Below are 55,795 nucleotides of genomic sequence, written 5' to 3'. Positions count from 1 at the left end.
CCGCGAGCGATACCGGCGCGCCGTCGCCGACCACGAAGTGGTCCAGCAGGCGCACGTCCACCAGCGCCAGAGACTGCTTAAGCTGCGCGGTCACCGCGCGGTCGGCGGCGCTGGGCTCCGGATTGCCGCTGGGATGGTTGTGTCCGACGATCACCGCCGCCGCGTTGTGCGCCAGCGCGCGGCGCACGACTTCGCGCGGATGCACCTCGGCGCCGTCGATGGTGCCGCGGAACAGTTCCTCGAACGCCAGCGCGCGGTGGCGCGTGTCCATGAACAGGGCCGCGAACACCTCGATCGCCTGCCCGCGCAGGCGCTGGGCGAAATAGCGGCCGGCCGAGGCCGGATCGGTCAGGGCCTCGCCGCGCTCGAGCCCCGCCGCCAGCCAGCGGTTGCACAGCTCCAGCGCCGCCGACAGCTTGCACGCGCGCGCCGGCCCGAGCCCCGGCAGGCGCGCCAGCCCGGCCGGGTCGAGTTCCAGCAGCCGGCGCAGCGGCCCGTGCCGGTCCAGCAGCTGTCGCGCGGTGGCCACCGCGTCCTGCCCGCGCAGCCCCGAGCCGAGGAAGATCGCCAGCAGTTCGGCATCCGACAGCGCGGCCGCGCCCCGGGCCAGCAGTTTCTCGCGGGGACGTTCGTGGCTGGGCCAGTCGCGGATGTGCATGGCGGGGGCGGGAGGCGGACGGGAAAGGCGCTGGCGACCGGCGGGACGTCCCGGCGGAACAGGGGAATTCCCATCGGGGCGTGCCTGTCCCGGCCGCCAGCGTGAAATGGATTGCAGCGCATCGCCGCAGCCGCGGCAGCCGGGCGATCCCCCGCCATCGGGTAAGCTGTCGCCCGGATCCGGGGTAGGAATTTCCTGACGATGGCAGCCGGTCTCGGCCTGCGGGGACAGCGCGTGCTGCTGTGCGTGTGCGGCGGCATCGCCGCGTACAAGGCGGCCGAGCTCGTGCGTCGCCTGGGCGATGCCGGGGCGCAGGTGCAGGTGGCGATGACCGACAACGCCCAACGCTTCGTCGGCGCGCAGACCTTCCAGGCGCTGTCCGGCCGGCCGGTGCGCACCTCGCTCTGGGACGCCGCGGCCGAGGCCGCGATGGGCCACCTCGAACTCGCGCGCTGGGCCGGCCGGGTGGTCATCGCGCCGGCCTCGGCCAACACCATCGCCCGGCTGGCGCACGGGTTCGCCGACGACCTGGTGAGCACCCTGTGCCTGGCCACCACCGCGCCGATCACCCTGTGCCCGGCGATGAACCACCGGATGTGGCTGCACCCGGCCACGCAGGCCAACATCGCCGTGCTGCGCGATCGCGGCGTGGCGGTGGTGGGGCCGGAGGATGGGCCGCTGGCCGAGGGAGAATCCGGCCCCGGGCGGCTGACCGAACCGGCGACGATCGTCGCTGCGCTGGAGGCCGCGTGAGCCACGTGCCCACCGCGGGGCCGTTGGCCGGGAAGCGGGTGCTGGTCAGCGCCGGCCCGACCTACGAAGACATCGACCCGGTGCGCTTCGTCGGCAACCGCAGCAGCGGCAAGATGGGCTTCGCCGTGGCCGCGGCCGCACGCGACGCCGGCGCCGAAGTGGTGCTCGTCGCCGGCCCGGTGCACATGGACACCCCTGCAGGCGTGTCGCGCATCGACGTGCGATCGGCCGCGCAGATGCACGCCGCCGTGCTGGGCGCGCTGCCGGCCGACGTCTACGTCGGCGCGGCGGCGGTGGCCGACTTCACCCCGCGCCGCGTGTCCGAACACAAGATCAAGAAGACCGCCGGCACCGACACCCTGGTGCTGGAGCTGGTGCGGACCCCCGACATCCTCGCCGATGTGTCCGCGCATCCGCAGCGGCCGGCGCTGGTGGTCGGGTTCGCGGCCGAGACCCACGATGTGGCGCGCTATGCGCGCGGCAAGCTCGTAGCCAAGCGCCTGGACCTGATCGCGGCCAACCTGGTCGGCGGCGCCGAGGGTGGCTTCGAGCGCGACGACAACGCCCTGGCCGTGTACTGGGACGGCGGCGAACGACCACTGGGCCCGGCGTCCAAGCACGAGGTCGCCGCGCAGCTGGTGGACCTGATCGCCGGGAGGTTGCCGGCATGATCGCCGCGACCGCCGCGCACGACCTGCAGGTGAAGCTGCTCGACCCGCGGCTGGGGACGCTGTGGCCGCTGCCTGCACATGCCACCGACGGCAGCGCCGGACTGGACCTGCGCGCCGCGCTCGACGGGGCGCTTGCGCTCGCGCCCGGCGATGCCGCACTGGTGCCCTCGGGGATGGCGATCCACATCGCCGATCCCGGGCTGTGCGCGGTGATCCTGCCGCGCTCGGGCCTCGGGCACCGCCACGGCATCGTGCTCGGCAACGGCACCGGCCTGATCGATGCCGACTACCAGGGACCGCTGCTGATCAGCGTCTGGAACCGCGGCCGCGAGACCTACACGATCGAACCCGGCGACCGCATCGCGCAGCTGGTCCTGCTGCCGGTGGTGCGCGCGCAGCTGCAGGTCGTGGATACTTTCACCGACAGTGCGCGCGGCACGGGTGGCTTCGGCCACACCGGCGTGCGCTGACAGGGACGAACCGGAACGAGCATGACGACCAAGACCGAACCCACCAAGGCGCGCGTGTTCGCGCAGCTGCGACCCTGGCTGCCGTGGCTGGCGGCCGCACTTGCCCTGCTGGCCGTGTGGCTGGCCTGGAGCGGCTGGCGCGCGCTGCAGGAGGAGTCGCGCCGCACCGGCGTCACGCTGGCGCGCGACAACGTCGCCGGGATGGTCGCCGGCACGCTGCGCGGGGACGTGAAGCGGCTGCAGGACCTGCTCGCGGGCGCCGAGGTCCAGTCCGCACTGGCGGCCGACGACGCCGCGGCCGCGGCGCGCGCCGTGGCCGCCGGGTGGCCCGAGGCGGAGCAGGTCGAGATCCATGCGGCCGACCTGGACGGGATGTACGCGGCCCTGCCGGGCGGCGGCTTCGGTCCGGTCTCGGTGATGGAGGCCGCGCTGGTGCGCGGCGAGCCCGTGGTCTCGCTGATCCGGGTGGACGACACGCCGCGTCTGGCCATCGCCGCGCCGGTGCAGGCCGACGGGGCGGCCGCGGGGGTGGCGTTCGTCCGTCTGCCCGCCTCGCGCGCGACCGCGGCACTGGAAGGCGTGGACGTGGATCCCGCGACCTACGTCGCGCTGCGCCAGGGCGGATTCACGCTGCTGGAGAAAGGCGACGTGGCGCAGGCCGAAGCCGCCGAGCGCATGGCCGTGCCGGTGTCCGGCACCGACCTGCGGGTCGCGGCGTCGATGCCGCGCACCGGCCGCCCTCCGTTCGGATTGGAAGGCATCCCGCTGTTCGTCGCCGTGATCGTCCTGCTGCTGCTGGCCTATCTGCTGTGGCGGGTGCCGGCGCGGGTGCGCCAGGCGCTGTCGAGCGGCACCGGGACCGACGACGACGCGCCGGAACGGACCCTGGTCGAGGCACTGGCCGAGCCGCCGAACGACGACGCGGAGTCCGCGGCGCCGGTGCCCGCCGTGGTCGCGCGCGAAGCGCCGCGACCGCCGCCGGTCGACATCGACCGCAGCATCTTCCGCGCCTACGACATTCGCGGCATCGTCGGCCAGACGCTCGACGCCGGCGTGGCCGAGCTGATCGGCCAGTCGGTGGGCTCGCTGATGCAGGAGCAGGACCTGCCCGACATCGTGATCGGCCGCGACGGCCGCCTGTCCGGCCCCGATCTCGTCGCCGGGCTGGTCAAGGGCCTGCGCCGCGCCGGGCGCAACGTGATCGACATCGGCCTGGCGCCGACGCCGGTGACCTATTTCGGCGCCTACCACCTGCGCACCGGCTGCTGCATCTCGGTCACCGGCAGCCACAACCCGCCCGACTACAACGGCTTCAAGATCGTGGTCGGCGGCGGCACGCTCTCGGGCGATGCGATCACCGACCTGTACGCGCGCATCGCCGACGGCCGCCTGCACGACGCCCCGGCGCCGGGCGAGGCCAGCGAGCGCGACATTGGCGACGCCTACGTCGAGCGCATCGCCGGCGACATCCAGCTCGCGCGCCCGCTCAAGGTCGTGGTCGACGCCGGCAACGGCGTGGCCGGCGAGATCGGCCCGCGCGTGCTCGAGGCGATCGGCGCCGAGGTGATCCCGCTGTTCTGCGAGATCGACGGCACCTTCCCCAACCACCACCCGGATCCGAGCGAGCCGCACAACCTGGTCGACCTGATCGGTACGGTGAAGCGCTTCGACGCCGACCTGGGCATCGCCTTCGACGGCGACGGCGACCGCCTGGGCGTGGTGACGAAGGACGGCGAGAACATCTATCCCGACCGCCTGCTGATGCTGTTCGCGGCCGACGTGCTCGATCGCAACCCGGGCGCGGTGATCGTGTACGACGTCAAGTGCACCGGGCGCCTGCCCGGGCACATCCTGCGCCATGGCGGCAGCCCGCTGATGTGGAAGACCGGGCACTCGCTGATCAAGGCCAAGATGCGCGAGACCGAGGCCGAGCTGGCCGGCGAGATGAGCGGCCACTTCTTCTTCCAGGAACGCTGGTACGGCTTCGACGACGGCATCTACGCCGCCGCGCGCCTGCTGGAGATCCTGGCGCTGGACCCGGGCGATCCCAGCGAAGCGCTCAACGCGCTGCCGGGCGGGGTGTCGACGCCGGAGATCAAGGTCGAGGTCGCCGACGGCAATCCGCACGCCTTCGTCGAACGCTTCCAGCAGCAGGCGCGGTTCGAGGGCGCGCGCGCTTCGACCATCGACGGCCTGCGGGTGGACTGGAACGACGGCTGGGGCTTGGTGCGCGCATCCAATACGACGCCGGTGCTGGTGCTGCGCTTCGATGCCGACACGCAGGAAGCGCTGGACCGCATCCTGGCCGACTTCCGCGCCCAGATCGCGTTGGTCGATCCGGAGCTGAAGCTGCCGTTCTGAGTCGTACCGGATCGGGTTCTCGAAAAAGGGCGACGCGTTCCGGCGGCGTGGGCCGGCGAGCGTCCGTCTGCGCGACTGCGAAGCATTGGGGACTCGCAGGATCGATGTGCGGATGCCGTTGCAGTGCGTCGGACTGGAGACACGTGACGAGCGGGGCTCGCAGCGAGCAGGCGGCGCCGGGACCGGGTGCCTCCGGTGACGAATGTCCCCCGGCGACGGCCCGCGGCCGTCGCCTCCTCCTTGATTTCGTCCCCGGAGACACCCGCCCCCGGCGTCCCGGGCTGCGTGTGTCGTCCGGTGCAAACAGCGGATGCGTCACCTGTCCGGAAGATCCGTCGGATGACGGCGCTCTGATGATTCGCGCGTGCTGGTACAGGACGATGGCGACCCGTGCGGGAGTGATCGGCGCGAGGTGGTGCTCGGCCTGCGCGGCTGAAGGCGTCTGCCCAGGTCTGACGGGAAGCCTCCCGACAGCCACGCCGGCAACAATCGGGCGCACCACTCAACCCTGGTCACGTGCTCGTTGTTCCGCGGGTGATTGGCATCCTCGGTCCCCGCAGCATCTCTACGACCAACTGTCGCAGGCGCATCTGCAAGCGCGCGGACGGCAGGCATCGGCGATGTCGGCTTCGTGCGCAAGGAGGCGAATCGCCTGAAGAGACGATGGAACCATCCGCCGCGCCGGATAGATGACACGGGATGATGAAGAAGGCGGGCAGAGCCGAAGCGCCTCGCAGCCCGAGTCACGCAAGCCCGGCTTTCCGTTCCTGCCGCAAGCCCATCCCCGGTCCGGCCGGTGGGCCTTTGCGCGAACTCAAGGAGGAGGCGGCCGCGCATGCGGACGCCGGGGGACATTCGCAGCGAAGGCCCGCCGGTCGGACCGGGGTCGCTCAGGTTGCGGGGGATGGAGCCGCGCCGCGACTCCTTATCGCTCTCGGCAACAACTCACCCACCGGACATCCGCCTCGCGCGCACGATCGCCGGAAAGCCAGCGCGCACCGCCGCCGCTACCCGCGGTGAGCAAGGGGACAGCCGCGGCATCAGACCGAACCGATCCAGCCGCGCGGATCGCGGTCGGCGAAATCGAGGATGCCGAACCGCGGCCTACGTTGCCGGACAGGCGCCCTCAGGCCTGCGCGATCTCCACCCGCTTGCCGTCCGCCTTCGCCGAAGCGAAGACGGCATCCAGCACGCGCAGGTCGCGAACCCCTTCCTCGCCGGGCACGCGCGGCGCGCGCTGTTCGAGGATCGCCAGCGCGTCCTGGTCCATCTGCTCGGCCTGCATGCGCGGCTTCTCGCCCAGCTGCGGTTCGAACACGGTGCCGTCGCTGGCGCGGCCGCCGTTGCCGTCGTAGCCCTGGAACGGCGACATCGTGTACCAGCCGCGCTCGCAATCCACCTGCAGCGTGTTGAGGTTGCGGCCGAAGCTGGTCACGCACTCGGCGACGATGTCCTCGGGGAATTCGAGCCGGAAGCGCATCGTCTCGTCGACGCCCTTGAACAGTTCGCGGCGCACCGTCTCGTCCCAGGCCTGGACCGCGACTGGCTCCATGCCGGTCGAGTAGCGCGCCGCGTTCACGCAGTACACGCCCATGTCGTACATCGCCCCGCCGCCGCGCGCCGGATCGAGGCGCCAAGCCTCGTCCGCGCCGTTGCGCCACCCGAACCAGCCCGCGTCCGCGCGCAGCTTGATGATGCGGCCGAACGGACGCTCGGTCGCCATCGCCATGAAGCGGCGGGTGTTGGGCTCGTGCTGCATGCGGTAGCCGACAGTCAGCTGCACCTTGTGGTCGCGGCAGGCCTTGACCATCGCCTCGCCCTCGGCCGCGTCCATCGCCATCGGCTTCTCGCACCACACGTGCTTGCCGGCGGCCGCGGCGATGAGGGCGTGCGCCTTGTGCAGGTGGTTCGGGGTGACGATGTAGACCGCGTCGATGTCCGGGTTGTCGGCGATGCGGTGGAAATCCTCGTACGAGTAGACGTTGCGGTCCGGGACGCCGTACTTGCCCTGCCACTCGGGCAGCTTGTCGGGTGAACCGGTCACCAGGCCGGCGAGGCGGCAGTGTTTCGTCAGCTGCAGCGCCGGGGCGAGCAGCCCCTTGGCGTAGCCGCCCAGTCCCACCAAAGCCACCCCGATCCTGCGGTCCTGGGCCAGCGAGCGCGGGCTCCACGCCGCCGCCGCGCCCGCGAGGGCCATCGATTGCAGCGCCTGGCGGCGCGTCCAGCCACGGTTCCGGTCCCCGGTCATCGCTCGTCCCATCAGTCGGTGTCGGGCCCATGTTAGCGCTCACCCGCGGCACGCGCCGACCGCTGCGACGCGGCGGCGATAATGCGCGCATGCACGACCCGCACCCCAGATCTCGCGTCGCAGTGGTCGGCGGCGGGCCCGCCGGGCTGATGGCCGCCGAACGCCTGCGCGCGGGCGGGGTCGCGGTCGATCTGTACGAGGCCAAGGGTTCGGTGGGGCGCAAGTTCCTGATCGCCGGCAAGGGCGGGCTCAACCTGACCCACTCCGATCCGCGCACGCGGTTCGCCGCCCGCTACCGCGAACGTGCGCACGAGGTCGGCCGATGGCTTGAGCGCTTCGATGCCGACGCGCTGCGCGACTGGGCCCGCGGCCTGGGCGTGGACACCTACGTCGGCAGTTCGGGGCGCGTGTTCCCGCTCGACCGCAAGGCCGCGCCGCTGCTGCGCGGCTGGGTCCGGCGCCTGCGTGCCCAGGGCGTCTCCGTGCACGTCCAGCACCGCTGGACCGGCTGGGCCGCCGACGGCGCGCTGTGCTTCGACACCCCGCATGGCCCGGTGCGGGTGCGGGCGGACGCGGTTGTGCTGGCGCTGGGGGGTGCGAGCTGGCCGCAGCTGGGCAGCGATGGCGCCTGGGTACCGGTGCTGGCGGCGGAAGGGGTGGAGGTCGCGCCCCTGCGACCGGCGAACTGCGGATTCGAGGTCGACTGGTCGCCGCATTTCGCCCAGCGCCATGCCGGCGCGCCGCTCAAGCCGGTGGTGCTGCACTGGGTCGCCGGAGACGGCAGCGCGCAGCAGTTGCAGGGCGAGTGCGTGGTGGCAGGTTACGGGCTGGAAGGGAGCCTGATCTACGCCGTTTCCGCGACGTTGCGTGAACGCATCGAACGCGAAGGCCACGCCGACATTGCCCTGGACCTGGTGCCGGGGCGGGATCCCGCCGCCCTGCGCGCCGCACTTGCGCGGCCACGGGGTGGACGCAGCCTCTCCGAACATCTGCGCCGCGCCGCCGCGGTGCACGGCGTGAAGGCCGGCCTGCTGCGCGAGGTGCTGGGCGCCGACGAGCTGCACGACCCGGATCGGGTGGGTGCCGCACTCACCCGGCTGCCGCTGCGCCTGCGTCGCCCGCGTCCCGTGGCCGAGGCGATCAGCACCGCCGGCGGGGTGCGGCTGGAAGCGCTCGACGACGGACTGATGCTGCGCACCCGGCCGGGCACCTTCGTGGCCGGGGAAATGCTCGACTGGGAAGCGCCCACCGGCGGCTACCTGCTCACCGCCTGCTTCGCGAGCGGACGCGTGGCGGCCGACGGGGTCCTGGACTGGCTGCGCCCAGGCACGAGGGCACCGGGCTGACGCCCACGGGCCGGGGCCATGTGGTGGCGCCCGTTAGCGCTGCTGCGGGCTCTTCAGCTCGTGATAGCGCTCGACCGCGTGTGCGAGTTCCGCATCGAGCGAGGCGCGCTCCTCGATCTGCTGGCGCATGATGGCCTGCTGCCGCAGCAGGTCGCGGTGCTGGGACTGGATGTTGTCGGCCAGGCCCTTGCGCACCGGCTGGCCCTGCAGTTCGAGGTCGTTGGCCTGGCGCAGCAGCGAGACCAGGCTCTGGCGCAGGTTGGTCACGCCCATGCGCGAGGTCTTCAGGCCTTCGTCCACCAGGACGATGCGGTCGTCGAACGCGGCGCGCAGGTCTTCCTCGGTCTCGTAGGATTCGGCCATCGCCCGCTCACGCCGAAGCCGCGCCGCCTCGGCGTTCGCCGCGATCCCGGCCTGGCGCTCGGCGGCCTCGGCCGCCGCCCGTTCCTCGGGCGTCAGCTGTTCATCCAGGCGCGCCAGCGGGCGTCCGCTGCGGGCGCTGAGTTCGGTGCGCGCGGCATTGACCGCGTTCGGCGGCAAGGCGTCGCCACAGACCCGGCGACCGCCCTCGTCCCAGCAGTACAGCTTCTTTTCGGCGCTGGTGTCGGCCGGTCGTTTCTGGGCCGGGGCGCCGGCGCACAGCGCGCTCAGCGCCACGCCTGCCAGCCATGCATGCATCTTCATCGAAACCCGCCCCCTGCGGATCGAATCAGTGGGTGCCATCGACGCCATATTGCCCCCAATAGGCCTGTAAACGCGAGCGCTCGTCCGACAGGGCCGCGCTCCCGTCGGCGAACGCCAGCAGGTCGGCCAGGGTCGCCACCGCGATCACCGGGATGCCCGCTTCCATGGACACCGCCTGCGCGGCCGACTGCGCGGCGCCGTCGGCGGCGATCTCCTGGCGGTCGAGCGCGATCACGATGCCCGCCGGCGCGCCGCCGGCGGCGCGGATGGTCGCCAGCGCCTCGCGGATCGCGGTCCCGGCGGTGATCACGTCGTCCACCACCAGGACCCGGCGTCCGTCCAGCGGCGCGCCGATCAGGGTGCCGCCCTCGCCATGCGCCTTGGCCTCCTTGCGGTTGAACGCCAGCGGCAGGTCGCGGCCGCGGCGCGCGTACTCGCTGGCCAGCGCGGTGGCCAGCGGGATGCCCTTGTAGGCCGGTCCGAACAGCAGGTCGAAACCGATCCCGGCCGCCTCCAGCGCATCGGCGTAGCAGCCGGCGAGCGTCGCCAGCGCCGCGCCCGAATCGAAGTGCCCGGCGTTGAAGAAATACGGACTCACGCGTCCGGACTTGAGCGTGAACTCGCCGAAGCGCAGCGCCTGCGCGCGCAGCGCCAGTTCCAGGAAGCGGGTGCGGTGGTCGGTCATGGCGGGCATTGTCCCATGCGCGTGCGGCCCCGCGCCCCTGGCCCTGGACGCAACGCGCCTCCGCGGACGCGCCGGTATCGGCCATGGGCGGCCCCATGCGGATTCGGCTAGGCTTGCCCGACTCCCACGCCCGCCCCTCCGCATGCGCATCGTCAGCTTCAACGCCAACGGCATCCGTTCCGCCGCCAGCAAGGGATTCTTCGACTGGCTGCCGGCGCAGGACGCCGACATCGTCTGCCTGCAGGAAACCAAGTCGCAGGAAGACCAGCTCGGCGATGCCTGCTTCCGGCCGTATGGCCACTGCCACTACCGCGACGCGATCACCAAGAAGGGCTACAGCGGCGTGGCGATCTACAGCAAGCGCGAACCCGACGAGGTGCGCACGTCGCTGGGCTGGGCCCCGTTCGACGACGAGGGCCGCTACATCGAGGCGCGCTACGGCAACCTGAGCGTGGTCTCGTTCTACATTCCCTCCGGTTCCTCGGGCGAGCTGCGCCAGGGCTTCAAGTTCGAGGTGATGGACTGGCTCAGGCCGATCCTCGACCAGTGGCTGGCCAGCGGCCGCGACTACGTGCTGTGCGGCGACTGGAACATCGTGCGCGCGCGCAACGACATCAAGAACTGGTCGAGCAACCAGAAGAACTCCGGCTGCCTGCCGCCCGAGCGCGCCTGGCTCAACGGCATGATCGCCGACGCCCATGGCGACGGCCTGGTCGAAGCGCCGGACGTCGGCTGGAAGGACAGCTTTCGCGTCGCCAGGCCCGATGCGGTCGAATACACCTGGTGGAGCAACCGCGGCGCGGCGCGCGCCAACAACGTCGGGTGGCGCATCGACTACCAGCTGGTCACGCCCGCGCTGGCGCAGCACATCCGTGGTTGCGCGGTGCACCCGCAGCCGCGCTTCTCCGACCATGCACCCTACGTCGTGGATTACGCCGGGTGAGCAAGCCGGCCAAGCCGTCGATCTGGCGCGCCTTCACCCAGCCGGCGTCGTGGACGATGTTCTTCTTCGGCTTCGCCTCGGGCATGCCGTTCCTGCTGGTCGCCGGCACGCTGGCGTACTGGCTGAAGGAGAACGGCATCGAGCTGCGCAACATCACGCTCATCGCCAGCGCCGGCATGACCTACACGCTCAAGTTCCTGTGGGCGCCGCTGGTCGACCGCTGGCGGCTGCCGCTGCTGGGCCGGCTCGGCCAGCGTCGCGGCTGGCTGCTGCTGGCGCTGGTGGTGGTCACCGCCGGCCTGCTGCTGATGGCCCAGCTCACGCCCGACCGGCTCGCCGCGTTCGTCTGGATCACGCTGATGACCGCGTTCGCCGGCGCCACGCTCGACATCGCGGTCGACGCCTACCGTGTCGAGATCGCGCCCAACGCCTCGCAGGGCGCGCTGGTGGCGACCTATTCGCTGGGTTACCGGATCGCGCTGATCGTCACCGGCGCGCTGGCGCTGGTGCTCGCCGACCACGTCGCCTGGCCGGTGGTGTACCGGGTGATGGCGCTGGTGATGCTGGTGCCGCTGGCGGCGGTGCTGATCGCGCGCGAGCCGGACGTGGTGCGGGTGCGGGCCGAGACCTGGGCGCAGGGCTTGCGCGAAGGCGTGGTCGAACCCTTCGCCGATTTCTTCCGCCGCTTCGGCGGCGCGCTGGCGCTGGCGCTGCTGGCGTTCATCCTGCTGGCGAAGATCTCCGACCAGTCGCTCGGTGGCGGGATCATGGCGCCGTTCTACCTGGACCAGGGGTTCACCAAGACCCAGATCGCGGCGGTGTCGAAGGTCTACGGCATCTGGATCGGGATCGTGGGCGTGTTCCTGGGCGGGATCGCGGTCGCGCGCTGGGGCGTGAAGTGGCCGCTGCTGGCGGGCGTGATCCTGGGCGCGCTGAGCAACCTGCTCTACCTGTGGCTGATCGGCGCCGACGGAGACGTGTGGAAGCTCACCGTGGTGATCTCCGGCGAGAACCTGGCCCAGGGCTTCCAGGGCACCACCCTGGTGGCTTTCCTCTCGGCGCTGGTCAACCAGCGCTTCACCGCCACCCAGTACGCGCTGTTCTCCTCGCTGGTGATGCTGCCGGGCAAGGTGCTGAGTGCGGTCTCCGGCGGGATCGTCGAGCAGACCGGCTACGGGGTGTACTTCGCGATCACCACCGCGGTGGCGGTGCCGGCGGTGGCGCTGTTCTTCTGGTTGAAACCCAGGCTGCATCTGTCGGACGATGGTGCCGCGACATCCGCCGCGGAGCCACCGCCATGATCGACATCGTGCTCAGGGACGCCGACCCGGTGCTGGTGGATCGCATCAAGCGCGTGGCCGAGGCCCGCGGCTGGAGCCTGCCGATGGCGATGCAGTACCTGCTCGAACAGGGACTGCACGTCTACGAAGGCGACGGTTCGGTGCGCCTGGACCTGAGCGAGGCCGATGTGCTGCAGGCGGCGATCGCCGCGCTGGAGCAGGTTCCGAGCGATCCGGGCTATGCGGCGATCGGTCGCGTGACGCCGGCCGCGCGGGACTGACGCGCGTTCCCCATCCGGCGACCGCGTCGCGCAGTGTTCGCGTCACCCGTGCCGCTAGCGGTCGCGAGGCGGACCGCTCGCCTGTCCCAGCGCGAGGATGGCCCCGACGATCAGGATCAGGCCTCCCGCGAGCTGCAGGCCGGTGTTGACGGTATAGAGGCCGGTCGCGAGGACCAGCGCGCCCGCGACGAGCAGGGCGATCGTGGCCGGCTGCACCTGACGGATGTTCATGGGGCGATGCCTCGTGGCCGGGTCATGCATTGCAGAACGCGAAGCACGGCCGCGCGCGGCAATCACGCCGGATAGATGCCGCCCAGGACGCGTGGCCCCGCGGCGCCGGTCACGCTCGGCAGGTTGCCGGGCAGGCCGAGGATCGTCTGCCGCGCCAGCCAGGCGAAGCCCATGGCCTCGACGTGGTCCGGATCGATCCCGTGCGCCGCGGTGGATTCCACGATGGCGCCTGGCAGCGCCGCGGCGAGCGCGCCCATCAGGACCGGGTTGTGCACGCCGCCCCCGCAGGCGATGACGCGGCCGGTGCCGGGCTGGGTCGCCTGCAGGGCGTCGGCCACGGTGCGGGCGGTCAGGACGTTGAGCGTGGCCTGCACGTCGGCGGCGGGTTCGTCTCCACGCAGCCGCGCTTCGACCCAGCCGAGGTGGAAGTGGTCGCGGCCGGTGGACTTGGGCGGCGGCTGGGTGAACCAGGCGTCGTCGAGCAGGCGCTCGAGCAGGTCGTGGTCGACCCGTCCGCGCGCGGCGAAGGCGCCGCACCGGTCGTAGTCCTGCTCGAGGTGGCGCAGGCACCACGCGTCCATCAGCGCGTTGGCCGGCCCGGTGTCGAAGCCGCGGACCTCGCCCCGGGCCGGCAGCAGGGTCAGGTTGGCGATGCCGCCGAGGTTGAGCACCGCGCGATCCTCGTCCGGCGCGTGCAGCAGCGCGGCGTGCAGGCCCGGCAGCAGCGGCGCACCATGGCCGCCGGCGGCGATGTCGCGGCGGCGCAGGTCGGCCACCGTGGCGATGCCGGTGCGCTCGGCGATGGTCGACGGATCGCCGAGCTGCAGGGTGAACGGGTACGGACCCCACGGCCGGTGGCGCAGGGTCTGTCCGTGCGAGCCGATCGCGCGCACGTCAGCGGCCACGGTGCCGCTGTCGGCAAGCGCGAGGTTGGCGGCTTCGGCGAACGCGCGCGCCACGCGCACGTCCAGTTCGGCGATCGCATCCAGCGACAACGAGGCGCCCTGCTGCCCGAGCGCGACCAGCTGCGCGCGCAGCATCGGGTCCCAGGGATAGGTGCGGCCGAACACCAGCCGTGCCTGGCCATCGTCGAAGCGCACCAGGGCGGCGTCGATGCCGTCGGCGCTGGTACCGGAGATCAGGCCGAGGTAGAGGTCGGGCATGGCGCGATTCTACGGTGCGCCTCGCCGGCCGCCCACGCGCACTGCAGGCGTCGTCGTGCAGGGAGGCGGCAGCCGGATGCGGCAGGGCCCGCCGAAGCGGGCCCTGTCCGGAGCACGTGGCCGGCGCGGCCGGCGTGGTTGGCGCTCAGCCGCGCTTGCCGCGCGGCGTGTTGGCGGCGGCGATCCGGCGGTCGCTCTCCGGCGCCTCGGGCACGGTGGCGTAGATGATTTCCTCGACCTCGCGGATGCGCTCCAGCGCCGGCCCCGTCTGGGCGCGGAACTGCGCCAGCGCCGTGCCGTTGAGCGGCTCGGGCGGCGGCATGGTGTGCTGCAGCGGGTTGCGGTGCACGCCGTTGACGCGGAATTCGTAGTGCAGGTGCGGGCCGGTGGACAGGCCGGTGGAGCCGACGAAGCCGATCACGTCGCCCTGCGAGACGCGCTGGCCGCGCTTGAGCTTGGCGGTGCGCGACATGTGCGCGTACAGCGTGGAGTGGCCCTTGCCGTGGTCGAGCACCACGGTGTTGCCGTAGCCGCCGTGCCAGCCGGCCGAGACCACGCGCGCGTCGCCCGCGGCCATGATCGGCGTGCCGCTGCGCGCGGCGTAGTCCACGCCCTTGTGCATGCGCTGGGTGCCCAGCACCGGATGGCGCCGGTTGCCGAAGCGCGAGCTCAGGCGCGCGTACTGGATCGGGCTGCGGATGAAGCTCTTCTTCAGCGGGCGGCCCTCGGCCGAGAAGTACTCGCCCTTGCCGTCGCGCTCGAAGCGGATCGCGGTGAACGGCTTGCCTTTGGCGGTGAACACCGCGGCGGTGACCGGACCGGAGCGGATCAACTCGCCCTCGCGCCAGGTCTGCTCGACCACCACGCTGAAGCGGTCGCCGGAGGTCACGTCGCGGTCGAAGTCGATGTCGTACTTGAACACCTCGTCGGTCAGGGTGTTGATCACCGACGGGCTCAGGCCCAGCTTGCGCGCCGAATGGAACAGTGACTTGCCGACCTTGCCGCTGACCACCGCGGTGCGCACCTCGACCGGACGTTCGATCACCTGCTCGGCGACCTTGTCGCCGGCCAGCGACAGTTCCACCCGCTGGGTGTCGTTGCGGTCGTAGCGGAATGCCACCAGGCGGCCGTCGGCGGCCTGGTCGAAGGCGAGTTCGGCGCCCGGGCGCAGACGGGTCAGCGCCTGGCGGTCGGCCGAGGCGTCGAGCAGGCGGTGCAGGGTGGCGGCGGGGATGCCGCGCGCCTCGAAGATCGCACCGAGGGTCTGCCCGGATTCGACCTCGACCACGTCCCAGCTGCGCTGCTGCTGCGCCGCGCGCGTGGCCTTGGGCAGCGGCGGCAGCGGCAGGGCCAGCGTGGTCAGCGCCGGCCCGTGGTCGGCCACGCGCATGGCGTTGGAAAAGCCCGGCACCAGGCCGATGACCAGCGCACCGAGCGTGGCGAACAGGCTGGCATGCGCCCAGTCGCGCCGGGTCCAGCGGCCATTGAACGGGAAGCGCGCCGCAGCGTCGCCGGGATCGGCGAAATGCTGTTCGTCGGCGGTGTTCTGCGCTGCGGCCCGGAGATTGTGTTCCCGGACGGCCTGGTGATGGGCGACGTCCGGTGACATCTGGGGCGGCTGCGTCATGGCGAAAAATCCGGGAATGGCGTGACGGGCGCGTCAGCGTCGTACCATAAGCACATGAATTGGGAGCGTCAAACCCTTGTTGCCCAAAGGGTTTTACGCGCGCACACTTGTTAACGGTACTTTTACGCTTTCTTATGACAGGCATCACATCCCTGAAGCTGCGTGCCACGCGCCGGGGCCGCCCGTGACCGGCCCCGCGGCCGCGGCCGCCCTGGAGCTGCTCGCGCGTGGCGCCGACGAGATCCTCAAGCGCGAGGAACTGGCCACGCGCCTGGACGAGGGCCGCCCGCTGCGGATCAAGGCCGGGTTCGACCCGACCGCGCCCGACCTGCACCTGGGCCACACCGTGCTGCTGAACAAGATGCGGCAGTTCCAGGACCTCGGCCACCAGGTGGTGTTCCTGATCGGCGACTTCACCGGGATGATCGGCGACCCCTCCGGAAAGAACGCCACCCGCAGGCCGCTCACCCGCGAGGACGTGCTGGAGAACGCGCGTACCTACGAGACCCAGGTGTTCAAGGTGCTCGACCGCGAGCGCACCGAGGTGCGGTTCAACAGCGAGTGGTTCGGCACGATGTCGGCCGCCGACATGATCCGCCTCGCCGGCCAGCACACCGTGGCGCGGATGCTTGAGCGCGACGATTTCGCCAAGCGCTATGCCGCGCAGCAGTCGATCGCGATCCACGAGTTCCTGTACCCGCTGGTGCAGGGCTACGACTCGGTCGCGCTGCGCGCCGACGTCGAGCTCGGCGGCACCGACCAGAAGTTCAACCTGCTGATGGGTCGCGGCCTGCAGGAAGCGCACGGCCAGGCGCCGCAGGTGGTGCTGACCATGCCGCTGCTCGAGGGCCTGGACGGCGTGCACAAGATGAGCAAGTCGCTGGGCAACTACATCGGCATCGCCGAGCCGGCGATCGACATCGTCAACAAGACGATGAAGATCGGCGACGACCTGATGTGGAAGTGGATCGACCTGCTGAGCTTCGGGATCTCGATCGACGAGGCGGCACGCCTCAAGGCCGGGGTCGCCGCGGGGCTCAACCCGCGCGACGTCAAGCTGCGCCTGGCGCGCGAGCTGGCCGCGCGGTTCCACGATGCGAGCGCAGCCGAGACCGCGATCGCCGGCTGGCATGCCGCGGTCACCGGCCAGGGCGATACCTCGCTGCTGCCGCTGCAGGACGTGCCGGTGCCGGCGGCGGGGCTGCGCATCGCCGCGCTGCTCACCGCGGCCGGCATCACCCCGTCCAACTCCGAGGCCAACCGCAAGCTCAGGGAGCGCGCGGTGAAGGTGGACGGCGCGGTGGTCGAAGATCCCGACACCACCTTCGCGCCCGGCTTCGAGGGCGTGCTGCAGGTGGGCAAGCGCAACTTCGCGCGGGTGCGGCTCGTCACCGCGACATGACGCCACGCCCGCCAGGCTGGCGGGCATGGAACCCGGATTCGTACAACAACTCGACGTGGTCGCCAGCATGGCGATCGCGATGCTGCTCGGCGGGCTGATCGGATTCGAGCGGGAACTCAAGCGCAGGCCCGCGGGTTTCCGCACCCACATGCTGGTCGCGGGCGCCTCGGCGCTGCTGGTCGGGGTGGGGCGGCTGACGGTCGAGGCCCAGGCCGATGCGCCGGCCAGCACGATCATGCAGGTCGATCCGCTGCGCCTGGTCGAGGCCGTGATCGCCGGGGTGGCCTTCATCGGCGCCGGCACCATCTTCGGCGAAAGCCGCCGTGGCGGCGAAACCATTTCCGGCATCACCACCGCCGCCTCGCTGCTGACCGTGGCGGTGATCGGCGTGGCCGCGGGCCTGGACTACTACCTGGTCGCCGGGACCGCGACCGCGCTGTCGCTGTTCGTGCTGGTCGCGCTGTCCTGGTGGGAGAAACGCAAGGGACTGCAGGACGCGTCGAAGGATCCGCAGGCCAGCATCGCCGAGACGCCTCGCGGCGAAGATCCGGCCGGCGTCAGGCGACGTTGAGCGCCGCCAGCCCGAGCAGCCCCAGCACGCAGGCGTAGCCGGCGATCCACGCCAGGCTGCGCAGCAGCGGCACGTCGGCCAGGTAGAACACGCCATGCGCGATGCGCAGGGCGATGAACGCGACCGCCAGCAGCGCGATGCGGCCCGGGTCCACGCCCGCCAGTTGCGCCAGCGCCACGCCGGCGGCGAACGGCGCGAACGCTTCGAAGGCGTTGAGGTGCGCGGCGTTGGCGCGCTGGACCCGGTAGTTGCCTTCCTGCTTCGCGAGCCACGCCCGCGGATTGCGGTTGTTGTAGCCGGGCGCGCCGCCCTTGGCGAACGCGATCCACACGTAGGGCAGCAGGGCGGCGATCAGCACGCACCAGTAGGCGGTGGCGAGGGTCATGGCGGGTCTCCGGCAGGAGCGCCAGAGTAGACCAGGATGGCAGGCGCGGGTCGCGCGCAGCCGCGTCGGACACGGACACGGCGCCGCGTGGGCGCCGTGTCCGGAGACCGCATGTCGCGTCGGCCGGCGTTACTCGACCGCCGCCCGCTGCGCGTCGCGCGCGGCCTTGAACGGATTGCCGTCGTACCAGTTCGGCCACTGGTCGCCATCGGCCAGCTCGAGGCCGACCGCGAACAGCAGTTCGAGGTCCTCGACGATGCCGTCGAATTTCCAGCCGTCGTGGATCTCGTCGCCCGGCTGGTGGTAGCGGCTGGCGTACTCGTCGCCCGCCGCCTTGCCGGCGGCCGCGCCGCCTTCGACCAGGTCGCTGCCGCCCTTGGCGTACAGCGCCGGCACGCCGGCCTTGGCGAAGTTGAAGTGGTCGGACCGGAAGTAGTAGCCGCCGGCCGGATTGCCTTCCTCGACCAGCGTGCGCTGCTGCCTGTCGGCATGCGATTTCAGCAGGTCCTCCAGCGCGGAGTTGCCCTTGCCCGTGACCACGACGTCGCGCGAGCGACCGGCGACGCTCATCGCGTCGAGGTTGATCACGCCGACGGTCTTCTCGAGCGGGAACGCCGGCTGCGCGACGTAGAACTTCGAGCCCAGCAGGCCCGATTCCTCGAGCGTCACCGCCAGGAACACCACCGAGCGCTGCGGCGCACCGGACTGCCTGAATCGTTCCGCGATCTCGATGATCCCGGCCACGCCGGTGGCATTGTCGACCGCCCCGTTGTAGATCGTGTCGCCCTCGCCCTCGTGCTTGCCCAGGTGGTCCCAGTGCGCGAGGTAGATCACCGACTCGTCCGCGGCCCGGGTGCCGGGGAGATAGCCGATCACGTTCTGCGAGGACTTCTGCGTGACCGTGCTGGCGAGGTCGAACGAGACCTTCGCCTGCAGCGGCACGGCCTTGAAGCCGCGGCGGTTGGCGGCGGCGTACTGCTCTTTCAGGTCGAGCCCGGATTCGGAGAACAGCTGCTGCGCCACCTCGCCGGTGATCCAGCCCTGCGCCGGCAGGCGCGGCTCGGGATCGTCCTCGGCGCGCAGGTCGAACTGGGCGCCCGACCAGGAGTTCTTCACCACGTCCCAGCCGTACGACGCACCTTCGGTGTCGTGGATGATCAGTGCCGCGGCGGCGCCCTGGCGCGCGGCTTCCTCGAACTTGTACGTCCAGCGCCCGTAGTAGGTCATCCGGTTGCCTTCGAACAGGCCCTCGTCGCCGGCGTGGAAGCCCGGGTCGTTGACCAGGATCACCACGGTCTTGCCCTTGACGTCGACGCCGGCGTAGTCGTTCCAGTCCTGCTCCGGCGCGTTCACGCCGTAGCCGACGAACACCAGCTCGCTGTCGGCCACCGAGACCTGGGTCCTGCCGGTGCGGGTGCCGATCACCATGTCGCTGCCGAAGGCCAGATCGCGCGTGGCGCCGCCGCTCTCCAGCCGCAGCACGGTCGCCTCGTCGGCGGTGGTCTCCACCATCGGCACGGTCTGGAAGAAGGTGCCGTTGTCGCCGCCCGGCTCCAGGCCGATGCGCTCGTACTGGGCCTTGATGTACTCGACCGTCTTCTCCTCGCCGGCCGAGCCCGGCGCGCGGCCTTCGAACTCGTCCGAGGCCAGCGTGGTGACCAGGGCGCGGACGTCGTCGGCGTCGATCTCCGGCTTGAAGGTGTGGGCCTCGGCGGCCGGGGCCTCCGCGGCGGGCGGGGCGGACGCATCGGCGGCCTCGGGCGCGGGCGCGCGGTTGCACGCGGCCAGCAGCAGGCTGCCGCTGCACAGCAGGATCAGGGTTGGACGCATCGGTGGCTCCGGGTCGAACGGTGCGCCGATTCTACGCGCACCGCTACGCCGCGCCGCCGGACGACGGCCGGATCACTCCGCCGGCGCGCGCGCGCCGCTGTACGGGGTCGCCGTGGCGCCGGTGACCGGGCCGGTGCGTGCGCTCTCGTGCACGAACAGCGACACCTCGCGTTCGAACTTCAGCGGACCCTCGACCACCGCGTCGGGGCCGATGATCACGCGCGGCTTGCGCTTGTTGAGCTGCACCGGGAACCAGTTCGAGGTCGGCTTGGTGATGGTGATTCCGCCGCGGACGTGCGAACCGACGCCGACGGTGATGTCGCCGCTGACGGTCTCGATACCGCCGGTCAGGTCGACATCGACCAGGCCGATCGCACCGTTGACCGTGCGGACATCGCCGCCGATGCCGCCGCCGGCGTCGACGAAGATGCTGCCGTTCACCGTCTCGACCGACCTGGCGATGCGCGCGCGCTCGCCGATGCGGATGCTTCCGTTGACGGTCGACAGGCTGTCGGCGGCGATGTCGTCGCCGCCGCGGATGCTGCCGTTCACGGTCTCGGCGTCCTCGACGCTGGCGCCCGATTCGATGGTGACGCTGCCGTTGACCGTGTCCACGTCGCCGTAGGGCCGGCCGGCCTGGGCGACGATGCTGCCGTTGACCTTGCTGATGTCCTGCTGCGCCAGCGCCGGCGCCGCGGACAGCAGCAGGGTGCAGGCGAGCGACAGGGCGATGTAGGGGTGCTGCATGGCGATGACCCTCCCGGGCTGGCGGCGAGCGGTTGCCCATGCAACGGTTCGCCGCGGGATGATGTGGGGAACAGCTTGCACCGGCTTGGCTACAATCGCACCGGTCGAAAGTCACCGGGACTCCCGTCCGTGCCTGCCTCCCCCGCTCCCCGCGCCAACCGTCCCCGCCCCGTGGTCCTGCTGATCCTGGACGGCTGGGGCCATCGCGACGATCCGGCCGACAACGCCATCGCCCTGGCGGACGTGCCGAACTGGCGACGCCTGCTGGCCGGACACCCGACCACGCTGATCCACACCGAAGGCCGCTTCGTCGGCCTGCCGGACGGGCAGATGGGCAATTCCGAGGTCGGGCACATGAACATCGGCGCCGGGCGCGTCGTCTACCAGGACCTGACGCGGATCGATGCCGCGATCGAGGACGGCAGCTTCTTCGACAACGCCGAACTGAACGCCGCCTGCGACGCGGCGCTCGCCAGCGGCGGCACCCTGCACCTGATGGGCCTGCTCTCGCCCGGCGGCGTGCACAGCCACGAGGCGCACATCTTCGCGATGCTCGAGCTCGCCGCCAGGCGCGGCGTGCCGCGGGTGGCGGTGCACGCCTTCCTCGACGGTCGCGACATGCCGCCGCGTTCGGCCGGGCCGAGCCTGCGCGCGCTGCAGGCGAAATGCGATGCGCTCGGCAACGCGCGCATCGCCAGCGTGTCGGGCCGCTACTGGGCGATGGATCGCGACAAGCGCTGGGAGCGCGTGCGCCGGGCCTGGGACGCGGTGGTCGAGGCGCGGGGCGACGCGCCCGATGCGCTGTCGGCACTGGAGGCGGCCTATGCGCGCGGCGAGAACGACGAGTTCGTCGCGCCCACCGCGCTGGCCGGCGCGCAGCCGATCCGCGACGGCGACGCGATCGTGTTCATGAACTTCCGCGCCGACCGTGCGCGCCAGCTCAGTGCCGCGTTCCTCACGCCCGGATTCGACGGCTTCGGCGACGGCGTGCGGCGTCCGGCGCTCGCGCGCTACGTCTGCCTGACCGAATACGACGCCACCCTGCCGGCGCCGGTCGCGTTCGCGCCGGACAACCTGGCCAACACCCTGGGCGAAGTGCTCGGCGCCAACGGGCTGACCCAGCTGCGCATCGCCGAAACCGAGAAGTACGCGCACGTCACCTTCTTCATGAGTGGCGGTCGGGAGGATCCGTATCCCGGCGAGGAGCGGATCCTGGTGCCGAGCCCGAAGGTCGCCACCTACGACCTGCAGCCGGAGATGAGCGCGCCGGAAGTGTGCGCGAGGCTGGTGGAGGCGGTCGAAGCCGAGCGCTTCGACGCGATCATCTGCAATTTCGCCAACCCGGACATGGTCGGCCACACCGGCGTGCTGCCGGCGGCGATCAGGGCGGTGGAGACGGTGGATCGCGCCGTAGGCGAGATCATCGCCGCAGTGCGCGCGAAAGGCGGCGAACTGCTGGTGACCGCCGACCACGGCAACTGCGAAATGATGCGCGACCCCGAGACCGGCGAACCGCACACCTCGCATACCGTCGGCCCGGTGGACCTGGTCTACGTCGGCTCTCGCGACGCCAGCCTGCGTCGCGGCGGCGCGCTGCGCGACCTCGCGCCGACCATCCTCGACCTGCTCGGCGTCGCGCAGCCTGCCGAGATGACCGGCGCCAGCCTGCTGGTCGCCAAGGAATGACCCACGCGGCCCGCGCGCGGCGGGCCCTGGCGGCGGGGCTGCTGGCCGCCGCGTGCATCGCGGCGCCGGCGTGGGCCTGGCAGTCCGGCGGCGAGACCGAGCAGCGCCTGGACCGCGTGCGCAAGGAACTGCGCGACGTCGCCAGCGAACGCCGCCGGCTCGAGGGCCGGCGCGGCGACGCCGCGCGCCAGCTGCGCGCGGCCGACGAGCAGGTGGCAAGCAGCGCGCGCGCGCTGCAACAGACCGAATCCGAACTCGCGCGGCAGCAGGCCGCGCTGGCGGAGCTCGCGAGCACCCGCGATGCACTGCGCACGCGCATGGGCGCCCAGCGCGAGGAATTGCACGCGCTGCTGCGCGCCAGCTACACCGCCGGCGACGCCGCGCCGCTCAAGCTGCTGCTGGCCCAGGACCAGGTGGCCGACGCCAGCCGCGCGCTGACCTACCACCGCTACCTGCAGCGGCAGCGCGCCGAACGTATCGCCGCGTTGCACGAGGAACTGGCCGGGCTCGAGTCGCTCGAACGCGAGATCGCCGATCGCAGCGAGGCGCTCGAGCGCGCGCGCGAGGACCAGCGTGCCCAGGTGGCCGCGCTGGAGCGCGACCGCAGCGAACGCGCGCAGGCCGTGGCGACGCTCGACAAGCGCTACCGCGACCGCAGTGCGCGCGAGCAGGCGCTGGGCCGTGATGCGAAATCGCTGGAGCGCCTGCTGGCGCGCCTGCGCGCCGCCGCGGCGAAGGCCGAGGCCGAACGCAAGGCGGCCGCGGCGCGGGAGGCCCGGCGGCAGGCGTCGCCCGGCGGCGGCAACCCGGCGCGCCGCGCTCCCGCCCAGGTCGCGCGCGCGGCACCGATCCAGGTCGGTGGCCTGGGCTGGCCGCTGTCGGGCGCCCTGCTGGCCGGCTTCGGCGGCCGCATGCCCGATGGCCGCAGCAGCCAGGGCGTGCTGATCGGCGCCGCGGCCGGCTCGCCGGTGCGTGCGGTCGCCGACGGCACGGTGGTGTTCGCCGAATGGATGACCGGCTACGGCATGATCCTGATCGTCGACCACGGCAACGGCGCGATGAGCCTGTACGCGCACTGCGACGCGCTGCTCAAGGACGCCGGCGCCGCGGTCCGCCGCGGCGACGCGGTCGCCACCGTCGGCAACTCCGGCGGCCAGGGCCAGCCGGCGCTGTACTTCGAGCTGCGTCGCAATGGCCAGCCGGTGAATCCCACGGGCTTTCTGCAGAAGCGCTGAGCGGCGCGCCGCGCCGGGCGATCGTGGCGATTCGAACCCGACGGTGAGCAATGAGTGGTGAGCGATGCGCAGGGCCGTCTTCCGACAGGAAAGGCGGGAAGGAGCCTCGCATCGCGTCTGGGGTGGACCGTGTCGCCGGGCCGCCGGCGCATCGCGGCCGCCGGAAGGCGTCGTGGGAGGCCCATGGCGTGGGTGACCGCCTTCGACAGGATGGACGCCCGAGGCAGCCCCGTCCGCGCGCAGCCAGTCCGGCTTCACGAAACTCCCGGACGCGCCCGCATAATCGGGCGAATCCGCGCCCGGCGCGGCCCCGACGTCGTCGTTCCCCCGGAGTCCTGCATGCCCGTCCGCCCGTTGCCGTTGCTTGCCGCCCTGCTGCCGCTGGCGCTGGCGTCCCTGCCCGCGTCCGCCCAGGGGGCGCAGCCGGCGCCGGACACGCAGGCGCCCCGGCCCGCGTCCGGCCAGGGGGCGTCCGAAACGCAGGACCCGCCTGCGTCGACGCCGGCCGACGACACGCGTCCGCAGGACGCCCGCGACCCGGCGGCGCCCGCGCCGCGCACCCCGGAGCCGACCCCGCCGCAGGACGACACGCCGCCCGCCAGCCCGCCGACGCCGGCCCCGGACGACGGCGCCGCGGAACCGTCGCCCGCCCCGCCGGAACTGGCCCCGGCCACCGACGACGCCCGACCGCCCGGCGCCGACATGCCCGAAGATGCCGCGCCGGAGGCCGACGTCCCGGTCCCCGCCAGCGACGACCCCGACGCGACCGAGAGCGCCGCGACCAAGGTCCCGCTGGAGGAAATCCGCCGCTACGTCGGACTGTTCAACGCGATCCGCCAGGGCTACGTGGATCCGGTCGACGACCGCAAGCTGATGAGCGCCGCCATCCGCGGCCTGCTGCTCGACCTCGATCCGCACAGCGCCTACCTGGAGCAGCGCGCGGCCGAGGCCTTCGACGAGGGCACCACCGGCGCCTACGACGGCATCGGGGTCGAGGTGCTGCAACTGCCCGACGGCAAGGTGCGGGTGATCGCCCCGATCGACGACACCCCCGCGGCCAAGGCCGGCATCCGCTCCGGCGACACCATCGTCGCGGTCGACGGCAAGCCGCTGACGCCGGCCGATGCCGAGGGCCACGGACCGCTGCGCGGCGCGCCGGGCACGCGCGCGGTGCTCACCGTGCTGCGCGAGGGCGAGACCGAGCCGCTGGAGATCACCGTCAACCGCGAGACCATCCGCGTCGCCAGCGTGCGCGGCCGGATGCTCGAACCGGGCTACGGCTACGTGCGCATCAGCCAGTTCCAGGTCGAGACCGGCGAGGACTTCACCCGCACCGTCGAGCGGCTCAAGGGCGAGGCCGGCGGCCGGCTCAAGGGCCTGGTGATCGACCTGCGCAGCAATCCCGGCGGCCTGCTGACCTCGGCCGTGCGGGTGGCCGACGACCTGCTCGAGCGCGGTCGCATCGTCAGCACCCGGGGCCGCAACCCGGTCAACGACACCGAGTTCAGCGCCACCGCCGGCGACCTGCTGGCCGGCGCGCCGGTGGTGGTGATCATCGACGCCGGCTCGGCCAGCGCCTCGGAAGTGCTGGCCGGCGCCCTGCACGACAACCGCCGCGCGCGCATCGTCGGCAGCCGCAGCTTCGGCAAGGGCTCGGTGCAGACGGTGATGCCGCTGGGCAACGGCGATGCGGTCAAGCTCACCACCGCGCGCTACTTCACGCCCAGCGGGCGTTCGATCCAGGCCCGCGGCATCGATCCGGACGTGGTGCTGACCCCGGAGACGCGCGAGGCCTCGGCGGCCACGACCGTGCCCGGCTACACCGAGGCGACCCTGCCGGGCCACCTGCGCGGCGACGAGGAAGAAGAAGGCGCGAACGCCGGCGACGTGCTCGAGGGCGACGGGCCGATCACGGCTGCGCTGGCCGAGCTCAAGGCACCCGGCTCGGTCGCTAGCCGGCAGGCCGCTGCGGCGGTGACCCGGCCCGCGCCTGCGGCGGGCGCCGCACCGGAAGCGGGCGCGCCAGACACCCCCGCCGAACCTTCCGAACCCTCCGAACCCGAATCCGCCGAACCCGAGCCGGCCGGACCCGAACCGGCCGAACTAGCGGAGCCGACCGGAGCGACGGAATCGACCGAAGATGCCGGTCCGACCGAAACGACCGAAACGACCGATCCGGCCGACGCCGCCAATCCGGCCGGGCCATCGGAGGCCGGTGACGCGGCGGACCCGGCCGCCAGCCCGGAGCCGGATGCGTCCGTCGGGCCTGCGCAGGCGTCCGAGTCCAAGCAAGCGGCCGAGCCCGTGACGCCATAACGCGGGCCGGGGCCGCGATCGCGCCGCGGCAGCCACCCGCACTGAGATCGGCCCGGCCCGGCGCGCGCATGCAGACGCCATCGACAGACGCCATGGACAGATGTGCCCCACCGCACCCGGGCTATCCCCGATCCAGCCTGATGGGATTCGGTCGGCGGCACGGCATCCCGGCCGTGCGCCGTGCAGCCCCGGCTTTCTACGGCGGACCGGCCAGCCGCAGGCCCAGCCAGACCGCCGCGATGCCCAGGACCACGCTGCCGCCCGCGTAACCGGCAGCCAGCAGCCCGTCGCCGCGGCGCAGCAGGTGCGCGGTCTCCAGGCCGAAGGCCGAGAACGTGGTGAAACCTCCGAGCAGGCCCACGAACAGCAGCAGGCGCAGGTCCGGCGAGAGCCAGCCCGGGTGTCGCTCGGCGAGGCCCGCGAGCAGCCCGGCGACCAGGCAGCCGGCGATGTTCACCGCGAACGTGCCGAGCGGAAACTTCTGCGGCCCGGCCGCGGCCATGGTCCAGCCCGCCAGCAGGTAGCGCGCGATCGAGCCGGCCGCACCACCCAGCCCGACCAGCGCGATCGCCTGCAGCGACATCGCGCTCAGCGCGGCTTGGCCGGCAGCGGGAAGGGCGTGACCACCTTCTCGCCCGAGACCGCGTCGCGGATCGCCGACTGGCCCTTCTTCTCCACTTCCTCCACCCGCACGATCGCCTGCATCGGCAGGTGCAGGGCCCGGGTGCCGCCGAACTCGTCGCGCAGGCGCTCCTCGGTCGGGTCGACCACGAGCCCGTCGTGCACGTCGAACACCAGCTCGGCGACCTCGACGAAGCCCCACAGGCGGCCGCTGTCCACGCGTCGTGCGTACAGTTCGTAGACCTTGCCGTGGTTGAGGAAGGTGACCTTGTAGAGCGTCTTCGACATGGGCGGGGTATAGGCGCGGGCGTGGAAGGGCCGGCGCGAAATGGGTGCGCTCAATAGCCTTTCAAGCGCCGCAGCCGGCGCGCGATCGCACCGCGCGAGGCGATCGCGAACACGATCCCGAACAGGAAGCCGGCCGCGTGCGCGGCCCAGGCCACCGCGCCGAACGCCGGGCCGATGTAGGCGAACACGATCTGCAGCGCCGCCCACACCCCGATCAGCAGCGAGGCCGGTGCGCGCACGAATTCCAGGAACAGCCCCAGCGGCACCACCACCCCCAGCCGCGCCCGCGGGAACAGCGCCAGGTAGGCGCCGATCAGCGCCGAGACCGCGCCGCTGGCGCCGATGATCAGCCGGTCCGGCGCGCCGATCACCAGCACCGCGAACAGGTTGGCCAGCGCGCCGCCCAGGAAGAACAGGGCCAGGAACCGCCAGGGCCCCATCACCCGCTCGGCGGGCAGGCCGAAGATCAGCAGGAACACCAGGTTGCCCAGCAGGTGCGCCCAGTCCGCGTGCAGGAACAGGGCGCTGAGCAGGCGCAGCCACTGTTGCGGATCGCTCCAGGTGTCCCACGGCCCCTCTCCGGGCGCGCCGCCGGCCAGTGCGCCCCATTCCAGCAGCAGGGTGCGCTGGAGCGCGTCCGGGCGCGAGAGCGCCCACAGGAACGCCGCCCACAGCAGCGCGGCCAGCAGCGGCGTCGCCCAGCGCAGCGAGGCCCCGGAGCGGGTGGGAACCGACACGAACATGGCGCGACCTTACACGCTCGCGCGCCGCGGCACGCCTGCGCGTGGCGCATCGCGTGCCGGAGCGCACATCCACCACACGCACCGGTACGGTATAGTGCGCGCCGCGTCGTGGGTCGGGAGGGAGAGTTCCGGCGGCGAAGGCGGGCCGGTGGCCCGCACCTGCACTGCGGCGCGGCACATCCCGTCACCGGAGAGAACCCCCGCAATGCGCAAGTTTCCCCACGTCACCGTCCTGGCGCTCGGCATTGCCGGCGCGATGGCCTTCGCCTCCAATGCCCACGCCGCCGGCTTCCAGCTGAAGGAAAACAGCGTCAAGTCGATGGGCAGTGCCTTCGCCGGCACCGCCGCCAAGACCGGCGATTCCTCGGTCGTCGCCAACAACCCGGCGGTGATGACCCAGTTCGAAGGCAACACCTTCCAGATCGACGTCACCGCGATCGATCTGAGCTACGAATTCGAAGGCACCGCGACCGACGCCTTCGGCCGTCCGATGACCGGCGGCAACGGCGGCGACGCTGGCGACATCACGCCCGTCCCGGCGATGTCCTACATCCGCAAGCTCGACAACGGCCTCGCCTTCGGCGCCATGGTCAGCGCGCCGTTCGGCCTGAAGACCGAATACGAGGACGGCTGGGTCGGCCGCTACTTCGCCCACACCTCCGACGTGCAGATCGTCGACCTGACGCTGTCGGGCGCGCTCGACATCACCGACCGCTTCTCGGTCGGCATCGGCGCGATCGTCTCGCGCGCGGACGTGACGCTGTCGCGTTCGGTCGACTTCGGCACCCAGATCGCGGTCGGCGGTGTTCCGGGCTTCGCGCCGCAGAGCGCCGATGGCTTCATTGAAGTGCAGGGCGACGACAACGGCCTCGGCTGGCTGGTCGGCGCGCACTTCCGCCCGACCGACAATGTCGCGATCGGCGTGAGCTACCGCTCCGAAATCGACTACGAGTTGTCCGGCACTGCTGACTGGACCGTGCCGGGTAGTGCACAGGCCGTGTTTGGCGCGTTGCGCCCCGGGTGGTTCCAGGACGGCGATGTATCGGCCAACCTGACCACGCCGTCGATCCTCTCGCTCGGCGCCACTTGGCAGCTCAACGAGCGCTTCGCGCTGTCGGCGAGCTGGGCCGAAACCGGCTGGTCCTCGCTGCGCGAGGTGCGGATCGACTTCGACAATCCCGATCCGGATGCGGTCGAGCCGTTCGAGTGGGACGACACCAGCTTCGTGTCGATCGGCGCCGAGTACAAGCTCAACGACAGCTGGACGCTGCGTGGCGGCATCGCCGACGACCAGACCCCGACCAGCCTGGTGCACCGCACCCCGCGCCTGCCCGACGACGACCGTCGCTGGTATTCGGTCGGCGCGACCTGGATGGTGAACGAGACGCTCGACGTCAACTTCGGCTTCACCCACATCAAGCCGGACGACCCGAAGGTCGCCATCACATCCAGCGGTTCGCGCATCGCCGGTCCCTACGACGGCAGCGCCAACCTCTACGGCGTGTCGGCGCAGTACCGCTTCTGATCCCGCGTTCCATCGCAATATGAGAAAGCCTCGCTTCGGCGGGGCTTTTTTTTGCCCGATCCTGTCCGGCATCGGCATCGGCATCGGCATCGGCATCGGGGCTGCTGCCTACTGCTCATTTCGACGCGCGGCTTCCCACCGGTGCGATCTGAGGGGCCCCGCCGCGACCGGCAGGTCTCCGCGGCGACGCCCCCGGCATCCGCCTGCAGGCGGATGCCTCCTCCTTGATTTCGCCGCAAAGCCCTGCCGATCGCAGCGTGGCTCGGCTTGCGGAGCACGCGGCGACCGCCTACGCGATCATTGCGGTCATGCCGCGCCACGGCAATGGTGCTGGTCGTTCGGACTTTACCCGCGTGTCCTTGCCTTGCGCAGGGACGCAGATCATCCCTCCCGCCCGGCGCAGCCGCCCTCGGGACGCAGTCAGGGAGGGACCCGGCCCGCGACGGGTTGCGCCCGGAGACCCGGCGGCGACCTTGGTCTTGCCGGTGCGACGACGAACCGGGGACCGTTGTAGCCCGGGTAAGCGCAGCGCACCCGGGATGAATCCTGTCGCGGATGACGTGCGTAGCCGGTACGCGATCATCCGCGGGGCGCAGCCATGCCTGGCGCGTCGCGCACCGCGCACCGCTCACCGCCATACGCCCCGCGTCGGAACAGGTCTTGATCCGCCCGGCCGCGTCCCCCACGCGCACGTACGCTGCTGTGGAAGATTCCGGGCTTCCTGCCATCGCATGCGCGGCAGCCGGCCGGTGCGTGCGCTGCAATCGCTTCAGACCGGTCAGGCGCATGAATCGCGGGGCATCTTTACCCGAACCGCTGCAGCAGGAACGTCCATGCCGGCAGCGTCGCCAGCGAGAGCACGATGCCGTAGCCGACCATGGCCGCGGCCAGGCGCGGCGCGAGTCCATGCGAGATCGCCAGCGCCGCCGCGGTGATCATCGGCGGCATCGCCGATTCCAGCACCGCCACCTGCAGCACGTCGCCCCGCAACCCGACGCCGAGTGCCAGCGCCAGCGAGAGCGCGGGCAGCAGCGCGAGCTTGAGCAGCAGCCCGATGGCCAGCGGCGCGATCTCGTCGCGCGGCAGGCGCAGCTGGATCGTCAGCCCCACCGCCAGCATCACCAGCAGCAACAGCACGCCCGCCAGCCGCTCCAGTGCCGACGCGATCCACGTCGGCGGCTGTTCCGGCATCAGCGTCAGTCCGAACACGAGCGCCCACATCGGCGGGAAGCGCGCGATCCGCAGCGCGATCTCGCGCCGGGTGGGCGGATGTTCCCCGCCGTAACGCGCCAGCACCACCAGCCCCAGCGTGGACAGCATCACGAAGGTGCCGAACTGGTCGTACACCACCGCATACGGCAGCGCCTGCGCGCCCAGCAGCGCCTGCACCATCGGGTAGCCGATGAAGCTGGTGTTGCCGAGCATCGTGCACAGCAGCAGCACGGCGTGTTCGTCGCGGCGCAGCTGCAGCCGGGGCGCCAGGAGCCGCAGCACCAGCCAGGTGGCCGCCGCCAGCGCCCAGGGCACCAGGACCAGACCCAGCAGCGAGAGATCGAAGCGCAGCCGCGGCACGTGGATCAGGATCGCCGCAGGCAGGCACACATACAGCACCACCCGGTTCAGTGTCTCGGCCGCGTTGCCAGGCAGCACGCGCAGCCGCGCGAACACCATGCCGAGGGCCAGCATCGCCAGCATCAGTGCGAAGGCGTCGAAGGCCATCGGGACCGGTCACTCGTCGTGGGAGCCAGCCATCATAGGCAAGTGCTCGCGACGCGCCATTGGCCGTTGGATGCACCAGACGCATGACCCGTAGCCCGGGTAAGCGAAGCGCACCCGGGGTGCCGTCGCGACGTCGTCGCACGAGGGCGCGCCGTCGTTCGGAACGACACGGCCTCGGATCCTGCTCCGATGTCCGCCGCCTCCCCGGATGCGGCCTTCGGCCTTATCCGGGCTACTTGGCGCGACACCCATCCGTAGCCCGGGTAAGCGAAGCGCACCCGGGTGCCGTCGCGGCGGGCGTGCGTTCGCGCGCGGCAGTGATCACCGAACGCGCCAAGCGTCCGGCCCGCCGAAGCACGGCGGGCGTTCGTTCGCGCACGAAGCAATGCTTCGTAAGCGCGCTCACTCACCCAACGTCAGCAGGCTGGCATTGCCGCCGGCGGCGGTGGTGTTGATGGTGACGGTCTTCTCGGTGGCGAAACGCGGCAGGTAGTGCGGGCCACCGGCCTTGGGGCCGGTGCCGGACAGGTTCTGGCCGCCGAAGGGCTGCACCCCGACCACCGCGCCGATCTGGTTGCGGTTGACATAGACGTTGCCGACCCTTGCCCGCTGCACGATGCGCTCCACGGTCTCGTCGATGCGCGAATGGATGCCGAGCGTGAGTCCGTAGCCGGTGGCGTTGATCGCGTCGACCACCGCATCGAGTTCGCTCGCCTTCCAGCGGATCACGTGCAGCGCGGGGCCGAAGTTCTCGCGCGTGAGCTGCGACAGCGACTGCAGCTCCCAGGCGCGCGGCGCGAAGAAGGTGCCGTGCTCGGTGCCTGGGCCCAGCGTCGCTTCGGCGATGGGCTTCGCGGCGCCCTGCATGCGCGTGGCGTGCTCGTCGAGCAGGCACTTCGCGTCGGTGTCGATCACCGGGCCGACGTCGGTCGACAGCAGCGCCGGGTCGCCCACCTGCAGTTCGGCCATGGCGCCGGCGAGCATGCCGATCACCTTGTCGGCGATGTCCTCCTGCACGAACAGCACCCGGGCCGCCGAGCAGCGCTGGCCGGCCGAAGTGAACGCGGACGCCAGCGCGTCCTTGACCAGCTGTTCGGGCAGCGCCGACGAATCGGCGATCAGCGCGTTCTGGCCGCCGGTCTCGGCGATCAGCACGCCGATCGCGGCATCGCGCGCGGCCATGGCGCGGTTGATCGCGCGCGCGGTGTCGGTCGATCCGGTGAAGGCCACGCCCGCCACGCGCGCATCGGCCGTCAGTGCGGCGCCGACCGTCGCGCCGTCGCCAGGCACGAACTGCAGCACCGCCTCCGGCACGCCGGCCTCGTGCAGCAGCTTCACCGCGTGCCAGCCGATCAGGTTGGTCTGTTCGGCGGGCTTGGCGATCACGCTGTTGCCGGCGGCGAGCGCCGCGGCCACCTGCCCGGCGAAGATCGCCAGCGGGAAGTTCCACGGGCTGATGCACACGAACACGCCGCGGCCGCCGAGCTGCAGCGCGTTGGATTCGCCGGTGGGGCCGGGCAGCGGCTGCGGCGCGAACTCGCGTCGCGCCTGCGCGGCGTAATAGCGCAGGAAGTCCACCGCCTCGCGCACTTCGGCCACGCCGTCGGGAATGGTCTTGCCCGCTTCCAGCGTGCACAGCGCGATGAACTGCGGCATGCGCTGCTCCAGCAGGTCGGCCGCGTGCTCGAGGATCGCCGCGCGCGAGGCCGCGGGCGTCGCGTCCCAGGCCGGCTGCGCCTCGACCGCGTTGGCCAGCGCGCGCTGCACGATGGCGGCGTCGGCGGCCTGCCACTGGCCCACCTGGCGACGTCGGTCGGCCGGACTGGTCACCGCGAGCAGCGGGCCGGACGCCTGCGCGCCCGGCACCAGCGGCGCGGCGCGCCAGCCGCCGTCGCCGGCGCTGACCGCCTCTACCTGCGCGGCGAGCGCGCGCAACTGGTCGTCGTTGGCGAGGTTCACGCCCATGGAGTTGTTCCTCTCGAAACCCTGGCTGCGGTACAGGTCGACCGGCGGCGGGATGCGCGGATGGGGGATGGCGTCGAAACCGGCGACGACCTCGACCGGGTCGCGCACCAGGTCGTCGATCGACACGTCCTCGTCGCTGATCCGGTTGACGAAGCTCGAATTCGCGCCGTTTTCAAGCAGGCGGCGCACCAGGTACGGCAGCAGGTCCTCGTGCGAGCCGACCGGGGCGTAGACGCGGCACGGCACGTCGAGGCGGTCCGCGGGGATCACCTCGGCATACAGGTCGTCGCCCATGCCGTGCAGCTTCTGGAATTCGTAGCGCGAACCGCGGCCTGCGCCCGTTCCCGGCGACGGCAGCAACGCGCCCGCCATCCGGTGCACCGCCGCGATCGTCTGCGCGTTGTGGGTGGCGAACATCGGGTAGATCGCGTCGGTGTTCGACAGCAGCCGCGCGGCGTTGGCGAGGTAGCTGACGTCGGTGTTGGGCTTGCGGGTGAACACCGGGTAGCCCGGAAGTCCCTCCACCTGCGCGCGCTTGACCTCGCTGTCCCAGTACGCGCCCTTGACCAGGCGCACCGGGATGCGGCGGCCGTGGTGGCGGGCGAGGCCGGCGATCCAGTCGATCACGAATGGCGCGCGCTTCTGGTAGGCCTGCACCACGACGCCGAACCCGTCCCAGCCTTCCAGCAGCGGATCGGCGAACACGCGCTCGATCAGGTCCAGCGACAGTTCCAGCCGGTCGGCTTCCTCGGCGTCGATGGTCAGGCCGATGGCGTGGCCCTTGGCCAGCCGCGCCAGCTTCAGCAGCCGCGGCGCCAGTTCGGCCAGCACGCGGGCGCGCTGGGCGTGTTCGTAGCGCGGGTGCAGCGCCGAGAGCTTGACCGAGATCGACGGCGCGGCGATGGCATCGCCGAACGGGCCGGTGGCGCCGATGGTGTCGATCGCCGCGGCATAGGCCTGCAGGTAGCGATCGGCATCGGCCTGGGTCAGCGCCGCCTCGCCCAGCATGTCGAACGAGTACCGGTAGGCGGCGTTGGCGCCCTTGCGCGAGCGCGCCAGCGCCTCGGCGATGGTCCGGCCCATCACGAACTGGTGGCCCATGATCCGCATCGCCTGGCGCACCGCCAGCCGGATCACCGGCTCGCCGACGCGGCCGACCAGGCGCTTGAACGCGTTGTGCACGTCGCGCCGGGTGTCGTCGGCCAGGTCGACCAGATGCCCGGTCAGCATCAGACCCCAGGTCGAGGCGTTGACCAGCACCGAGTCGGACTGGCCCACGTGCTTCTTCCAGTCCGCCTCGCCGAGCTTGTCGCGGATCAGCTTGTCAGCGGTGTCCTGGTCGGGAATGCGCAGCAGCGCCTCGGCCACGCACATCAGCAGCACGCCTTCCTCGCTGCCCAGGTCGTACTGGCGCATGAAGGCCTCGATCGCGCCCTGGTCGGCGGCGCGGGCGCGCACCCGCTGCACCAGGTCGACGGCGGTGGCTCGGATCGCGGCGCGGTCGGCCTCGTCCCAGCCCGGCGCCGGCTGGCGCGCGACCGCGAGCAGCCCCTGCACGTGCATGGTCTCGTCCAGCGACCAGCCGGCGGTGATCGCCGCGCGCAGCGACGCCTGCCCCGGGGGCGGGCGAGCGGGGGCGCCGGGAAGCGGGGCGGACGCGGGGCTGGATGCGGTCATGGGCGGGCCGGGCAGGAGCCGGCGCGAGGTCCGGCGGGACCGCGGTGCCGTGGCGCACGGCGGCCGGCCATTGTCGCCGCCGCGGCGTGTGCGCGGATTGAACGATTTCCCCGCCTGCGGCGCGGGCGCCGGCACAATCGGCCGCGCAGCGGCCCCTCAGCCCGCGTGCAGGCGCCGGTAGGCGCCCGGCGTCATCCCCACCAGCGCGGTGAAGCGGCGGGTGAACGCGCTCTGGTCGCTGAATCCGCAGGCCTGCGCGATCACGGCGATGGGGTCCGGGCCCTGCAGCCGGTGCATCGCCGCCTGGATCCGGATCCGGGTCAGCAACTGCAGCGGCGTCAGCTGGAACACCTTCTGGAAGGTGCGCTCGAGCTTGGACTCGGAGAACCCCGTGATCGCGCGCAGGTCGGCCACACGCACGTGGCCGGCGTAGTGCTGGTTCATGTGGACGAGGGCCGCGTGCAGGGAGCGGTAGTCGGCCTCCAGGCCCTCGCGCCCGGCCAGGTCGCGGGAGATGCCGACCAGGCCCACCACCTCGCCGCCCACCCGCAGCGGCCGCTTGCTGGTCAGGCACCAGCCCGGCTCCTGGTCGGAGAACAGGTGCTGCTCCAGCAGGTGGTCGATCACCGCCCCGGCCAGCACCTGCTGGTCCTGCAGGCCGTAGTTGGCGGCCAGGCCGCCCGGGTACACGTCGCTGGCGCGGCGGCCGATGATGTCGCGGCGCGAGCGCAGCCCCAGGCGCCGCAGCATGGTCGCGTTGACATGGGTATAGCGGCCCTCGCGGTCCTTGATGAAGAACAGGACCTCGGGGATGGCGTCGAACAGCGCCTCGACCTCGGCGGCGTCCAGGGCGGGCGGTACGGGCTGGCGCATGGTCGGGGCGGACATCCTGCGCGCCGCGGGCGGCGGCGGGCCAAGGGGCGCGGCGGTGCGCGCGACCGGGTCCGTCGACAGGACGGAGGGAGTCCGGATTCTAGCCCCGCCTGAGCCCGCGCGGACGCGGGCGACGGCCGGCGCCGGGTCGCTCGGCTTGCCCCTAAACCCTCGCGGCCGCTACCATTTGGAAGTTTTCGCGTGCCCGTGGTGCGGGTGCGCCATGTTCCGATGCGGTCTGTGCGGCGGCTGGTTGTGCCGGTGCAGCGTCCGCCGTGATGAACTCGTAAGGTTCGCAGGCGGCCTCCAGGCCGCGACCGATGACATTGGGGTCTAGGCAATGATGCAGGCGCGTTTCTCGCGGTGGGGGTTGGCGGTTCTGGCATCGTTGCCGATGGTGGCGCTGGCTGCGGACCCGAAGCCGTGGCAGTTGAACATGGGACGTGGGGTCACCGCCTCGGCCCAGAACGCCTACGAGGCGCACATGCTGGCGCTGTGGATCTGCGTGGCGATCGGCGTGATCGTGTTCGCGGCCATGGGCGTGGCGATGTACAGGTTCCGCCATTCGCGCGGCGCGGTGCCGGACACCACGTTCACCCACAGCACCAAGCTCGAGATCCTCTGGACGGTGGTGCCGATCATCCTGCTGGTGATCATGGCCGTGCCGGCGACCGCCAAGCTGGTGGCGATGTACGACACCCGCGAGTCGGAGATGACCATCAAGGTCACCGGCATCCAGTGGATGTGGAAGTACGAGTACCTGGGCGAGGGCGTGGAGCTGACCAGCCGCCTGGACCGCGAGTCCGACCGCCTGCGCCAGAGCGGCGAGCGTCCCGACGCCGCGGCCAACCCGCACTACCTGCTCGAGGTCGACAACGAACTGGTCGTGCCGACCGACACCAAGATCCGCTTCGTGATCACCGCCGACGACGTGATCCACGCCTGGTGGGTGCCGGCGCTGGGCTGGAAGCAGGACGCGATCCCGGGCCTGATCAACGAGGCCTGGACCGAGATCCTCGAGCCCGGCGTGTACCGCGGCCAGTGCGCCGAACTGTGCGGCAAGGACCACGGCTTCATGCCGATCGTGGTGCGCGCCGTGCCGCGCGCCGAGTTCGACACCTGGCTGGCCGCGCGCAAGGCCGAAGACACCGCGCCGACCGATCCGTCGCAGGTGCCCGAGGGCGGCGACGGCAGCGCGCCGCGTTCGGTCGACCCGGACATGATCGAAGACGTGCAGCAGGGCGAGGAGCCCGCCGCGCCGCAGGCGACCGACGCCGCCGCTCCCGCCGACGCCAGCAGCGCCGGCTGACCGAATTCCAAGGCCCATCGCCCCATGTCTACGCATCCCAATACCGTCGCCGCTCCCCCCGTCGAGCACGTCCACACCGACGAACACGGCCACCGCCAGTCGTTCGTCGAGCGCTGGTTCTTCTCCACGAACCACAAGGACATCGGCACGCTGTACCTGCTGTTCTCGTTCGTGATGTTCATCATCGGCGCGGCGATGAGCGTGATCATCCGCACCGAGCTGGCGGTGCCGGGCCTGCAGCACGTCAGCCCCGAGTTCTTCAACCAGATGACCACCATGCACGCGCTGGTGATGATCTTCGGCGGCGTGATGCCGGCCTTCGTCGGCCTCGCCAACTGGATGGTGCCGCTGCAGATCGGCGCGCCGGACATGGCGCTGCCGCGCATGAACAACTGGTCGTTCTGGATCCTGCCGTTCGCCTTCACCCTGCTGCTGATGACGCTGTTCCTGCCCGGCGGCGGCCCGGCCGGCGGCTGGACCCTGTACCCGCCGCTGTCGCTGCAGGGCGGCTACAACGTGGCGTTCGTGATCTTCGCCATCCACATGATGGGCATCAGCTCGATCATGGGCGCGATCAACGTCATCGCCACCATCCTCAACATGCGCGCCCCGGGCGTGGACCTGCTGAAGATGCCGATCTTCTGCTGGGCGTGGCTGATCACCGCGTTCCTGCTGATCGCGGTGATGCCGGTGCTGGCCGGCGCGGTCACCATGCTGCTGACCGACAAGTTCTTCGCGACCTCGTTCTTCAACGCCGCCGGCGGCGGCGACCCGGTGATGTACCAGCACATCTTCTGGTTCTTCGGGCATCCCGAGGTCTACATCATGATCCTGCCGGCGTTCGGCATCGTGTCGGAGATCATCCCGACCTTCAGCCGCAAGCCGCTGTTCGGCTACCAGGCGATGGTGTACGCGACCGCCTCGATCGCGTTCCTGTCGTTCATCGTGTGGGCGCACCACATGTTCACGGTGGGCATGCCGCTGGGCGGCGAGATCTACTTCATGTTCGCGACCATGCTGATCGCGATCCCCACCGGGGTGAAGGTGTTCAACTGGGTCAGCACGATGTGGCGCGGCTCGATCAGCTTCGAATCGCCGATGCTGTGGTCGATCGCGTTCGTGATCCTGTTCACCATCGGCGGCTTCTCGGGCCTGATGCTCGCGATCGTGCCGGCGGACTTCCAGTACCACGACACCTATTTCGTGGTCGCGCACTTCCACTACGTGCTGGTGACCGGCGCGCTGTTTGCGATCATCGCCGCGGTCTACTACTGGTGGCCGAAGTGGACCGGGCGCATGTACAACGAGGCCTGGGCCAAGTTCCACTTCTGGTGGACGATGGTGTTCGTGAACCTGCTGTTCTTCCCGCAGCACTTCCTCGGCCTGGCCGGCATGCCGCGCCGCATCCCGGACTACAACGTGGTGTTCGCGGACTGGAACCTGATCAGCTCGATCGGCGCGTTCGGCATGTTCGTCACCCCGTTCATGATGTTCTTCGTGCTGTGGCATTCGCTCAGGCACGGCGCGCCGGCCGCGGCGCGGTCGTGGGACAGCGCGCGCGGGCTGGAGTGGACGGTGCCGTCGCCGGCGCCGCACCACACCTTCGGCACCCCGCCGGTCCTGCGCCCGGGCGACCTGGCGCACGACGACGTGGCGCACTGACGGCTCGATGGCGATCGAGATGGCACCGGCCCCGCACAACGACGGCGACGACGCGGCCCTGCGCCGCCGTCGCGCGGTGCGCACCGCCCTGGTGGTCGGCGCGATCGCGGTGGCGATCTACGTCGCCTTCATCGCGTCCGGGGTGATCGGGCGATGAGCGCGGGCGATCCCGGCAAGGGCATCCTCAAGCTGGTGGCGATCTCGCTCGGCGCGTTCGTGTTCACCTTCTCGCTGGTGCCGCTGTACCGGATCGCATGCGAGAAGGTGTTCGGCATCCGCCTGGACAACTCCGCGGCCGACGCCTCGGCGGTCGCCGCGGCGGTGCCCGACGAGCGCTGGGTGACGGTGGAATTCGACGGCACTGTGAATTCGAAGCTGCCCTGGGGCTTCCGTCCCAACGCCACCCGCATGCGCGTGCGCGTGGGCGAGCAGTACGAGGCCACGTACGCGGCGCACAACAACGCCGGCCGCGCGATCGTCGGCAGCGCCACGCCGTCGGTGGCGCCGGCGCGCGCCTCGGGCTACTTCGCCAAGACCGAATGCTTCTGCTTCACCGCGCAGACCCTGCAGGCCGGGGAGACGCGCGACCTGCCGGTGCGCTTCATCGTCGATCCGTCGCTGCCGGCCGACGTGCACACCATCACCCTGTCGTACACCTTCTTCAAGAACGACGTGCTCACCGAACGCCTCGCGGCGGCGGCGCCGTCGTCGACCGTGCCGCATTCGGCACCCTGACCCCACGCAATCCGGACTCGACACCATGGCCCAGACCCACGCCCACCCGAGCGACCCGAACGTGTACTTCGTGCCGCACGGCAGCCGCTGGCCGGTGTACGCCTCGGTCGCGCTGTTCGTGGCGATGCTCGGCTTCGCGACCTGGCTCAACGACGTCAGCTGGGGCAGGGCGACGTTCCTGGTCGGCGTCGCGGCGCTGTCGTTCATCCTGTTCAAGTGGTTCGCCGACGTGGTGCTCGAGTCGGTGTCGGGCTACTACAACAAGCAGGTCGACGTCTCGTTCCGGATGGGGATGGTGTGGTTCATCTTCTCGGAAGTGATGTTCTTCGCCGCGTTCTTCGGCGCGCTGTTCTACGCGCGCCAGTTCGCGCTGCCGTGGCTGGGCGGCGCCGGCGACGGCGTGGCCACCAACTACCTGCTGTGGGAGGGCTACAGCGCGGCCTGGCCGACCGCCGGCCCGGGCGAGGTCGGGGGCAGCTTCCAGACCATCCCGGCCTGGGGCCTGCCGCTGCTCAACACCCTGATCCTGCTGACCTCGGGCGTGACCGTCACCGTCGCCCACCACGCGCTCAAGGCCGGTCACCGTACCCAGCTGCTGGTGTTCCTGGGGCTGACCGTGCTGCTGGGCTGCGTGTTCCTGTTCTTCCAGGTGGAGGAATACGTCCACGCCTACCGCGACCTCAACCTGACCCTGGGCTCGGGCATCTACGGCTCGACGTTCTTCATGCTCACCGGCTTCCACGGCCTGCACGTGACCCTGGGCACGCTGATGCTGGCGATCATCTGGCTGCGCTGCGCCAAGGGCCACTTCACCAAGGAGAACCACTTCGCGTTCGAGGCGGTGGCCTGGTACTGGCACTTCGTCGACGTGGTGTGGCTGGGGCTGTTCCTGTTCGTCTATGTGCTTTGACGGCCGGGCTCCGGACACCGGGCAGCGGACGTCGGGACGGCGGGACCGTCCGGATCTGAAGCAGGAGGGCGCCGGCTTGCCGGCGCTTTCCGTTTCTGTGCGTCGCGCGGCGTCGCCGCTAGCCCGGGTTGCGCCCGACGCCGTGGAACTCGATCCAGCCCATGTGGTTGGCCAGCAGCACCAGCAGGATCAACCCCACCGACAGCGCGATGCGCTTGGTCAGCGCGTTGACCGTGCGCTTGCTCTGGCCCTTGTCGACCAGCATGTAGTACAGGCCGGCGCCCAGGTTCCACAGGATCAGCGCCAGGAAGGCGACGATCACCAGCGTCTTCAGCGAATCGTTCATCACCAACTCCGGGCAGCGCGGCGGGGCCGGCCGGCATTATCGCAGCCGCGCGGGGCGAGGGCGTGAGCAGGCGCGCGACCCTGGTAGCGGGCTGGATGCTCGCGCTGATGGCGATGGCGGCCTTTGCCGCGCTCGGCCGCTGGCAGCTCTCGCGCATGCACGAGAAGCAGGCGCTGCTCGACGCGGTGGCCGCGACGCTCGCCGACCGCAACCCCCGGCCGCTGTCGGCGGCGGCCGATCCGGCGCGAGCGCGCACGTTCGACTGGGCGGCGGGAGAGGGCGAGTTCCTGCCGGCGCCCGCGGTGCTGCTCGACAACCAGCAGCGCGGCGGCCGCGCGGGCGTGCGCGTGTATCGCGCGTTCCGTCCGGTGGGCGCGCCGCCGCTGCTGGTCGAACTGGGCTGGCTGCCGGTGCCGCCGGACCGCAACATGCCGGTGTCGCCGCCGATCATCGGGGTGCAGCGCGTCCAGGGACTGCTCGCGCCGCCGCCCTCGGCCGGCCTGGCCGATGCGGCGCCGGCGTCCACCGCGCACGGCGACCTGCTGGCGATCCGCCTCGATGGCGCCGCGCTGCCGGCCGGACTCGGCCTCGACGCGCTGCCGCCGCGGCTGCTCAAGCTGGATCCGGCGCTGCCGCTGGGGCACGCGCGCGATCTCGACGTGCTGCCCAACACCCTGCCGCCGGACAAGCACCTGGGTTACGCCGTGCAGTGGTTCGGCCTCGCGCTCGCGGTGCTGGTCACCGCCCTCGTCCTCACCTTCCGCCGGTCCCGCCGATGAACGCCCCCACCCCTGCGCCGCAGCGCGCCCGCAACCGCGGCATGCTGGTCCTGATCGTGGTCCTGTTCCTGGGCAGCGCGCTGGTGGCCGGCGCGCTGCGCTTCTCCGGCTGGCGGCCCGAGGGCACGCGCAACCACGGCGAACTGCTCGAGCCGCCGGGCGACCTGCGCGCGGTGGTGCCGCGTCTGCGCGACGGCGGCGACTACCTCTGGCGCCCGGCCGAACGCACCTGGCGCATCGCACTGGCGCCAGACGCGGGCTGTGCGGCGGCCTGCGTGGAACTCTCGCGCCAGCTCGACACCGTCTGGCAACTGTTCGGCCACCGCGCCGACCACGTCCACATCCTGTGGATCGGCACGCCGCCCGCGGGCGTGGTGCGCAACGCCGCCTGGCGCGAACTGGCGCCCGACTCCGCGCTGCTGCAGGCCCTGCCGCGGCGCGAGGACCCGGCCGGCACGCCGGTGTACGTGATCGACCCGAACGGCTTCGTCATCCTGCGCTACCCTCCCGGCTCCGATCCGGGCCACCTGCGCGAAGACGTGGCCCGCCTGCTCAAGCTCAGATGATGTCGACCCCCGTCCCCTCGCGCCCGCTGGTGTACCGGCACTTCCATCGCATCGCCTGGCTGGCGGTGGCGCTCACGTTCGGCGTGATCGTGTTCGGCGCGTTCGTGCGCCTGTCCGACGCCGGGCTGAGCTGCCCCGACTGGCCCACCTGCTACGGCCGCGCCGCCTGGCCGCAGGCGATCGACGAGGCCCGCGACCACGCGGCCAGCGCGATCCGTCCGTTCGAGGACCACAAGGCCTGGCGCGAACAGGTCCACCGCCACCTCGCCGCGACGCTGGGCGTGCTGGTGCTGGTGCTCGCGCTGCTGGCGGCGCGCCGGCGGCGGTTCGGGGTGGCGCTGGTGCTGGTGGCCTCGGCGCTGGTGGCCGGCGCGATCCCGCTGTACATGCGCGGCCAGGTGTTGCCGGCGCTGCTGGTCGCCGGCCTGGGCGAGGCCCTGCTGCTGGCGGCCGCCGTGGCGTGGGCGCGGCGCACGGCCGCCGGCGGCGCGCGCGATCTCGCGCCCGCGGCCGCGCTCACCCTGGCGGTGGTGATCTTCCAGGCGCTGCTGGGCAAGTGGACGGTCACGATGCTGCTCAAGCCGGTGATCGTGATGGGACACCTGCTGGGCGGCATGCTGACGTTCTCGCTGCTGGCATGGATGGCCTGGCGCGCCACCCACCTGCCGATCGTGCTCGCCGATGCGCGCGCACTGCGGCGCTGGCTGGTGGCGGCGGTGGCGGTGCTGGGCGCGCAGATCGCGCTCGGCGGCTGGGTCAGCGCCAACTACGCCGCGCTGGCCTGCGGCGCCGGCGGCTGGACCACCGCGCAGGCGCATTACATCGATTTCCCGAAGTGCGTCGGACAGTGGTGGCCGCCGGCGGATTTCCGCGAAGGCTTCGTGCTCTGGCGCGGCGTGGGCGTGGACTACGAGGGCGGCGTGCTCGACGGCGCCTCGCGCATCGCGATCCAGATGGCGCACCGGCTGTTCGCCGTGGTGGCCGCCGGCGTGCTGCTGGCGCTGTCGTGGCGGCTGCTGCGCACGCCCGGGCTGCGCGGCTGGTCGGTGGCGCTGGCGCTGCTGACGGTGTCGCAGGTGCTGCTGGGCGTGCTCAACGTGAAGCTGTCGCTGCCACTGCCGGTGGCGGTGATGCACAACGGCGGCGCGGCGCTGCTGCTGTTCGTGCTGGTGTCGCTGCTGGCGCGCCTGCGGCGCGCGGGCTGAAGGCGATGCGCGGCCCGCATGCACAGCCGGTCGCACCGGCACGTTCCGGTGCCGACGGGGTGGTTCGCGTTCGCACGCGCGCGACCGACGCGGATCGCCGCGGGGCCGGCGACCGGTCCGGAGCGGTGTGCCGATGAGCGCCGCACGCGCCTTCGACCTGCGCCCGTACTGGGCGCTGACCAAGCCGCGCGTGGTGGCGCTGATCGTGTTCACGGCGCTGGTGGGCATGTTCCTCGCCGTGCCGGGCCTCCCGCCGTGGCGCGAGACCGTGTTCGGGCTGCTCGGCATCTGGCTGGCCGCGGCCTCGGCCGCCGCGATCAACCATCTGATCGACCAGCGCATCGACAAGGTGATGGTGCGTACCGCCGACCGCCCGCTCGCCACCGGGGCGCTGCGGCCGGTCCAGGTGCTGGTGTTCGCGCTGGTGCTCGGCGCGCTGTCGATGGCGCTGCTGGTCGCGCTGGTGAATCCGCTCACCGCCGCGCTCACCTTCGCTTCGCTGATCGGCTACGCGGTGGTCTACACCGGCTTCCTCAAGCGCGCCACGCCGCAGAACATCGTCATCGGCGGCATCGCCGGCGCGGCGCCGCCGCTGCTGGGCTGGGCCGCGGTCACCGACATGCAGGGGCAGTGGGACTGGGCCCATGCGCTGCTGCTGGTGCTGATCATCTTCGTGTGGACGCCGCCGCACTTCTGGGCGCTGGCGATCTTCCGCCGCGAGGACTACGCGCGTGCGCTGGTGCCGATGCTGCCGGTGACCCACGGCGTCGAATACACGCGCTGGCAGATCCTGTTCTACACCGTGCTGCTGTGCGTGGTGACGCTGCTGCCGGTGGCGATCGGCATGAGCGGGCTGTTCTACCTCGGCGGCGCGGTGGTGCTGGGCCTGGTGTTCCTGTGGTACGCGTGGCGCCTGCTCGATCCGCCGGACGAACTGTTCGCGATGAAGGTGTTCAACTATTCGGTCGTGTACCTGATGGCGCTGTTCGCCTTCCTGCTGCTCGACCACTGGCTGCTGCCGTGGATCGATCCTGCGCCGGTGCAGGCGTTCGAACTGCAGCGGGTCGGCTGAGGCGCGCAGGCGTCAGGCCGGTCGCGCGCGCTCCGCCACTTCGTCCAGCGTGCCGGGAGTGATTTCCCACTGCGCCGCGTCGTCGTAGACGAATTCGGCGTGCAGCCTGCCGCCGGCGCGGCGCAGCTGGATCACGCACACGGTCCACGGCGCCTGGCCGTCGACGCGGGTGGCCGCGCGCAGCGCGTCCAGGCGCGCGCCGATGGTGTCGAGCGCCGCCTGTGGCGTGGCCGCGCGCGGCGGTTCGCCGTCGCGATAGCCGAAGCCGGTGATCCGGCGCGCGTCGCCGGCGTAGGACGCGATCAGCGCATAGCCGTCCAGGTCGTGCCCGGCGGTGGCGATGTCGCGCACCAGCAGCTCACCGATGCCGCGCACCAGCGCGTCCTTGTCGGCATCGCTCACGCGCGCATCCCGATCATCGAATCCATGTCCTCGCGTGCGATCCGGTCGAACACCTGGCCTGCCTCGTTGTCGAACACCACCAGCTGCGGATCATAGACCGCGCGCCCGCTGGCCGGGTCGATCACTTCGTAGTCCACGCGCACCTGGTCGGGGCGCTGCGCGTTCTTCGGCCCCAGCGTGACCTGGATGCGCAGGTCCATGCCCGCGCCCAGCCAGTCGGCCCATTCCTGCTCCATCGCCGCGAACACGCGCTGGTTGAAGTGGCTCTGCTGCGGGAACATGTTCACCGGCCCGTGGCCGTTGACGAACCGGTAGGCGATCACGTGGCCGACGTCGTCGCCGCTGCCCTTCATGTCGTTGTCGCTGCGGAAGCGGCTCTGCGCATTGGCTTCGATGCGGTCGGACCCGCGCCCGCCGCTGCCCGGCTCCCAGGTCAGCGTGGCGTCGGCCGACAGCGGGCGGCCGCCGTCGTCGAGCGTCCACACCACCGCGTTAGTCTCGCCGCTGCCGGTCTCGGTCACGGTGCCGGTGATCGCGCGCCCCTCGACGTCCTCGGCGATGCGCACGCTGGCCTCGTGCGGGGTGCCGTCGAGCAGCATGCGGGTGTAGCCGGCGCGGTCGACGCCCGCCGGATCGTCGAGCATCGCGGTATGGCGGACGAAATCCTCGCGTTCGGACGGGGACGAGGCCGGCCCGCCCTCGCGCGGCGCGTCGAACAGCGCCTGGCTGGCGGTCATCACCCGCAGCTCGCCGTCCGCCGTCATCTCCAGCGCCAGGCGCACGTCACCGGTGGCGCCCAGCCCGTTGGCCTCCGCGAGTGCGCGGAAGCTGGCCTCCAGCGGCGTGCCGATGGTGTCGGCGCCCTGCACCTGGATCCGCGTGCGCGGCGGGAGGGTCGCCGGGTCGAAGGGGTTCACCGCCCGCATCTGCACCGGGCTGGCGTGCTCGTTGCGCAGGGTGACGCTGTAGCGCACGTCCACGGACTGCGGCGCGACCCCCGGGGCGGAGACCTCGAGCGTGCCGGTGGCCGTGTAATGGGTGTTCCACTGGTCCGCGCGCTCGTCCTGCAGCCGGACGGAGGCCGGATCCAGCGCGAAGCGGACGTCGCCGGGGTCGGCCGCGAGCAGGCCGGGATCGAACCCCGGGGCGGCCCCGGCGAAGGCGGGCGGGGACGACCATCCGGGCCAGTCGCCGCCTGGGGGCGTGGGCGGCGGGAAGCGGAGCGTCTCGTCCATCATGCGCGGGCCGGGCGTGCGATGCCGTCCGGCATCCTCGGTGAGGCAGGGTACGCAGCCCCGGCCGGGCGCGACATTGGGGAAAACCCGTGGGGCACTGCGCGGCGACGGGTCCGCACACCCGGCGGACGCCGGGACGGCACGGACCCTACTGCCTGTACAACGGCGGACGCCTGCGCTAGCGTTGGAAGCACCCCATGGTGGAAGGAAAAATCGATGAAGCGTTCTGTGTGGACGGCCGTGCTGGCCATTGGTGTCGGACTCAGCGCGTCCGTAGCCTCAGCGGATGAAAGCGTCGATCTTTCGCCGATCGTTGCCCAGCAGCACGAACTCCGTGAGGAACTGCTGGAGTCTCCAGACAGCTTCCCGGGGCTGACGCGATCCGAGCGCGGTGAGCTGCTTGATCGCCAGGCACAGCTATTCTCATTGTTCGAGGGCAAGACGACGGCCGCCGAACTGGGCGAGGAGGAGCGCATCGAGGCCTTCAATTCGCTGGAATGGATCAAGAGCCGGCTGGCCGATTCGCGTGGCGAGCGTCTGGTCTGCAAGCGCGAGCGGATGGTGGGCAGCCAGCGCATCACGCGCGTGTGTCGAACCGAAGCGGAAATGACGGCGGATCGCGAGAGGTCGCGCGAATACCAGGAGCGCGCGGCCCGCTCTCCCGGTCGGGACAACGGTTAAGACTCGAAAGGGCGCAGCGATTCGGGGGTGAGCCGGGACGCGGCACCCCGCGCCCGGCCGGCTTGCGCTGGCTGGCCGGCGCGCTTTGAATCGCAGGAGTGGGGCCGGGCGGGCAGGTAAGGCTGCCGTCCGGCGGTTTGCGCGTGCACCAACCGGCCTGTTCACCCCTCGCCCCTATACTCTCCCGTCCGAACCGCGTTCGGCCGCCGTCCCGCGCGTCGGGCCGCCGCCCGCGCGGCCACCCACCGGATGGATGCGCCCGTGATGCCCGCAGCCCCGTCAATCCCGGGTCAGGCCGACGGCCTGCCGTCGCGCTACCGCACGCTGTGGGGCGGGGTGGACGAGATGCTCGGTGCCGACGGCCAGCTGCGCCCGGTGTGGCAGCGCTTCGTGCACATGCTCGACGGGCTGACCGAGACCGAACTGGCCTCGCGCTTCGCCCGCGCGCACCAGTACATGCGCGATGCCGGCGTGTACTACAGCGCCTACGACGACCGCGGCGGCCCGCGCGAGCGCGAATGGCCGCTGTCCCCGCTGCCGGTGCTGATCGACGCCGCCGAGTGGCGCGCGATCGGCGCCGGACTGGTGCAGCGTGCCGAACTGCTCGAGCGCGTGGTGGCGGACCTGCACGGCCCGCAGCAGCTGGTGGCCGACGGCCTGCTGCCGCCCGAGCTGATCGCCGCCAATCCCGAGTTCCTGCGGCCGATGGTCGGCGTGCCTCCCCGGGGCGGGCACTATCTGCACTTCTGCGCATTCGAACTCGGACGCGGGCCCGACGGCCGCTGGTGGGTGCTGGGCGACCGCACCCAGGCGCCATCGGGCGCGGGCTTCGCGCTGGAGAACCGGGTCGCCACCGTGCGCGCCTTCCCGGACCTGCCCGAGGACATGCACCTGCATCGCCTGGCCGGCTTCTTCCGCCGCTTCCGCGATGCGCTGCTGGACCTGGCCGACGGCCGCATGGGCGCGATCGGCGTGCTCACCCCCGGGCCGAACAACGAGACCTACTACGAACACGCCTGGCTGGCGCGGTATCTCGGCGTGTTGCTGCTCGAGGGCGACGACCTGACCGTACGCGACGGCGCGATGCACGTGCGCACGGTGTCGGGTCTGCAGCCGGTGAGCGTGCTGTGGCGGCGCGTGGACGCGGCCTTCGTCGATCCGCTCGAACTGCGCAGCGATTCGTGGATCGGCACCGCGGGCGCGGTCGGCGCGCTGCGCGCCGGGACCCTGACGATGGCCAATGCGCTCGGTTCGGGCGTGGTCGAAACGCGCGCGATGCAGGCCTTCCTGCCGCGCATCAGCCTGGCCCTCACCGGGCAGGCGCTGCAGTTGCCGGGCATCGCCACCTGGTGGTGCGGGCACGCGCGCGAGCGCGAGATGGTGATCGCCCAGGCCGACCGCATGCTGATCGGCCCGGCGTTCTCCACCCGGCTGCCGTACGAGGATCCGCAGGCCACCCGCCCCGGCGCCCAGCTCGATCCCGACGAACGCGCGCGCATGCTGCGCGAACTGCGCGCCGACGGCGGACGCTGGGTGGCGCAGGAAGCGGTGACCCTGTCGACCACGCCGGTGTACCTGGACGGACGCCTTGAGCCGCGGCCGTTCGTGCTGCGGGCCTTCGTGGCGCGTACGCCCGACGGCTGGGAGGTGATGCCCGGCGGCTTCGCCCGCATCGGCGCCCAGGCCGACACGCGCGCGATCGCGATGCAGCTCGGCGGCCAGGCCGCCGACGTGTGGGTGGTGGGCGAGCGGCCGGTGGTGCAGGACACGCTGCTCGCCGGCGCGCAGCTGCAGCGACGCGAATCGGCGCTGCCCAGCCGCGCCGCGGAGAACCTGCTCTGGCTCGGCCGCTACACCGAGCGCAGCGAGGCGATCGCGCGCGTGCTGCGCGCCTATCACGTGCGCCTCGCCGAGATCGGCGACCATCCCGCGCCGCTGCTCGACGTGTTGGGCGACTACCTCGAGCGCATCGGCGTTGAGGTGGTCGACCCCGTTCCTGCGGGGCTGCTGCGCAGCCTCGATGGCGCCGCCACCAGTGCCGGTCGCATTCGCGACCGGTTTTCGCCCGACGGCTGGGCCGCGCTGCACGACCTGTCCACCACGGCCAGCCGCTTCGCCCAGCGGGTGACGGCCGGCGACGACGCCAGCCGCGCGGTGACCGTGCTGCTGCGCAAGCTCGCCGGGTTTTCCGGCCTGATGTACGAGAACATGTACCGCTCCAGCGGCTGGCGCTTCCTCGAGATCGGTCGTCGCATCGAGCGCGGCATCCAGATCGCCGACCTGCTCGCCCTGCTGTTCCGTGGCGACGCCCCGGCCGGCCTGCAGCAGGCGCTGCTGGAGATCGCCGACAGCGTGATGACCCATCGCAACCGCTACGGCGTGAACGCCGGTCCGCACAGCGTGCTCGACCTGCTGGCGCTCGATGGCGCGAACCCGCGCTCGGTGATGTTCCAGGTCGACAAGCTGCGCGAGGCGTTCGCCCAGCTGCCGGCGGCCGGGGCCACCCACCCGTTGCCCGACTTCGCCCGCCAGGCGATGCGGCTGCACACCGAACTCGCCACCCGCGATGCCGCCGCGCTGGATCCGGCGACGCTCGCCAGCCTGTCCCGCGACATCGCCGGACTCTACAACGGCGTCTCGCGCGCCTACTTCCACTGAGGCCCGCTGCCGTGTCGCGCCCGTCTCCAGGATGTCCCGATGCGCTATGACGTCCGCCTGCGCCTGAGCTACGCCTACCAGCGCCCGGTAGGCGATGCGCGCCACCTGGTGCGGGTGCAGCCGCGCGAACTGCCCGGCATCCAGCACGTGGAGGACGTGCGTCTGCGCATCGATCCCGCGCCATCCGAACGCACCGCGTTCGCCGACTACTTCGGCAATCCCGCGCTCGCGATTTCGCTGCGCCCGCCGCACCAGGCGCTGGACGTGGAGATGCGCGCGCACGTGCGGGTCGAACGCGACGGCCAATCGTCGCTCGACCTGTCACCGGATCCCGCTGGACTGCAGGCCGAACTGTCCGGACTGCGCACGCTCGCGCCGGACGCACCCTGGCACTTCCTGCCCGCGAGCGCACGCGCGCCACTGCTCGCACGGCTGACCGACTACGCCCGCACCAGCGCCCGCAGCGGCAGCAGCGTGTATGCGCTGGTGCAGGATCTCGGCCTGCGCCTGCACGGCGACTTCGCCTACGACCCGGACGCGACCGAAGTCGACACCCCGGCCGGCGAGGCCTTCGACATGCGTGCCGGCGTGTGCCAGGACTTCAGCCACATCATGATCGCCGGGCTGCGCGGGCTCGGCATTCCCGCCGGCTACGTCAGCGGTTTCCTGCGCACGGTGCCGCCGCAGGGCCGCCCCCGGCTGGAGGGCGCCGATGCCACCCACGCCTGGGTGCGCGCGTGGTGCGGCGTGCAGATGGGCTGGCGCGAGTTCGATCCGACCAACGGCATCCCTGCCGGCGACGATCACATCACCATCGCCTACGGGCGCGACTATTCGGACGTGTCGCCGATCGCCGGCGTGCTCAAGACCACCGGCGCCCAGACCGCCACCCAGGCGGTGGACGTCCTGCCGCTGGAGTGAATGCGCGCGGCTGCGTGCATGTCTGGCCCACCACAATCGCGTAGCCCGGGTCAGCGCAGCGCACCCGGGGTGTCGTCCGCACCGACCGAATCCCGGGTGCACTGCGCCTACCCGGGCTACTGGCCGGGAGGATGTGGTGCTCATGCGCGAGTTCATGAACCGCAATCCCGGATGCGCTGCGCTTATCCGGGCTACGGGCCGGATCGTCCGACACGGCTATGCGCGCAGGATCTTCTCCATCGGCTTGCCCTTTGCCAGCTCGTCGACCAGCTTGTCGAGCATGCGGATCCGGCGCATCAGCGGATCTTCCACCGTTTCCACCCGGACCCCGCAGACCACGCCGGTGATCCGCTCGCTCGCGGGATTGAAGGCGGGCGCCTGGGCGAAGAAGCCCTCGAAGTCGGTGTCCTGCGCGATCTGCCACTTCAGTCCCGCTTCGGTGTAGCCCGTGAGCCAGCGGATCACCTGGTCCACCTCCGCCTGCGTGCGGCCCTTGCGTTGCGCCTTCTGCACGTACAGCGGATACACGCTGGAGAACTTCATCGCGAAGATGCGGTGACCGCCCATGCGTCGTGCCTCGTCAGCCCTGGTCGATGGATACGCCTTCCATGTACAGCGGCTCGTTCTCGATCAGGCTCACGTAGGCCTTCACCGGCGCGAGCGTCACGCGCAGCGCGGTCACCGCCTCCGCCGCCCCGGCCGATTCCCACCGCCACAGGTCGAAGTACGCCCCCTCGTCCTCCATCCGGTACAGCCCGCCCTCCAAGAAGCCGACGTCGGCGGCCTTGAGCGCCGCCACCGCCTTGCGGTGCGCCGCGACCAGACGCTTTTCCTGTCGCGGATCGATCTCGAACGCGATGGAACTCACGGCTTCAGGCATGGCATCACTTCCCCGATGGGTCGACGGCGATCATGCCTGCCCGCTAACGCCGCCGTCGGCCGGGGCTCGATCGGCCTGGCGCACGTGCGGCAGCAGGAAGCGCATGAAATCCGCCTTGCCCACCGGCGCGCCGAGCATGCGCAGGATCGCGTAGGCGGTGGTGATGTGAAAATACAAGTTTGGCAGCAGGTAGTCGGTCACGTACAGACGCACCGGCGTCTCGCAGTACAGGCCCGGACCGAGGCCCGTGCGCTTGGTCCCGTCGAGGCGGGTGTCGTCGGCGGCGATCGCCTTCACCAGCGTGCGCGTGGCACGGATGTGGCCGCGCCTCGTCGAGACTGCGCACGTCCGGATCGAGCAGCTGGATCGGCTCTCTCGCGCACCACAGCGCGAAGCCGCGCGGCTGGTTGCAGGCGAAGGCGACCTGTGTGCCGAGCGGGAACATGTCCGGCGCCAGCCGCTCGTCCAGCGCCGCATCGATGTCGGGCAGGTGCGCCTGTCCTACGTCGAGGATGTGGTCCAGCGTGTCCAGGCGCGAGGTGAAGATGCGCTTGAGTTCGGTGATCTCGGTGTCGGCCATGCGGATGCCTGCTGGCGGGAAAAATGCCGGGAACGGAGATGCGTCGCCCGGCAGGCTAACGCCCGGTCTGCGCCTTGCGGTAGGCCACGAGCGCGTTCGCGTGGCCGTGTCCCAGCCCGTGATCCTGCTTCAGGTAGGCGACCTGCGCCATGTGCGGGCGATCGCCCACCGTCCCCAGCAGTGCCAGCCAGTGCGATACCGGCTGACCATAGGTCTTCTCGATCGAAGGAAAGTACGAGGCCGGTCCACCGGTCTTCGCCCGCGTTGCCATGGGACGCTCCAGGTTGAGGGGTGCGTGACGGATAGGGCCGCCAGCGTCCGGGCCGTCATCGTATCCGACGAGCGGGAGGCCGCCGGATCGACGTCGCGGCGCCGGCCGCTGCCCGATCCGGCTTCCCGCGTCAGTTCGACCGCCCGCCGTGGTTCCTCCCGACGTTGGCTGGCCCGGACCGCAATGTGCGAGTGGGGAGCAGCCTCGCGTTCGGGGCGCGCTCATTCGCGATGGGGATGCCGCTGGCGTGCGTTCGTAGCGCCCTGCCAACGGCGTGCAAACGGGCCCGCGACGGCCGAAGGCTGCGCCGGCGCGTTCAGAGGCCGTGAGCGTCCCGGGACGCCGTGGCAGCCGGTCGATCGGGGCCGCCCGGGACAGGGCTGCCGGCGGGAGGCTGATCCCTGGCGTGGCCGGCTCCGGCCGGCCGGCACGTCGCGGCTACGCCGGCAGATGCGAACGGATCAGACCCGCGACTTCGGTCAGTCGCTCGACCGAGGCCTGGACGCGCTCCCGGCGCCGGGCATCCCCGCTGCGATCGTGGGTGATCCCGCGTGCGCGCCCGGCGCCATCGAACGTCGCGAGTTGCGGCGGCCCGATTCCCCAATCGCTTTCCTGCTGGCGGGGCACGACGTGGAAGTGGAAGTGCGGTGTCTCCTGTCCGCTGTAGACCCCGTTGTTCTGGAAGGTGAGGATGCCCAGCGGACGATAGGCTGTGACCAGTGCATCCGCCACCCGCCTGGCCGAGAGCATCACGGCGGCGCATTCGCTGTCGGACAGCTCCAGCAGCGTCGCCACGTGCCGGCGGGTGATGACGCAGCATTGGCCGGTTTCGAACTGCGACGGATTGATCACGGTCAGGGTGTGTTCGCCGCTCTCGATGATCTTCCATCGTTCGTCGCGAATCGCCAGGCACAGGTCGCATGGATCCCTGACGGGTAGTTCGATCATCGCCCTCTCCCGGTCGCTACCATCCCCACCGGTCCAACGCCGGCACCGTGCCTGACCGTCGGGCGTGTCGGTCCGGGCGGAACCCCGGTCCCCGGTCGAACCGCACGGCGGCGCTACCAGTCCAGGTGCCCGGTGAATCTCAGCCAGCACAGCACCGTACCCACGACCCCGGACACGGCCATTGCCGCGAACATCAGGCGGAATACCTCGCCATACGTCCACAGCCTGTGCACGGGGCCAAGCCCCTTGCTCGCTTCGGCCGTGCTGGAGGGCTCGTGCTGGACCAGCCGGAGCGTCGGGTCGGGAAACGCGCCCTCCGCATCGGATAGGGCGCGTTCGGCCCGCTTGATCAGGAAGGAGACTCGCTGATCCAGCTTCCAGAACAGGAACGCGACCAGACCGAGCGTGAGTCCGAGCCCGACGCCCAGCAGGGCGAACCGCTGCGAGCCCTGGAGTGTCGCGGCGATGCCGGCGGCCAGCGCGCCGGAGAACACGAGGAAGAAATTGAAGACCGCGATTCTCTGGTTGGCGTGCAGCTCGAAATACTTCCATGCATGCTCGCGCGATTGCGTCACGGCGGAGTCGTGGGCAGCGTTCATGGCGTCGGTCACCAGGTTTGGACCGGGCCCGGTCGGGGCCGGCTGGAACGGGATCGTCGCGTCATGCGCAAGCGCGCCGACGCCGGGTATTCACGGGGGGTCTCCGGAAGACGCATGCGACGGCATACCGGGCGCCTGACCGGTCTCCCGGACTTTCACTGCCCCAGCAGATGCTGCTGCCAGAACAGCACCGACGCCGCGCCGAAGTAGTCGCCGTTGCTCTTCTTGCGGAAGCCGTGTCCTTCGTCGTTGAACATGAGGAACCAGACCGGATTGCCGTTGGCGCGCACCGCCGCGGCGATCTGCTCGGCTTCGGTGTAGGGCACGCGCGGGTCGTTCCTGCCCTGCGCCACGAACAGGGGCGCGTCGATGCGGCGCGCGTTCTTCAGCGGCGAGATGCGGTCGAATACGGCGCGCATGGCGGGGTCGCGCTCGTCGCCGTACTCGGCCCGGCGCAGGTCGCGGCGGTATTCCTCGGTGTTGGTGAGGAAGGTGGTGAAATCCGAGATGCCGACCACGTCGATGCCCGCGCGGATGCGGTCGCTGTAGTGCATCAGCGAGGCCAGCACCATGTAGCCGCCGTAGCTGCCGCCCATCACGCCCACGCGCGAGGCGTCGAGCTCGGGCTGCTGCGCGATCCAGTCCAGCAGCGCGCCGATGTCCTTGACCGAATCCTCCCGCTTGTCGGCGTTGTCCAGCGTGAGCCAGGTCTTGCCGTAGCCGGACGAGCCGCGCACGTTGGGCACCAGCACGGCCACGCCGAGCTGGTCGAGCAGGAACTGGGTGTTGGCGTTGAACCCCGGTCGCGCCTGCGACTCCGGGCCGCCGTGGATGCTGATCACCACCGGATAGCCGCCCGCCGGTGTCGGCCGCGCGGGCAGGTAGTAGAACGCGGGGATGGTGCGCGGCGCGCCATCCACCGTATCGAAGGTGGGATAACGCACGAGCGTGGGTGCGACGAAGCCCGTGGTATCCAGGCCGCCCACTTCGCTCTTCGTCCAGCGTGCCATCGTGGCGGCACGCAGGTCGATCACGTGCACGTCGCTGGGCGAGGTGGCGGTGTTGAGCGTGACCGCCAGGCGCTGGCCGTCCGGCGAGAATTCGAGCCCGCCGATCAGCCCCACCGGCAGTTCGGGCAGCGCGACCGGCGCATGCGACGGCAGAGCGAGCACGGTGAGACGGTGGATGCCGTCCTCGTTGGTGACGTAGGCAAGGTGGCGGCCATCGCCGGACAGTTCGAACGCGTCGACATCCCACGGCACGGTGCTCAGCTGGACCGGGTCGGCGCCGGGACGGTGGTAGCGCAGGATCTGGAACTCGCTAGGGTTGCCGTCCACCGGCTCGTCGGACACGTAGTACACGCCCGTGCCGTCCGGCGCGTAGCGGAAGTCGCCGAACGCGGCGGTGCCACCGTCGACCGGGAACATGCGCAGCGTGCCGGTGTCCACGTCCACCTCGCCGGGGTGCGACTCGTTGGCGGAGACATACCTGGACACCAGCAGGCGTTCGCCGTCGGGCGAGAAGTCGAGTGCGCTCCAGGTGCCGCCCTCCTGCAGCAGCAGGCGCGACTGGCCGCTGCGCATGTCGCGCAGCCAGAGGTCGCGGTCGGTGCCGTTGCGCGCGGTGCTGCTCCAGGCCATGAGGCGGCCATCGTCGCTGAGCACGGTGCCGCCGTTCTGGTTGCGCCCGCCGTCGGTGAGCAGACGCGTCTCGCGGGTCTGCGTGTCGAACCAGTACAGCTGCGAGAACTCGTCGCCGCCGCGGTCCTTGGCAAACACGAAGCCGTCCTGCGGCGCGCCTGGCGGCGCCACGGCCACGCCGGCGACGGGCTCGGGATGGAACGTGAGCTGTTCGCGCATGCCCAGCGGCTCGCAGACGCGGTGCACCTGGCTGGTCTCGGCGAAGCGCGTGGAGACCAGCAGGCAACCCTCGGCCGTCCAGCCGTCGACCAGGGCGCTGCGGGTGTTCTGGTAGCGGTTGAGGCGCTCGATCAGGTCGGCCGGGATGTCCGGGATCTGCTCGGTGACGCGGTTGCCCTGCTCGATGCGCTCGACGGCGGCGGCCGGGCTGGTGGTGGGCGACTGCGCCAGCGCGGGCAGGGCGAGCGCCAACGCGAGGCTGGACAGCGGCAGGATCAGGCGCATCGGGCGGCTCCAGGCAACAGGGTCCCGACAGCCTAGTGCAGACGACAGCCTAGTGCAGATGTGGCCCGGATGCCGGACGCCCCGCCGCGACTACTCGCGCGGCGTCAGCACCATCAGCACCGTGGCCCCGTCGCTGCCGGTGGGCGGGACGACCATGGCCGCGGCGACGACGTGGCGGCCGTCGCTCCAGGCCTGGCGCGGATACCCACCGGTGCCGGTCGCACCGAGCCCGGGATGGGGCTCCCAGCCCGCGGTGCGCGCCTGCTGGCCGAGCTGGTCGCGCAGCGCGCTCCAGTCGCTGCCGTCGGCGACGCGATAGTAGGTCGGCGACCAGCGACCATCGCCGAGCGTGCGCAGCGCGGCATGCAGGTCGGCGAACGCGAGCGCGACGCGATCGGTGCTGGCGTCGTCGCTGGCGTAGCGCGTGGCGCCGGCGGGAGGATCGAAGGCCGGCACGCTCATGCCGGACTCCGGGGCGCAGCCGGCGGTCGCGAGCGCGGCGCAGAGCACGAGAGCGGGGACGAAACGGACATGCGCATGCATCGGCTGCGTGGACCAGGACGGGACCGGCAGCTTAACGCCCCGCGCGTGCATGACGCATCGCGGGACGCGGGCCGGCTCAGCGGTTGGCTTCGGCCACGGCGGCGAAGGCGGCGTTGTAGCTGTCGTAGCCCGGGCCGTCGTCGTTGATGGCGCCGCTGGCGTCGCGCGGGATGCCCAGCTCGTACAGCGCCTGCTTGAGTTCCTTGTCGCCCTCGGCTACGGCGCTGACGATCGAATCGATGGTCTGCGCGGTGATGCCGTTGCCCACAGACGCGATCACGCCCGCCGCGGGATTGGCCGCGCCGGCGGCGCCGAAGCCGGTACCGAAGACGTTCTTCACCATGTCGGCCTGGGCTTCGCGGTCG

51 protein-coding genes and 2 pseudogenes (2 of these 53 running past the window's edge) are annotated in these 55,795 nt (G+C 71.5%); 25 read left to right on the top strand and 28 right to left on the bottom strand.

Annotated features, from left to right (window positions below):
* Nucleotides 1–658: the 5' portion of a RadC family protein gene (gene radC, locus QFW81_RS02215; RefSeq protein WP_280576927.1), read on the bottom strand. It extends 17 nt beyond the left edge of the window; only the first 658 of its 675 coding nucleotides appear in the window; its start codon is at nt 656–658; the stop codon falls past the left edge of the window.
* Nucleotides 659–859: 201 nt separating this feature from the next.
* Here radC and coaBC point away from each other — a divergent pair.
* From coaBC to QFW81_RS02200, 3 genes and pseudogenes are all read left to right on the top strand, one after another.
* Nucleotides 860–2,082: pseudogene (gene coaBC / locus QFW81_RS02210) on the top strand (bifunctional phosphopantothenoylcysteine decarboxylase/phosphopantothenate--cysteine ligase CoaBC).
* Complete coding sequence (gene dut / locus QFW81_RS02205; protein ID WP_280576926.1) at nt 2,079–2,552, top strand: dUTP diphosphatase; 474 nt, start codon at nt 2,079–2,081, stop codon at nt 2,550–2,552. Before coaBC ends, dut begins: the two are co-directional and overlap by 4 nt.
* A 21-nt stretch (nt 2,553–2,573) precedes the next feature.
* Nucleotides 2,574–4,913, top strand: coding sequence for a phosphomannomutase/phosphoglucomutase (locus QFW81_RS02200; RefSeq protein WP_280576925.1), 2,340 nt, complete (start codon nt 2,574–2,576; stop codon nt 4,911–4,913).
* Nucleotides 4,914–6,039: 1,126 nt separating this feature from the next.
* Here QFW81_RS02200 and QFW81_RS02195 read toward each other — a convergent pair.
* Nucleotides 6,040–7,161 carry a Gfo/Idh/MocA family protein gene (locus tag QFW81_RS02195; protein WP_425603951.1) on the bottom strand — a complete coding sequence of 374 codons (1,122 nt, stop codon included), beginning with the start codon at nt 7,159–7,161 and terminating at the stop codon, nt 6,040–6,042.
* A gap of 89 nt (nt 7,162–7,250) precedes the next feature.
* Here QFW81_RS02195 and QFW81_RS02190 point away from each other — a divergent pair, with 89 nt between their 5' ends.
* Nucleotides 7,251–8,507, top strand: coding sequence for a TIGR03862 family flavoprotein (locus QFW81_RS02190; RefSeq protein WP_280576924.1), 1,257 nt, complete (start codon nt 7,251–7,253; stop codon nt 8,505–8,507).
* Between the two features lie 33 nt (nt 8,508–8,540).
* Here the strand turns inward: QFW81_RS02190 and QFW81_RS02185 are convergent, their stop codons facing one another.
* Together QFW81_RS02185 and pyrE are read right to left on the bottom strand one after the other, a co-directional pair.
* The gene (locus tag QFW81_RS02185; RefSeq protein ID WP_280576923.1) at nt 8,541–9,191 is read right to left on the bottom strand and encodes a hypothetical protein; all 651 of its coding nucleotides are present in this window, start codon (nt 9,189–9,191) and stop codon (nt 8,541–8,543) included.
* Between the two features lie 25 nt (nt 9,192–9,216).
* A complete protein-coding gene (gene pyrE / locus QFW81_RS02180; protein WP_280576922.1) occupies nt 9,217–9,876 on the bottom strand; it encodes an orotate phosphoribosyltransferase in 660 nt (219 codons plus the stop codon).
* A gap of 142 nt (nt 9,877–10,018) precedes the next feature.
* On the opposite strand from pyrE, the gene QFW81_RS02175 reads away from it, so the two are divergent.
* The 3 genes from QFW81_RS02175 to QFW81_RS02165 are packed head-to-tail and all read left to right on the top strand — an operon-like array spanning nt 10,019 to nt 12,380.
* Entirely contained in the window at nt 10,019–10,819 is an 801-nt protein-coding gene (locus tag QFW81_RS02175) for an exodeoxyribonuclease III (protein WP_280576921.1), read from the top strand.
* On the top strand, nt 10,816–12,120 hold the full coding sequence (locus tag QFW81_RS02170; protein ID WP_425603949.1) for an AmpG family muropeptide MFS transporter: 1,305 nt from the start codon (nt 10,816–10,818) through the stop codon (nt 12,118–12,120). Before QFW81_RS02175 ends, QFW81_RS02170 begins: the two co-directional genes overlap by 4 nt.
* Nucleotides 12,117–12,380 carry a hypothetical protein gene (locus QFW81_RS02165; protein WP_280576920.1) on the top strand — a complete coding sequence of 88 codons (264 nt, stop codon included), beginning with the start codon at nt 12,117–12,119 and terminating at the stop codon, nt 12,378–12,380. The genes QFW81_RS02170 and QFW81_RS02165 overlap by 4 nt, the downstream gene beginning before the upstream one ends.
* 54 nt (nt 12,381–12,434) lie before the next feature.
* Here QFW81_RS02165 and QFW81_RS02160 read toward each other — a convergent pair whose 3' ends face one another.
* From QFW81_RS02160 to QFW81_RS02150, 3 genes are all read right to left on the bottom strand, one after another.
* Complete coding sequence (locus tag QFW81_RS02160; RefSeq protein ID WP_280576919.1) at nt 12,435–12,611, bottom strand: hypothetical protein; 177 nt, start codon at nt 12,609–12,611, stop codon at nt 12,435–12,437.
* A 62-nt stretch (nt 12,612–12,673) separates the two neighbouring features.
* Nucleotides 12,674–13,774 carry an anhydro-N-acetylmuramic acid kinase gene (locus QFW81_RS02155; protein WP_280576918.1) on the bottom strand — a complete coding sequence of 367 codons (1,101 nt, stop codon included), beginning with the start codon at nt 13,772–13,774 and terminating at the stop codon, nt 12,674–12,676.
* Between the two features lie 145 nt (nt 13,775–13,919).
* Nucleotides 13,920–15,401 (bottom strand): M23 family metallopeptidase, encoded by a 1,482-nt coding sequence (locus QFW81_RS02150; RefSeq protein WP_280576917.1) that lies wholly within the window; start codon nt 15,399–15,401, stop codon nt 13,920–13,922.
* A gap of 184 nt (nt 15,402–15,585) precedes the next feature.
* On the opposite strand from QFW81_RS02150, the gene tyrS reads away from it, so the two are divergent.
* Both tyrS and QFW81_RS02140 read left to right on the top strand, forming a co-directional pair.
* Nucleotides 15,586–16,803, top strand: coding sequence for a tyrosine--tRNA ligase (gene tyrS / locus QFW81_RS02145; RefSeq protein ID WP_280576916.1), 1,218 nt, complete (start codon nt 15,586–15,588; stop codon nt 16,801–16,803).
* A gap of 25 nt (nt 16,804–16,828) precedes the next feature.
* On the top strand, nt 16,829–17,374 hold the full coding sequence (locus tag QFW81_RS02140; RefSeq protein WP_280576915.1) for an MgtC/SapB family protein: 546 nt from the start codon (nt 16,829–16,831) through the stop codon (nt 17,372–17,374).
* On the opposite strand, the gene QFW81_RS02135 is transcribed toward QFW81_RS02140, so the two are convergent.
* The 3 genes from QFW81_RS02135 to QFW81_RS02125 all read right to left on the bottom strand — a co-directional run bounded on the left by QFW81_RS02135 (nt 17,361) and on the right by QFW81_RS02125 (nt 20,336).
* Complete coding sequence (locus QFW81_RS02135; protein ID WP_280576914.1) at nt 17,361–17,759, bottom strand: MAPEG family protein; 399 nt, start codon at nt 17,757–17,759, stop codon at nt 17,361–17,363. The two genes, QFW81_RS02140 and QFW81_RS02135, sit on opposite strands and share 14 nt — an antisense overlap.
* 129 nt (nt 17,760–17,888) lie before the next feature.
* Complete coding sequence (locus QFW81_RS02130) at nt 17,889–19,589, bottom strand: M28 family metallopeptidase (protein ID WP_280576913.1); 1,701 nt, start codon at nt 19,587–19,589, stop codon at nt 17,889–17,891.
* A 72-nt stretch (nt 19,590–19,661) separates the two neighbouring features.
* The gene (locus tag QFW81_RS02125) at nt 19,662–20,336 is read right to left on the bottom strand and encodes a DUF4097 family beta strand repeat-containing protein (protein ID WP_280576912.1); all 675 of its coding nucleotides are present in this window, start codon (nt 20,334–20,336) and stop codon (nt 19,662–19,664) included.
* 171 nt (nt 20,337–20,507) lie between these two features.
* Here QFW81_RS02125 and gpmI point away from each other — a divergent pair, with 171 nt between their 5' ends.
* From gpmI to QFW81_RS02110, 3 genes are all read left to right on the top strand, one after another.
* Nucleotides 20,508–22,022: a 2,3-bisphosphoglycerate-independent phosphoglycerate mutase gene (gene gpmI, locus QFW81_RS02120; protein ID WP_280576911.1), complete on the top strand. Its 1,515-nt coding sequence runs from the start codon at nt 20,508–20,510 to the stop codon at nt 22,020–22,022.
* Complete coding sequence (locus tag QFW81_RS02115) at nt 22,019–23,257, top strand: murein hydrolase activator EnvC family protein (RefSeq protein ID WP_280576910.1); 1,239 nt, start codon at nt 22,019–22,021, stop codon at nt 23,255–23,257. Before gpmI ends, QFW81_RS02115 begins: the two co-directional genes overlap by 4 nt.
* A 702-nt stretch (nt 23,258–23,959) precedes the next feature.
* Nucleotides 23,960–25,573: a S41 family peptidase gene (locus tag QFW81_RS02110; protein ID WP_331488022.1), complete on the top strand. Its 1,614-nt coding sequence runs from the start codon at nt 23,960–23,962 to the stop codon at nt 25,571–25,573.
* Between the two features lie 196 nt (nt 25,574–25,769).
* Here QFW81_RS02110 and crcB read toward each other — a convergent pair whose 3' ends face one another.
* The 3 genes from crcB to QFW81_RS02095 are packed head-to-tail and all read right to left on the bottom strand — an operon-like array spanning nt 25,770 to nt 27,225.
* Entirely contained in the window at nt 25,770–26,156 is a 387-nt protein-coding gene (crcB, locus tag QFW81_RS02105; protein ID WP_280576909.1) for a fluoride efflux transporter CrcB, read from the bottom strand.
* 5 nt (nt 26,157–26,161) lie between these two features.
* A complete protein-coding gene (locus tag QFW81_RS02100; RefSeq protein ID WP_280577042.1) occupies nt 26,162–26,482 on the bottom strand; it encodes a DUF1820 family protein in 321 nt (106 codons plus the stop codon).
* Between the two features lie 50 nt (nt 26,483–26,532).
* Complete coding sequence (locus QFW81_RS02095) at nt 26,533–27,225, bottom strand: rhomboid family intramembrane serine protease (RefSeq protein WP_280576908.1); 693 nt, start codon at nt 27,223–27,225, stop codon at nt 26,533–26,535.
* A gap of 205 nt (nt 27,226–27,430) precedes the next feature.
* On the opposite strand from QFW81_RS02095, the gene QFW81_RS02090 reads away from it, so the two are divergent.
* A complete protein-coding gene (locus tag QFW81_RS02090; protein WP_280576907.1) occupies nt 27,431–28,750 on the top strand; it encodes an OmpP1/FadL family transporter in 1,320 nt (439 codons plus the stop codon).
* 804 nt (nt 28,751–29,554) lie between these two features.
* Here QFW81_RS02090 and QFW81_RS02085 read toward each other — a convergent pair.
* The 3 genes from QFW81_RS02085 to QFW81_RS02075 all read right to left on the bottom strand — a co-directional run bounded on the left by QFW81_RS02085 (nt 29,555) and on the right by QFW81_RS02075 (nt 34,984).
* Entirely contained in the window at nt 29,555–30,469 is a 915-nt protein-coding gene (locus QFW81_RS02085) for an AEC family transporter (RefSeq protein ID WP_280576906.1), read from the bottom strand.
* A 402-nt stretch (nt 30,470–30,871) separates the two neighbouring features.
* Nucleotides 30,872–34,111 (bottom strand): bifunctional proline dehydrogenase/L-glutamate gamma-semialdehyde dehydrogenase PutA, encoded by a 3,240-nt coding sequence (putA, locus tag QFW81_RS02080; protein WP_280576905.1) that lies wholly within the window; start codon nt 34,109–34,111, stop codon nt 30,872–30,874.
* Nucleotides 34,112–34,267: 156 nt separating this feature from the next.
* The gene (locus QFW81_RS02075) at nt 34,268–34,984 is read right to left on the bottom strand and encodes a helix-turn-helix domain-containing protein (protein ID WP_280576904.1); all 717 of its coding nucleotides are present in this window, start codon (nt 34,982–34,984) and stop codon (nt 34,268–34,270) included.
* A gap of 340 nt (nt 34,985–35,324) precedes the next feature.
* On the opposite strand from QFW81_RS02075, the gene coxB reads away from it, so the two are divergent.
* The 5 genes from coxB to QFW81_RS02050 are packed head-to-tail and all read left to right on the top strand — an operon-like array spanning nt 35,325 to nt 39,600.
* A complete protein-coding gene (coxB, locus tag QFW81_RS02070) occupies nt 35,325–36,293 on the top strand; it encodes a cytochrome c oxidase subunit II (RefSeq protein ID WP_280576903.1) in 969 nt (322 codons plus the stop codon).
* Between the two features lie 24 nt (nt 36,294–36,317).
* Nucleotides 36,318–37,955 (top strand): cytochrome c oxidase subunit I, encoded by a 1,638-nt coding sequence (ctaD, locus tag QFW81_RS02065; protein WP_280576902.1) that lies wholly within the window; start codon nt 36,318–36,320, stop codon nt 37,953–37,955.
* 7 nt (nt 37,956–37,962) lie between these two features.
* Nucleotides 37,963–38,112 (top strand): hypothetical protein, encoded by a 150-nt coding sequence (locus QFW81_RS02060; protein ID WP_280576901.1) that lies wholly within the window; start codon nt 37,963–37,965, stop codon nt 38,110–38,112.
* Nucleotides 38,109–38,690 (top strand): cytochrome c oxidase assembly protein, encoded by a 582-nt coding sequence (locus QFW81_RS02055; RefSeq protein WP_280576900.1) that lies wholly within the window; start codon nt 38,109–38,111, stop codon nt 38,688–38,690. The genes QFW81_RS02060 and QFW81_RS02055 overlap by 4 nt, the downstream gene beginning before the upstream one ends.
* Nucleotides 38,691–38,715: 25 nt before the next feature.
* Entirely contained in the window at nt 38,716–39,600 is an 885-nt protein-coding gene (locus QFW81_RS02050) for a cytochrome c oxidase subunit 3 (RefSeq protein ID WP_280576899.1), read from the top strand.
* A 118-nt stretch (nt 39,601–39,718) separates the two neighbouring features.
* On the opposite strand, the gene QFW81_RS02045 is transcribed toward QFW81_RS02050, so the two are convergent.
* The gene (locus tag QFW81_RS02045; RefSeq protein ID WP_280576898.1) at nt 39,719–39,946 is read right to left on the bottom strand and encodes a twin transmembrane helix small protein; all 228 of its coding nucleotides are present in this window, start codon (nt 39,944–39,946) and stop codon (nt 39,719–39,721) included.
* A 62-nt stretch (nt 39,947–40,008) separates the two neighbouring features.
* Between QFW81_RS02045 and QFW81_RS02040 the strand changes: the two genes are divergently transcribed.
* From QFW81_RS02040 to cyoE, 4 genes are all read left to right on the top strand, one after another.
* Nucleotides 40,009–40,725 carry an SURF1 family protein gene (locus tag QFW81_RS02040; RefSeq protein WP_280576897.1) on the top strand — a complete coding sequence of 239 codons (717 nt, stop codon included), beginning with the start codon at nt 40,009–40,011 and terminating at the stop codon, nt 40,723–40,725.
* Nucleotides 40,722–41,291, top strand: a complete 570-nt coding sequence (locus QFW81_RS02035; RefSeq protein WP_280576896.1) for a hypothetical protein — start codon at nt 40,722–40,724, stop codon at nt 41,289–41,291. The genes QFW81_RS02040 and QFW81_RS02035 overlap by 4 nt, the downstream gene beginning before the upstream one ends.
* Nucleotides 41,291–42,496: a COX15/CtaA family protein gene (locus QFW81_RS02030; protein WP_280576895.1), complete on the top strand. Its 1,206-nt coding sequence runs from the start codon at nt 41,291–41,293 to the stop codon at nt 42,494–42,496. The genes QFW81_RS02035 and QFW81_RS02030 overlap by 1 nt, the downstream gene beginning before the upstream one ends.
* 133 nt (nt 42,497–42,629) lie before the next feature.
* Nucleotides 42,630–43,568 carry a heme o synthase gene (gene cyoE, locus QFW81_RS02025; RefSeq protein WP_280576894.1) on the top strand — a complete coding sequence of 313 codons (939 nt, stop codon included), beginning with the start codon at nt 42,630–42,632 and terminating at the stop codon, nt 43,566–43,568.
* A 12-nt stretch (nt 43,569–43,580) separates the two neighbouring features.
* Here cyoE and QFW81_RS02020 read toward each other — a convergent pair whose 3' ends face one another.
* Nucleotides 43,581–43,970 carry a hypothetical protein gene (locus tag QFW81_RS02020; protein WP_280576893.1) on the bottom strand — a complete coding sequence of 130 codons (390 nt, stop codon included), beginning with the start codon at nt 43,968–43,970 and terminating at the stop codon, nt 43,581–43,583.
* The gene (locus tag QFW81_RS02015; protein WP_280576892.1) at nt 43,967–45,205 is read right to left on the bottom strand and encodes a DNA/RNA non-specific endonuclease; all 1,239 of its coding nucleotides are present in this window, start codon (nt 45,203–45,205) and stop codon (nt 43,967–43,969) included. The genes QFW81_RS02020 and QFW81_RS02015 overlap by 4 nt, the downstream gene beginning before the upstream one ends.
* Before the next feature lie 216 nt (nt 45,206–45,421).
* On the opposite strand from QFW81_RS02015, the gene QFW81_RS02010 reads away from it, so the two are divergent.
* From QFW81_RS02010 to QFW81_RS02000, 3 genes are all read left to right on the top strand, one after another.
* Entirely contained in the window at nt 45,422–45,886 is a 465-nt protein-coding gene (locus QFW81_RS02010; protein WP_280576891.1) for a hypothetical protein, read from the top strand.
* 264 nt (nt 45,887–46,150) lie between these two features.
* Entirely contained in the window at nt 46,151–48,544 is a 2,394-nt protein-coding gene (locus tag QFW81_RS02005) for a circularly permuted type 2 ATP-grasp protein (protein ID WP_280576890.1), read from the top strand.
* A gap of 39 nt (nt 48,545–48,583) precedes the next feature.
* Complete coding sequence (locus tag QFW81_RS02000; RefSeq protein ID WP_280576889.1) at nt 48,584–49,465, top strand: transglutaminase family protein; 882 nt, start codon at nt 48,584–48,586, stop codon at nt 49,463–49,465.
* A gap of 216 nt (nt 49,466–49,681) precedes the next feature.
* On the opposite strand, the gene QFW81_RS01995 is transcribed toward QFW81_RS02000, so the two are convergent.
* From QFW81_RS01995 to QFW81_RS01955, 9 genes and pseudogenes are all read right to left on the bottom strand, one after another.
* Nucleotides 49,682–50,032 carry a DUF2200 domain-containing protein gene (locus QFW81_RS01995; protein ID WP_280576888.1) on the bottom strand — a complete coding sequence of 117 codons (351 nt, stop codon included), beginning with the start codon at nt 50,030–50,032 and terminating at the stop codon, nt 49,682–49,684.
* A gap of 13 nt (nt 50,033–50,045) precedes the next feature.
* Nucleotides 50,046–50,345 carry a hypothetical protein gene (locus QFW81_RS01990; protein WP_280576887.1) on the bottom strand — a complete coding sequence of 100 codons (300 nt, stop codon included), beginning with the start codon at nt 50,343–50,345 and terminating at the stop codon, nt 50,046–50,048.
* Between the two features lie 30 nt (nt 50,346–50,375).
* Nucleotides 50,376–50,925, bottom strand: a pseudogene (locus tag QFW81_RS01985) (DUF1993 family protein).
* 55 nt (nt 50,926–50,980) lie between these two features.
* On the bottom strand, nt 50,981–51,196 hold the full coding sequence (locus QFW81_RS01980; protein WP_280576886.1) for a DUF4287 domain-containing protein: 216 nt from the start codon (nt 51,194–51,196) through the stop codon (nt 50,981–50,983).
* 438 nt (nt 51,197–51,634) lie between these two features.
* Complete coding sequence (locus QFW81_RS01975) at nt 51,635–52,144, bottom strand: HIT family protein (RefSeq protein ID WP_280576885.1); 510 nt, start codon at nt 52,142–52,144, stop codon at nt 51,635–51,637.
* A gap of 113 nt (nt 52,145–52,257) precedes the next feature.
* The gene (locus QFW81_RS01970; protein WP_280576884.1) at nt 52,258–52,743 is read right to left on the bottom strand and encodes a hypothetical protein; all 486 of its coding nucleotides are present in this window, start codon (nt 52,741–52,743) and stop codon (nt 52,258–52,260) included.
* 155 nt (nt 52,744–52,898) lie between these two features.
* Nucleotides 52,899–54,887, bottom strand: coding sequence for an alpha/beta fold hydrolase (locus tag QFW81_RS01965; protein ID WP_280576883.1), 1,989 nt, complete (start codon nt 54,885–54,887; stop codon nt 52,899–52,901).
* A gap of 90 nt (nt 54,888–54,977) precedes the next feature.
* Complete coding sequence (locus QFW81_RS01960) at nt 54,978–55,349, bottom strand: hypothetical protein (RefSeq protein WP_280576882.1); 372 nt, start codon at nt 55,347–55,349, stop codon at nt 54,978–54,980.
* A 157-nt stretch (nt 55,350–55,506) separates the two neighbouring features.
* Nucleotides 55,507–55,795 carry the 3' end of a hypothetical protein gene (locus QFW81_RS01955; protein WP_280576881.1) on the bottom strand. 1,082 nt of this gene lie beyond the right edge of the window, so the window shows 289 of its 1,371 coding nt (coding positions 1,083–1,371); its start codon lies beyond the right edge, outside the window — the gene reads right to left on this strand; its stop codon occupies nt 55,507–55,509.

The organism is Luteimonas kalidii, from assembly GCF_029887935.1.
Taxonomy (GTDB): Bacteria; Pseudomonadota; Gammaproteobacteria; order Xanthomonadales; family Xanthomonadaceae; genus Luteimonas; species Luteimonas kalidii.
The sequence above is the reverse complement of the archived record's forward strand: the minus strand, read 5'-3'. Positions and strand labels throughout refer to the sequence as shown.

Bases quoted from the DNA above. Each gene is read 5' to 3' on its own strand.
- dut (WP_280576926.1), top strand. From the start codon at position 2,079: ATGATCGCCGCGACCGCCGCGCACGACCTGCAGGTGAAGCTGCTCGAC.
- QFW81_RS02200 (WP_280576925.1), top strand. From the start codon at position 2,574: ATGACGACCAAGACCGAACCCACCAAGGCGCGCGTGTTCGCGCAGCTG.
- QFW81_RS02195 (WP_425603951.1), bottom strand. From the start codon at position 7,161: ATGACCGGGGACCGGAACCGTGGCTGGACGCGCCGCCAGGCGCTGCAA.
- QFW81_RS02190 (WP_280576924.1), top strand. From the start codon at position 7,251: ATGCACGACCCGCACCCCAGATCTCGCGTCGCAGTGGTCGGCGGCGGG.
- QFW81_RS02185 (WP_280576923.1), bottom strand. From the start codon at position 9,191: ATGAAGATGCATGCATGGCTGGCAGGCGTGGCGCTGAGCGCGCTGTGC.
- pyrE (WP_280576922.1), bottom strand. From the start codon at position 9,876: ATGACCGACCACCGCACCCGCTTCCTGGAACTGGCGCTGCGCGCGCAG.
- QFW81_RS02175 (WP_280576921.1), top strand. From the start codon at position 10,019: ATGCGCATCGTCAGCTTCAACGCCAACGGCATCCGTTCCGCCGCCAGC.
- QFW81_RS02165 (WP_280576920.1), top strand. From the start codon at position 12,117: ATGATCGACATCGTGCTCAGGGACGCCGACCCGGTGCTGGTGGATCGC.
- QFW81_RS02160 (WP_280576919.1), bottom strand. From the start codon at position 12,611: ATGAACATCCGTCAGGTGCAGCCGGCCACGATCGCCCTGCTCGTCGCG.
- QFW81_RS02155 (WP_280576918.1), bottom strand. From the start codon at position 13,774: ATGCCCGACCTCTACCTCGGCCTGATCTCCGGTACCAGCGCCGACGGC.
- QFW81_RS02150 (WP_280576917.1), bottom strand. From the start codon at position 15,401: ATGACGCAGCCGCCCCAGATGTCACCGGACGTCGCCCATCACCAGGCC.
- QFW81_RS02140 (WP_280576915.1), top strand. From the start codon at position 16,829: ATGGAACCCGGATTCGTACAACAACTCGACGTGGTCGCCAGCATGGCG.
- QFW81_RS02135 (WP_280576914.1), bottom strand. From the start codon at position 17,759: ATGACCCTCGCCACCGCCTACTGGTGCGTGCTGATCGCCGCCCTGCTG.
- QFW81_RS02130 (WP_280576913.1), bottom strand. From the start codon at position 19,589: ATGCGTCCAACCCTGATCCTGCTGTGCAGCGGCAGCCTGCTGCTGGCC.
- QFW81_RS02125 (WP_280576912.1), bottom strand. From the start codon at position 20,336: ATGCAGCACCCCTACATCGCCCTGTCGCTCGCCTGCACCCTGCTGCTG.
- QFW81_RS02115 (WP_280576910.1), top strand. From the start codon at position 22,019: ATGACCCACGCGGCCCGCGCGCGGCGGGCCCTGGCGGCGGGGCTGCTG.
- QFW81_RS02110 (WP_331488022.1), top strand. From the start codon at position 23,960: ATGCCCGAAGATGCCGCGCCGGAGGCCGACGTCCCGGTCCCCGCCAGC.
- crcB (WP_280576909.1), bottom strand. From the start codon at position 26,156: ATGTCGCTGCAGGCGATCGCGCTGGTCGGGCTGGGTGGTGCGGCCGGC.
- QFW81_RS02100 (WP_280577042.1), bottom strand. From the start codon at position 26,482: ATGTCGAAGACGCTCTACAAGGTCACCTTCCTCAACCACGGCAAGGTC.
- QFW81_RS02095 (WP_280576908.1), bottom strand. From the start codon at position 27,225: ATGTTCGTGTCGGTTCCCACCCGCTCCGGGGCCTCGCTGCGCTGGGCG.
- QFW81_RS02090 (WP_280576907.1), top strand. From the start codon at position 27,431: ATGCGCAAGTTTCCCCACGTCACCGTCCTGGCGCTCGGCATTGCCGGC.
- QFW81_RS02085 (WP_280576906.1), bottom strand. From the start codon at position 30,469: ATGGCCTTCGACGCCTTCGCACTGATGCTGGCGATGCTGGCCCTCGGC.
- putA (WP_280576905.1), bottom strand. From the start codon at position 34,111: ATGACCGCATCCAGCCCCGCGTCCGCCCCGCTTCCCGGCGCCCCCGCT.
- QFW81_RS02075 (WP_280576904.1), bottom strand. From the start codon at position 34,984: ATGCGCCAGCCCGTACCGCCCGCCCTGGACGCCGCCGAGGTCGAGGCG.
- coxB (WP_280576903.1), top strand. From the start codon at position 35,325: ATGATGCAGGCGCGTTTCTCGCGGTGGGGGTTGGCGGTTCTGGCATCG.
- ctaD (WP_280576902.1), top strand. From the start codon at position 36,318: ATGTCTACGCATCCCAATACCGTCGCCGCTCCCCCCGTCGAGCACGTC.
- QFW81_RS02060 (WP_280576901.1), top strand. From the start codon at position 37,963: ATGGCGATCGAGATGGCACCGGCCCCGCACAACGACGGCGACGACGCG.
- QFW81_RS02055 (WP_280576900.1), top strand. From the start codon at position 38,109: ATGAGCGCGGGCGATCCCGGCAAGGGCATCCTCAAGCTGGTGGCGATC.
- QFW81_RS02050 (WP_280576899.1), top strand. From the start codon at position 38,716: ATGGCCCAGACCCACGCCCACCCGAGCGACCCGAACGTGTACTTCGTG.
- QFW81_RS02045 (WP_280576898.1), bottom strand. From the start codon at position 39,946: ATGAACGATTCGCTGAAGACGCTGGTGATCGTCGCCTTCCTGGCGCTG.
- QFW81_RS02035 (WP_280576896.1), top strand. From the start codon at position 40,722: ATGAACGCCCCCACCCCTGCGCCGCAGCGCGCCCGCAACCGCGGCATG.
- QFW81_RS02030 (WP_280576895.1), top strand. From the start codon at position 41,291: ATGTCGACCCCCGTCCCCTCGCGCCCGCTGGTGTACCGGCACTTCCAT.
- cyoE (WP_280576894.1), top strand. From the start codon at position 42,630: ATGAGCGCCGCACGCGCCTTCGACCTGCGCCCGTACTGGGCGCTGACC.
- QFW81_RS02015 (WP_280576892.1), bottom strand. From the start codon at position 45,205: ATGGACGAGACGCTCCGCTTCCCGCCGCCCACGCCCCCAGGCGGCGAC.
- QFW81_RS02010 (WP_280576891.1), top strand. From the start codon at position 45,422: ATGAAGCGTTCTGTGTGGACGGCCGTGCTGGCCATTGGTGTCGGACTC.
- QFW81_RS02005 (WP_280576890.1), top strand. From the start codon at position 46,151: ATGCCCGCAGCCCCGTCAATCCCGGGTCAGGCCGACGGCCTGCCGTCG.
- QFW81_RS02000 (WP_280576889.1), top strand. From the start codon at position 48,584: ATGCGCTATGACGTCCGCCTGCGCCTGAGCTACGCCTACCAGCGCCCG.
- QFW81_RS01995 (WP_280576888.1), bottom strand. From the start codon at position 50,032: ATGGGCGGTCACCGCATCTTCGCGATGAAGTTCTCCAGCGTGTATCCG.
- QFW81_RS01990 (WP_280576887.1), bottom strand. From the start codon at position 50,345: ATGCCTGAAGCCGTGAGTTCCATCGCGTTCGAGATCGATCCGCGACAG.
- QFW81_RS01980 (WP_280576886.1), bottom strand. From the start codon at position 51,196: ATGGCAACGCGGGCGAAGACCGGTGGACCGGCCTCGTACTTTCCTTCG.
- QFW81_RS01975 (WP_280576885.1), bottom strand. From the start codon at position 52,144: ATGATCGAACTACCCGTCAGGGATCCATGCGACCTGTGCCTGGCGATT.
- QFW81_RS01970 (WP_280576884.1), bottom strand. From the start codon at position 52,743: ATGAACGCTGCCCACGACTCCGCCGTGACGCAATCGCGCGAGCATGCA.
- QFW81_RS01965 (WP_280576883.1), bottom strand. From the start codon at position 54,887: ATGCGCCTGATCCTGCCGCTGTCCAGCCTCGCGTTGGCGCTCGCCCTG.
- QFW81_RS01960 (WP_280576882.1), bottom strand. From the start codon at position 55,349: ATGAGCGTGCCGGCCTTCGATCCTCCCGCCGGCGCCACGCGCTACGCC.